Source organism: Stenotrophomonas sp. TWI273 (assembly GCF_039674765.1).
Classification (GTDB): domain Bacteria; phylum Pseudomonadota; class Gammaproteobacteria; order Xanthomonadales; family Xanthomonadaceae; genus Stenotrophomonas.
Genome location: NZ_JBDJOA010000003.1, coordinates 342553 through 400223 on the forward strand (window position 1 = coordinate 342553; position 57671 = coordinate 400223).

The 57671-nt window shown below is 67.4% G+C and carries 50 protein-coding genes and 1 riboswitch (2 of these 51 only partly in view); of the genes, 21 read left to right on the top strand and 29 right to left on the bottom strand.

Annotated elements, in window-relative coordinates; translation table 11 throughout:
* Positions 1-62, top strand: partial view of a Glu/Leu/Phe/Val dehydrogenase dimerization domain-containing protein gene (locus ABE571_RS06140; protein WP_121041184.1) — the 3' portion only. 1036 nt of this gene lie to the left of the window's left edge; the window shows 62 of its 1098 coding nt (coding positions 1037-1098); the start codon falls outside the window, past its left edge; it ends in the stop codon at positions 60-62.
* A 78-nt stretch (positions 63-140) separates the two neighbouring features.
* Here ABE571_RS06140 and ABE571_RS06145 read toward each other — a convergent pair whose 3' ends face one another.
* On the bottom strand, positions 141-3008 hold the full coding sequence (locus ABE571_RS06145) for a S8 family serine peptidase (RefSeq protein WP_346493376.1): 2868 nt from the start codon (positions 3006-3008) through the stop codon (positions 141-143).
* Between the two features lie 175 nt (positions 3009-3183).
* Here ABE571_RS06145 and ABE571_RS06150 point away from each other — a divergent pair, with 175 nt between their 5' ends.
* From ABE571_RS06150 to ABE571_RS06160, 3 genes are all read left to right on the top strand, one after another.
* Positions 3184-4359, top strand: a complete 1176-nt coding sequence (locus ABE571_RS06150) for a thiolase family protein (RefSeq protein ID WP_346481462.1) — start codon at positions 3184-3186, stop codon at positions 4357-4359.
* A 124-nt stretch (positions 4360-4483) separates the two neighbouring features.
* Positions 4484-4825: a hypothetical protein gene (locus ABE571_RS06155; RefSeq protein ID WP_088434503.1), complete on the top strand. Its 342-nt coding sequence runs from the start codon at positions 4484-4486 to the stop codon at positions 4823-4825.
* 151 nt (positions 4826-4976) lie between these two features.
* The gene (locus ABE571_RS06160) at positions 4977-5381 is read left to right on the top strand and encodes a hypothetical protein (RefSeq protein WP_152154110.1); all 405 of its coding nucleotides are present in this window, start codon (positions 4977-4979) and stop codon (positions 5379-5381) included.
* Positions 5382-5457: 76 nt separating this feature from the next.
* Here the strand turns inward: ABE571_RS06160 and ABE571_RS06165 are convergent, their stop codons facing one another.
* Complete coding sequence (locus ABE571_RS06165) at positions 5458-7089, bottom strand: isovaleryl-CoA dehydrogenase (RefSeq protein ID WP_346493377.1); 1632 nt, start codon at positions 7087-7089, stop codon at positions 5458-5460.
* Between the two features lie 109 nt (positions 7090-7198).
* On the opposite strand from ABE571_RS06165, the gene ABE571_RS06170 reads away from it, so the two are divergent.
* From ABE571_RS06170 to pdeM, 4 genes are read left to right on the top strand one after another with little or no spacing between them, the layout of a single operon-like run.
* Positions 7199-8206, top strand: a complete 1008-nt coding sequence (locus ABE571_RS06170) for a ligase-associated DNA damage response exonuclease (RefSeq protein WP_346493378.1) — start codon at positions 7199-7201, stop codon at positions 8204-8206.
* Positions 8203-9807 (top strand): ATP-dependent DNA ligase, encoded by a 1605-nt coding sequence (locus ABE571_RS06175; RefSeq protein ID WP_313211368.1) that lies wholly within the window; start codon positions 8203-8205, stop codon positions 9805-9807. Before ABE571_RS06170 ends, ABE571_RS06175 begins: the two co-directional genes overlap by 4 nt.
* A gap of 14 nt (positions 9808-9821) precedes the next feature.
* Entirely contained in the window at positions 9822-12269 is a 2448-nt protein-coding gene (locus ABE571_RS06180; RefSeq protein ID WP_346493379.1) for a ligase-associated DNA damage response DEXH box helicase, read from the top strand.
* On the top strand, positions 12259-12903 hold the full coding sequence (pdeM, locus tag ABE571_RS06185) for a ligase-associated DNA damage response endonuclease PdeM (protein ID WP_313211367.1): 645 nt from the start codon (positions 12259-12261) through the stop codon (positions 12901-12903). The genes ABE571_RS06180 and pdeM overlap by 11 nt, the downstream gene beginning before the upstream one ends.
* Positions 12904-12948: 45 nt before the next feature.
* On the opposite strand, the gene ABE571_RS06190 is transcribed toward pdeM, so the two are convergent.
* From ABE571_RS06190 to ABE571_RS06225, 8 genes are all read right to left on the bottom strand, one after another.
* The gene (locus ABE571_RS06190) at positions 12949-13218 is read right to left on the bottom strand and encodes a hypothetical protein (protein WP_121038721.1); all 270 of its coding nucleotides are present in this window, start codon (positions 13216-13218) and stop codon (positions 12949-12951) included.
* Positions 13219-13470: 252 nt separating this feature from the next.
* Entirely contained in the window at positions 13471-14718 is a 1248-nt protein-coding gene (locus ABE571_RS06195; RefSeq protein WP_346482873.1) for an NAD(P)/FAD-dependent oxidoreductase, read from the bottom strand.
* Between the two features lie 64 nt (positions 14719-14782).
* Positions 14783-14989 carry a cold-shock protein gene (locus ABE571_RS06200; RefSeq protein WP_019183439.1) on the bottom strand — a complete coding sequence of 69 codons (207 nt, stop codon included), beginning with the start codon at positions 14987-14989 and terminating at the stop codon, positions 14783-14785.
* A gap of 88 nt (positions 14990-15077) precedes the next feature.
* Complete coding sequence (locus ABE571_RS06205; protein WP_313211365.1) at positions 15078-15824, bottom strand: S-methyl-5'-thioinosine phosphorylase; 747 nt, start codon at positions 15822-15824, stop codon at positions 15078-15080.
* A complete protein-coding gene (locus ABE571_RS06210) occupies positions 15824-16378 on the bottom strand; it encodes a hypoxanthine-guanine phosphoribosyltransferase (RefSeq protein ID WP_019183441.1) in 555 nt (184 codons plus the stop codon). The genes ABE571_RS06205 and ABE571_RS06210 overlap by 1 nt, the downstream gene beginning before the upstream one ends.
* Positions 16378-17385 carry a beta-N-acetylhexosaminidase gene (gene nagZ / locus ABE571_RS06215; RefSeq protein WP_346482874.1) on the bottom strand — a complete coding sequence of 336 codons (1008 nt, stop codon included), beginning with the start codon at positions 17383-17385 and terminating at the stop codon, positions 16378-16380. Before nagZ ends, ABE571_RS06210 begins: the two co-directional genes overlap by 1 nt.
* A 67-nt stretch (positions 17386-17452) precedes the next feature.
* Complete coding sequence (locus tag ABE571_RS06220) at positions 17453-18145, bottom strand: DsbA family oxidoreductase (RefSeq protein WP_346493380.1); 693 nt, start codon at positions 18143-18145, stop codon at positions 17453-17455.
* A gap of 45 nt (positions 18146-18190) precedes the next feature.
* Complete coding sequence (locus tag ABE571_RS06225) at positions 18191-18694, bottom strand: CYTH domain-containing protein (RefSeq protein WP_313219071.1); 504 nt, start codon at positions 18692-18694, stop codon at positions 18191-18193.
* 78 nt (positions 18695-18772) lie between these two features.
* Here ABE571_RS06225 and ABE571_RS06230 point away from each other — a divergent pair, with 78 nt between their 5' ends.
* Complete coding sequence (locus tag ABE571_RS06230) at positions 18773-19384, top strand: hypothetical protein (RefSeq protein ID WP_346463031.1); 612 nt, start codon at positions 18773-18775, stop codon at positions 19382-19384.
* Between the two features lie 12 nt (positions 19385-19396).
* Here ABE571_RS06230 and rlmD read toward each other — a convergent pair whose 3' ends face one another.
* Positions 19397-20731: a 23S rRNA (uracil(1939)-C(5))-methyltransferase RlmD gene (gene rlmD, locus ABE571_RS06235; protein ID WP_313219074.1), complete on the bottom strand. Its 1335-nt coding sequence runs from the start codon at positions 20729-20731 to the stop codon at positions 19397-19399.
* A gap of 137 nt (positions 20732-20868) precedes the next feature.
* Between rlmD and ABE571_RS06240 the strand changes: the two genes are divergently transcribed.
* Entirely contained in the window at positions 20869-21603 is a 735-nt protein-coding gene (locus ABE571_RS06240) for a response regulator (RefSeq protein ID WP_313219076.1), read from the top strand.
* A gap of 70 nt (positions 21604-21673) precedes the next feature.
* On the opposite strand, the gene recO is transcribed toward ABE571_RS06240, so the two are convergent.
* The 9 genes from recO to rpoE form a co-directional block, all read right to left on the bottom strand.
* Entirely contained in the window at positions 21674-22399 is a 726-nt protein-coding gene (gene recO, locus ABE571_RS06245; RefSeq protein ID WP_313211358.1) for a DNA repair protein RecO, read from the bottom strand.
* A gap of 31 nt (positions 22400-22430) precedes the next feature.
* The gene (gene era / locus ABE571_RS06250) at positions 22431-23327 is read right to left on the bottom strand and encodes a GTPase Era (protein WP_121038751.1); all 897 of its coding nucleotides are present in this window, start codon (positions 23325-23327) and stop codon (positions 22431-22433) included.
* A complete protein-coding gene (rnc, locus tag ABE571_RS06255) occupies positions 23324-24004 on the bottom strand; it encodes a ribonuclease III (protein WP_313211357.1) in 681 nt (226 codons plus the stop codon). The genes era and rnc overlap by 4 nt, the downstream gene beginning before the upstream one ends.
* A complete protein-coding gene (locus tag ABE571_RS06260) occupies positions 23994-24377 on the bottom strand; it encodes a DUF4845 domain-containing protein (RefSeq protein WP_088434521.1) in 384 nt (127 codons plus the stop codon). The genes rnc and ABE571_RS06260 overlap by 11 nt, the downstream gene beginning before the upstream one ends.
* A gap of 32 nt (positions 24378-24409) precedes the next feature.
* Positions 24410-25204 carry a signal peptidase I gene (lepB, locus tag ABE571_RS06265; RefSeq protein WP_313211356.1) on the bottom strand — a complete coding sequence of 265 codons (795 nt, stop codon included), beginning with the start codon at positions 25202-25204 and terminating at the stop codon, positions 24410-24412.
* 100 nt (positions 25205-25304) lie between these two features.
* Positions 25305-27095, bottom strand: a complete 1791-nt coding sequence (gene lepA, locus ABE571_RS06270) for a translation elongation factor 4 (RefSeq protein WP_313211392.1) — start codon at positions 27093-27095, stop codon at positions 25305-25307.
* Between the two features lie 168 nt (positions 27096-27263).
* Entirely contained in the window at positions 27264-28790 is a 1527-nt protein-coding gene (locus ABE571_RS06275) for a DegQ family serine endoprotease (RefSeq protein WP_313211355.1), read from the bottom strand.
* Positions 28791-28873: 83 nt separating this feature from the next.
* Positions 28874-29767, bottom strand: coding sequence for a sigma-E factor negative regulatory protein (locus ABE571_RS06280; protein WP_346493381.1), 894 nt, complete (start codon positions 29765-29767; stop codon positions 28874-28876).
* Positions 29764-30384: an RNA polymerase sigma factor RpoE gene (gene rpoE / locus ABE571_RS06285; protein ID WP_313219082.1), complete on the bottom strand. Its 621-nt coding sequence runs from the start codon at positions 30382-30384 to the stop codon at positions 29764-29766. The genes ABE571_RS06280 and rpoE overlap by 4 nt, the downstream gene beginning before the upstream one ends.
* Positions 30385-30622: 238 nt before the next feature.
* Here rpoE and ABE571_RS06290 point away from each other — a divergent pair, with 238 nt between their 5' ends.
* From ABE571_RS06290 to ABE571_RS06305, 4 genes are all read left to right on the top strand, one after another.
* On the top strand, positions 30623-32686 hold the full coding sequence (locus ABE571_RS06290; protein WP_346463036.1) for a 3-hydroxyacyl-CoA dehydrogenase NAD-binding domain-containing protein: 2064 nt from the start codon (positions 30623-30625) through the stop codon (positions 32684-32686).
* Between the two features lie 144 nt (positions 32687-32830).
* Entirely contained in the window at positions 32831-33694 is an 864-nt protein-coding gene (locus ABE571_RS06295; RefSeq protein WP_313211351.1) for a pirin family protein, read from the top strand.
* Positions 33695-33809: 115 nt separating this feature from the next.
* A complete protein-coding gene (gene aqpZ, locus ABE571_RS06300) occupies positions 33810-34532 on the top strand; it encodes an aquaporin Z (protein WP_313211350.1) in 723 nt (240 codons plus the stop codon).
* A gap of 231 nt (positions 34533-34763) precedes the next feature.
* On the top strand, positions 34764-35225 hold the full coding sequence (locus tag ABE571_RS06305) for a hypothetical protein (protein WP_313211349.1): 462 nt from the start codon (positions 34764-34766) through the stop codon (positions 35223-35225).
* 124 nt (positions 35226-35349) lie between these two features.
* Here ABE571_RS06305 and ABE571_RS06310 read toward each other — a convergent pair whose 3' ends face one another.
* The gene (locus tag ABE571_RS06310; protein ID WP_346493382.1) at positions 35350-36201 is read right to left on the bottom strand and encodes a pirin family protein; all 852 of its coding nucleotides are present in this window, start codon (positions 36199-36201) and stop codon (positions 35350-35352) included.
* A 227-nt stretch (positions 36202-36428) separates the two neighbouring features.
* Between ABE571_RS06310 and ABE571_RS06315 the strand changes: the two genes are divergently transcribed.
* Together ABE571_RS06315 and ABE571_RS06320 are read left to right on the top strand one after the other, a co-directional pair.
* On the top strand, positions 36429-38510 hold the full coding sequence (locus ABE571_RS06315) for a carbon starvation CstA family protein (RefSeq protein ID WP_313211347.1): 2082 nt from the start codon (positions 36429-36431) through the stop codon (positions 38508-38510).
* Positions 38510-38734 (top strand): CstA-like transporter-associated (seleno)protein, encoded by a 225-nt coding sequence (locus ABE571_RS06320; protein WP_019183464.1) that lies wholly within the window; start codon positions 38510-38512, stop codon positions 38732-38734. Before ABE571_RS06315 ends, ABE571_RS06320 begins: the two co-directional genes overlap by 1 nt.
* Before the next feature lie 114 nt (positions 38735-38848).
* Here ABE571_RS06320 and ABE571_RS06325 read toward each other — a convergent pair whose 3' ends face one another.
* From ABE571_RS06325 to ABE571_RS06340, 4 genes are all read right to left on the bottom strand, one after another.
* Positions 38849-39982, bottom strand: coding sequence for a DUF3103 family protein (locus ABE571_RS06325; protein ID WP_346493383.1), 1134 nt, complete (start codon positions 39980-39982; stop codon positions 38849-38851).
* 264 nt (positions 39983-40246) lie between these two features.
* On the bottom strand, positions 40247-41497 hold the full coding sequence (locus ABE571_RS06330; protein ID WP_313219090.1) for a DUF819 family protein: 1251 nt from the start codon (positions 41495-41497) through the stop codon (positions 40247-40249).
* Between the two features lie 113 nt (positions 41498-41610).
* Complete coding sequence (locus ABE571_RS06335; RefSeq protein ID WP_346493384.1) at positions 41611-42942, bottom strand: HAMP domain-containing sensor histidine kinase; 1332 nt, start codon at positions 42940-42942, stop codon at positions 41611-41613.
* Entirely contained in the window at positions 42929-43630 is a 702-nt protein-coding gene (locus ABE571_RS06340) for a response regulator transcription factor (RefSeq protein ID WP_346481452.1), read from the bottom strand. Before ABE571_RS06340 ends, ABE571_RS06335 begins: the two co-directional genes overlap by 14 nt.
* 131 nt (positions 43631-43761) lie before the next feature.
* Here ABE571_RS06340 and ABE571_RS06345 point away from each other — a divergent pair, with 131 nt between their 5' ends.
* The 4 genes from ABE571_RS06345 (at position 43762) to ABE571_RS06360 (ending at position 50389) form a co-directional block, all read left to right on the top strand.
* Positions 43762-45471, top strand: coding sequence for a glycosyltransferase family 39 protein (locus ABE571_RS06345; protein ID WP_313212760.1), 1710 nt, complete (start codon positions 43762-43764; stop codon positions 45469-45471).
* 101 nt (positions 45472-45572) lie between these two features.
* The gene (locus ABE571_RS06350; RefSeq protein WP_346493385.1) at positions 45573-46343 is read left to right on the top strand and encodes a phosphatase PAP2 family protein; all 771 of its coding nucleotides are present in this window, start codon (positions 45573-45575) and stop codon (positions 46341-46343) included.
* Positions 46340-47992, top strand: coding sequence for a phosphoethanolamine--lipid A transferase (locus tag ABE571_RS06355; protein ID WP_346493386.1), 1653 nt, complete (start codon positions 46340-46342; stop codon positions 47990-47992). Before ABE571_RS06350 ends, ABE571_RS06355 begins: the two co-directional genes overlap by 4 nt.
* Before the next feature lie 402 nt (positions 47993-48394).
* Positions 48395-50389 (top strand): M2 family metallopeptidase, encoded by a 1995-nt coding sequence (locus ABE571_RS06360; protein WP_313219096.1) that lies wholly within the window; start codon positions 48395-48397, stop codon positions 50387-50389.
* A 144-nt stretch (positions 50390-50533) separates the two neighbouring features.
* Here the strand turns inward: ABE571_RS06360 and ABE571_RS06365 are convergent, their stop codons facing one another.
* Together ABE571_RS06365 and ABE571_RS06370 are read right to left on the bottom strand one after the other, a co-directional pair.
* Entirely contained in the window at positions 50534-50920 is a 387-nt protein-coding gene (locus ABE571_RS06365) for a hypothetical protein (RefSeq protein ID WP_123730505.1), read from the bottom strand.
* Positions 50921-50992: 72 nt separating this feature from the next.
* Positions 50993-52216, bottom strand: a complete 1224-nt coding sequence (locus tag ABE571_RS06370) for a multidrug effflux MFS transporter (RefSeq protein ID WP_123730504.1) — start codon at positions 52214-52216, stop codon at positions 50993-50995.
* A gap of 280 nt (positions 52217-52496) precedes the next feature.
* Positions 52497-52598: riboswitch (glycine riboswitch) on the top strand.
* A gap of 88 nt (positions 52599-52686) precedes the next feature.
* Here ABE571_RS06370 and gcvP point away from each other — a divergent pair.
* Positions 52687-55566 (top strand): aminomethyl-transferring glycine dehydrogenase, encoded by a 2880-nt coding sequence (gcvP, locus tag ABE571_RS06375; RefSeq protein ID WP_346466006.1) that lies wholly within the window; start codon positions 52687-52689, stop codon positions 55564-55566.
* Between the two features lie 173 nt (positions 55567-55739).
* Here gcvP and ABE571_RS06380 read toward each other — a convergent pair whose 3' ends face one another.
* Positions 55740-57140, bottom strand: a complete 1401-nt coding sequence (locus tag ABE571_RS06380; RefSeq protein WP_313212766.1) for an amino acid permease — start codon at positions 57138-57140, stop codon at positions 55740-55742.
* Between the two features lie 75 nt (positions 57141-57215).
* Positions 57216-57671, bottom strand: partial view of an AraC family transcriptional regulator gene (locus ABE571_RS06385; protein WP_179460368.1) — the 3' portion only. Its footprint extends 255 nt past the window's final position; the window shows 456 of its 711 coding nt (coding positions 256-711); the start codon falls outside the window, past its right edge; the stop codon is at positions 57216-57218.

Sequence of the window (57671 nt, forward strand, 5' to 3'; positions counted from 1 at the left end):
GCAAACTGAAGATGCCGCTGGGCCGCAGCACGCCGCGCCGGGGCAGCCTGCGCGGCAACTGAGCCGCTGCGCTGACAAACGAAGAGGGCGCGATCATCGATCGCGCCCTCTTTTTTCGTGCGTCGCGGCCAGGCCCGCGTCTAGAACCCAGCCGAATACCGCAGCTGCGCCTGACGCAGATCGCCGCGTGGCCCAAAGCGCTGGTCGTACCCGAATGCCAGGCGGCTGTTGCGGCTCAACCATGACTCCAGCGAAAGCCCGAACAACCCGCCCGAGCGGGCCGGCTGCACCCCGGCCACCGGCGCCCAGGCCTCGACACCGACGAAGCTGGCATCCAGCGAAAGGCCGTCGCTGGACAGATGCTGCTGCCATTCGGCATAGCCGCGCAGCGACCAGCCGCCCCAGCGCCGCTCGGCGCGCAGGCCGGCCAACGCCTGGCTGCGCGTACTCACGGCATCGCGCGCGCGCAGACCGAAACCCATGCCGCCTGTTTCACTGAAACCATCGCTGTCCACCCGGGCGTACTCGGCGCCCAGGTAAGGCGTCAGCGAGGCGGTGGCACTGCCGAAACGGTAGCCCGACTCCACGCTGGCCGCACTGAAGCTGCCGCCATAGCGCGCATTGACGCCGTACTGCCCCGCACCGAGCAGCAACTGGCGATCGATCTCACGGGTGAACTGGCCCGCGCCGACCTGGCCCATCGCATAGGCGCGGCCGGTGCCCCAGCCGGCATACACCTGCGCCTGCGACTGACGGTCGCGGCCGCGGTCACTGCCCCACTCGCGGCTGCCGTAGCTGCGCGTTTCACCGAACGCGACACCGAGCATGCCGTGGCTGCCCAACGCCATGTCCTGGCCCATCATCCAGCCGCGGGTCGCCACGCCGTTGCCGGCGAAACTGCCTTGGCCCGCCTCGCCCAGCGTGCTCTGCCAGGCACCGCGCAGGCGTGGCACGGCCTGCACCTCACCGAGCCGTGCCGACAGCGCACGTCGGTTCATGTCGATGCTGTCGAAGGTCGCTGCCGTGGCCAGGGCATGCGCCTTGCCGGAGAGGCTGTCCAGGCTGGCCTGCAAGGCGCTGGCGCCATCCACCTGCTGCAGCTTCCCGGCCCCGTCGGCAAACCCGTCCAGTGCCGCACCGTTGCGATCCAGCACTTCAAACGCGGATTCGACCCGCGCTGCCGAGGCCAGCGCCGTGCCGCCCAGGCCGGCCTGGAGGCTGGCGCTGGTGACGCTGATGCGGTCGATGACCATGGTGACGTCGTTGTTGGCGTGCAGCAGGCTGGCCTGGAGCAGGCTGCCGGGTGCCAGTCCGTTGGTGACGCTGGCGAACGTGCCGGCCACCCCACCATCGGCGTGCAGCAGTGGCTGCGTGCGTCCGTCACGGGGCACGTAACCGGCGATGATGCTGTCCACACGGACCGTGCCGGCCAGCGTGGCGGTGCCGTTCACCATGAGCGGGTTGGCCCCCAGTGCGACGACCAGTTGCGCGCCGGCACGCTGGATGTAGTTGCCTTCGATGACCGCATCGATGTTGTCGCTGCGCAGCATCACGCTGGCGCCGTTGTCCACGTTGCCACTCACCCGCGTGGTGCCGTTCATGAACTGCAGCGCCGCGCCGTTGGGGTCACCGGCCTGCGGCACGATGAGCACGTTGGAACGCAGCGACGCACCGCCGCGCAGCGCGAGGGTGCCGCGCTCGATGAACGTGTCACCGGTGTAGGTATTGGCGCCGGCCAGGGTCAACGCACCCGTACCCTGCTTGGTCAGTCCGCCGCTGCCGCTGATGTCGTTGCTCCATACCGAATTCAGCCCCGGCGTGCTGACATTGACCGTCGTATCGCCCCAGTCCAGCCTGGCCGGACCGTTGATCGCCTTGGCGATGTTGAGCAGGCCATAGCCGAACGTTCTGTCCACGCCGGCCGCACCGAGATCGGTGGCCGTGCCGAGCAGCGTCTGGCGCACCAGATCATTGGTGAAATACGGGTACTTCTGCCACACCAGGGCGGCCGCGCCGGAGACCAGCGGCGCCGCGTAGGACGTGCCCGAACCGTAAAAGTACGTTGGCGTGCCCCCTTTGCTGGCGGGATCGACGTAGGCCACCCTGCCCGGGGCGGCCAGGCAATAGCGTGCCGCCACGCCACAGGCGTTGGCATACGAAGCCAGCTTGCTCGGGTCGGCGGTGTCCACTGCGGTCACGCTCAGCCAGCCGCGTTCCAGATCCGCAGCGGGCAGGCTGCCGCCCGGGCCGACCTGGCTGGGCAGCGCCGCCATGCTGGACGGATTGGGCTTGCTCTCGTTGCCGGTGGCGAACACCACCAGGCCGCCGTTGCTGAGGATGAAGGGGCGGTATTCCTGGGCGATCGGCGCGGTGGCGGAGGGGTTGGTCCAGTACAGGCCGCCCCACGAGTTGTTCATGATCTTGACGCCGGCGGCGATCAGATCCTGATGCACACCGTCCAGACCGACTGCACCGGTGATCTCGTTGCCACTGCCCGAACCGTCATCGACGGGGCGCTTGTCAGCAATGATGCGCGCCGAGACGATCTGCGCTTCGCTGGCCACACCACCCGGCCAGCTGCCGACCCTGGCGCCGGCCGCCAGCTGGGCCACCACGGTGCCGTGACCGACCACGTCATCCACATTGACATTGTTCACGCGGGGATCGACATAGGTGTAATTGGCCAGCACCCGCCCGTTCAGTGCCGGGTGCTCGCGGTTCACGCCCGAATCGACCACGCCGATGCGCACGCCGGACCCGGTCCAGCCGGCAGACTGCGCCGGGCCCGCCTGGACGATGCTCAGGTGCGCATCGATGGACGGCTGCGGCGGCGGGGCCGTGGTCGGCGGCGGAGAAGGCGGTGTGGTGGGCGGCGGCGACGGGGGCGTGGTCGGGGGAGGCGACGGCTCCAGGTCCCCGCGGACATTGCTGCCCCCGCCTCCGCACGCACTCAGTGCCAGCGCCAATGCCGCGGCCAAGGCCGACCTGCCGATCACAACCTGCTTCATCCCTGCTCCCCTTGTGAATGGACCTTCCCCACCTGCCTGCCCCCGGGCAGACACCGGCAGTCAATGCCGACCCTCTATACTGGACCGACCCCCACGCAGTCTGCCGGGAAATGCGTCGGCTTCCAACGCCCGCGTTCCCATTCCGCTCTTCGCTCACGCACCAAAGAGATTGCACATGTCCAACATCGTCATCGCCGCCGCCAAGCGCACCGCCATCGGCTCCTTCCTGGGCCAGTTCAACGGCGTGCCGTCCCCGACCCTGGGGTCCACCGTGATCGCCGCGGCCCTGGAGCAGTCCGGAGTACCGGCTGCGGACGTTTCCGAAGTGATCATGGGCTGCGTGCTGCCGGCCAACCTCGGTCAGGCGCCGGCCCGCCAGGCCGCGATCGCCGCCGGGATTCCGGTCTCCACCGGCGCCACCACCCTCAACAAGGTGTGCGGCTCGGGCATGAAGGCCATCATGCTGGGGCATGACCTGATCAAGGCCGGCTCGGCCAGCATCGTGGTCGCCGGCGGCATGGAGTCGATGTCCAACGCCCCGCACATGATCCCCAACTCGCGCACCGGCAACCGCTTCGGCAACTTCCAGGTGATCGACCACATGGCCCACGACGGTCTGGTCAATGCGTATGACGGCAAAGCCATGGGCGAGTTCGCCGAGTGCACCGTGGAGAAGTACCAGGTCAGCCGCGAGGACCAGGATGCCTTCGCCATCGAATCGGTGCGCCGTGCGCAGGCCGCCCAGGCCAATGGCGCTTTCGATGGTGAAATCGTTCCGGTGAAGGTCAGCACGCGCAAGGGTGAGGTCGAATACGCACAGGACGAGCAGCCGAGCCGCTCGGACATCGCCAAGATCCCGACCCTGCGCCCGGCGTTCAAGAAGGACGGCACGGTCACCGCCGCCAGCTCGTCGAGCATCTCCGACGGCGCTGCCGCCGTGGTGCTGCTGGCCGAAGAAGATGCCGCCGCCCGCGGGCTGCAGCCGCTGGCCCGCATCGTCGGCCATGCGACGCACTCGCAGGCGCCGGAATGGTTCACCACCGCCCCCATCGGTGCGATCCAGAAGCTGCTGGAGAAGACCGGCTGGACGCTGGACCAGGTGGATCTGTTCGAGATCAACGAAGCCTTCGCCGTGGTCGCGATGGCGCCGATCCGCGAGCTGGGCATTCCGCACGACAAGGTCAATGTCAATGGCGGCGCCTGCGCATTGGGTCATCCCATCGGTGCCTCCGGTGCACGGCTGGTGGTCACGCTGGTGAACGCATTGCGCAAGCGTGACGCCAAGCGCGGAATTGCTACCCTGTGCATCGGCGGCGGCGAAGCAACCGCCATCGCTATCGAATTGATTTGATTTGATTTAACGCGCATTTCTCAAAACTGAATGCGCGATCGCTTGACAGCCAATCGTGGCTTGTCATCATGTTGCCGGGCGCGCAATAGCGCGTTGCCTAATCTAACGACGAGGATTCACAACAATGAGCATCAACAAGCTGCTGATCGCAATGGCCCTGGGCCTGGCTCTGACCGCCTGCTCGAAGCAGGAGCAGGCTGCTGACGCCGCCGCTTCGGCCAACGAAGCTGCCGCTGACGCCCAGGCCGCTGCTGACCAGGCCGCTGCTGCTGGCGCCCCGGCTGCTGACGCTGCCCAGGCTGCTGCCGACACCGCCACCACCGCTGCTGACGCTTCGGCCGATGCCGCTGCCCAGGCTGCTGGCGCTGCCACCGACGCTGCTGCCGACCAGGCTGCTGACGCTGCCAAGGCTGCCGAAGGCACCGCCGAGAAGGCCAAGGACGCTGCTGAAGAAGCCAAGAAGTAATAACTTCTTTCTTCAAGCAAGTCTGAAGAAGCCGCTGGTTCGCCAGCGGCTTTTTCTTTGGGCGCGTGTTATGCATGTCCTGCCGCGCACCGGTTCTTCACAGGCGCATGAATAGGCTGGCCTCCCATCCATCGCCGTTCTGGAGCGCCACATGAAGATCCGTCCGCTGACCACCTCCCTGCTGGCTGCTTCCCTGTTGCTCGGCCTGGCCGCGTGCAAGGGCCCGGAGGCCGAACAGGCCCGCCGTGATGCCGCCCAGGCCGCCGACAGCACCAATGCCGCCGCGCGCGAAGCGGTCGACAAGGCCGCGGCCGCCACCCGCACTGCCGCCGACGATGCCGCTGCCGCCTCCGAGCGCGCCGCCGCCGACACCCAGCAGGCGCTCGACCGCGCTGCCGCAGCGACCTCCGAGGCCGCTGGCGAGGCCAAGGTCGCCGCCAAGGATGCGGCTGCCCACGCCAGCGATTCCACTGCCGATGCCGCGCAGAAGGTCGCCGACAAGGCGCGCGACGTTGCCGACGATGCCAAGAAGAACGCCAACGAAGCCAAGCGCTGAGTCCAGCGTCCCTCACGCCGCCTTCGGGTGTGACCAACGCCCCCTCTCCTGAGGGGGCGTTTTCATTGGGGCGCGTTCACGGCAGCGCGCGGCTCAGCACGGCCGCGAAGTCCACGTCGGCCGGCAACGTCCCGAACGCCATCCCATGCTCGGCACCCAGCCGCGAGCGGATGAAGGCCGATGCGTTCGGGCTCTGCGCGCGCAGCAGTACCGCGGCCTGCAACACCAGCGCCAGGCGTTCGGTGATACGGCGGGCCTGTGCTTGTTCCGGTGTTGCCGCGAGCTGCATGCGCAACGCCCGCAGGGCTTCGTCATAGATCGCATCCACACCGGCCACCGCATCCAGCTCGGCGTCCAGCGCCTGCAGCACCTGTGGTTCGCGCGACAGCGCACGCAGCACATCCAGGCACTGGATGTTGCCGCTGCCTTCCCAGATGGAATTCAACGGCGCTTGACGATACAGCCGTGGCAGCATCGACTCTTCCACATAGCCGGCACCGCCGAGGCACTCCTGCGCTTCATTGACGAACACGGCCGCGCGCTTGCACACCCAGTACTTGCCCACTGCCGTCGTGATGCGCGCGAATGCCGCCTGCTGCGGATCCGTCCCGGCCTGATCCACCGCCCGTGCCACGCGCATGGCGAACACCGTGGCCGCTTCGGATTCGATCGCCAGGTCCGCCAGTACGTTGGCCATCAGCGGATGCTCGCTCAGCCGCGTGCCGAAACTGCTGCGATGCCGGGTGTGATGCAGCGCCTGCGCCAGCGCCATGCGCATCTCGGCGGCGGCACCGAGCATGCAATCCAGCCGCGTCATCATGACCATGCCGATGATGGTCGCCACCCCGCGCCCCTCCTCGCCCACCCGCTGCGCCCAGGCCCCGCACAACTCCACCTCGCTGGAAGCGTTGGACCAGTCGCCAAGCTTGTCTTTCAAGCGCATCAGACGGAACGCGTTGCGGTGGCCATCGGCCAGGCGCCGCGGCATGAGGAAACAGCTCAGGCCGCCCGGCGCCTGCGCCAGCACCAGGAAGCCATCGGACATCGGCGCGGAGAAGAACCACTTATGGCCCACCAACGCATAGCTGCCATCGGCCTGGGGCTCGGCCCGCGTGGTGTTGCTGCGTACGTCCGAACCGCCCTGCTTCTCGGTCATGCCCATGCCCAGGGTGATCCCGGCCTTGTCGGCAATCGGTACGTCACGCGGGTCGTAGTGAGGTGCTGCCGCCTTGTCCGCCCAGGCGGCGAGCGACGGATCCTGGCGCAACACGGCGACCGCAGCGTGGGTCATCGTCAACGGGCAACTGGTGCCCGCCTCGGCCTGGTGATGCAGGTAGCTCAACGCCGCACGTGCCACGTGCGCGCCGGGGCGACCATCGTGCCAGGACAGCCCGGCCACGCCATGCGTTTTCGCCGCCGTCATCAGCTGGTGGTATGCCGGATGGAACTCGACGGTATCGATGCGATGGCCCTGTGCATCGTGGGTGCGCAGACGCGGGCGATCGCGATTGGCATCGAAGCCGATCCGATAGAGCTCATCGCCGGCGAGACCGCCATAGCGCGCCAACTGGCCCGCGAACGCGGCGCCGCCTTCGCGCTGTACTGCCTCGGCCAGCGCGACGTCGTCGGCCCACAGATTGCGCCCCCCGAAAGGTGGCGGCTGGTTGCTCACCTGGTGCGTTTCGAACGCGGGCAATGCAGACGTCATCACGGCGACCTCCTTGCAGACAGATGCACCGATTCTGCCGCATCCCCCTGCAGGCCGCCGTTCATGCGGATTCTCACCTCCTGCACGAGCGCGGCGGCACAGTGCAGGCATGAACACCGATGCCGACAACGACGATCTGGTGGTGCTCCGGCCCGAGGGGCTGTACTGCCCGGCCGGTGATTTCCACATCGACCCGTGGCGGCCGGTGCCGCGTGCGGTGATCACACACGGCCATGGCGATCACGCGCGCAACGGTATGGGCCATTACCACTGCACCACGCAGACCCTGCCGATCCTGCGCTGGCGCCTGGGCGACGTGGACTGCACCGCGCACGCGTACGGCGAGCGCTTCGCCCTGGGCGACACCGAGGTCTCGCTGCATTCGGCCGGGCATGTGCTCGGCTCGGCCCAGGTGCGTATCGCCCATGCAGGCCGGGTATGGGTGGCCTCGGGCGACTACAAGCGCCAGCCCGATCCGAGCTGCGACCCGTTCGAGGTGGTGCCCTGCGACACCTTCATCACCGAAGCGACCTTCGGCCTGCCGGTCTACCGCTGGCCGGACACCTCGCAGGTCGCCGCCGACATCGTGGCCTGGCGGCGCGAGTGCGAAGCGCGCGGCGAGGCGGCCGTGCTGCTGTGCTACGCGCTCGGCAAGGCGCAGCGGATCCTCGCCGAACTGCTGCCACTGGATGACCAGCCTGCACTGCTGCATGGCGCCATCGCCACCGGCGTGGCGGTGTACCGCGAAGCCGGGATTCCGATGCTGGCGACCGAGCCAGTCAGCGAACAGGCGCGCGGTGCCGAGTTCGCCGGCAAGTTGATTCTTGCCCCGCCCTCGGCCGCGGGCAGCGCGTGGATGCGCCGCTTCAAGGGTGCGCAGCTGGGCTTTGCCTCCGGCTGGATGCGGGTGCGCGGCAACCGCCGCCGCCGTAACTACGACCGTGGCTTCGTCGTCTCCGATCATGCTGACTGGCCCGACCTGCTGCGCACCATCGCCGAGACCGGTGCCCGCCGCGTCATCGCCACCCACGGCAATACCGATGCGCTGATCCGGTTCCTGCGCGAGCGCGGTGTCGCCGCCGAGGCGTTCGCCACCGGCTACGGGGACGAAGAATGAAACGCTTCGCCGCGCTCTACAGCGAACTCGACCGCAGCACCGCTACCGGCGACAAGCGCGCTGCGCTGGTGCGCTACTTCCAGCAGGCGCCACCGCACGACGCGGCATGGGCACTGTTCCTGCTGGCCGGCGGCAAGGTCACCAGTGCGCGGCAGAAGATCGCCGGCAACGCCGAACTGCGCACGTGGGTGGCCGAGATGTCCGACACACCGGCGTGGCTGGTGGACGACAGCTATGACCAGGTCGGCGATCTGGCCGAGACCCTCACCCTGCTGATGGACGACCCGGTGCAGGCCGGGGCGGATATCGCGCTCGCCGACTGGATCGAGCAGAAGCTGCTGCCGGTCGCCAATCAACCCGAACCGGTGCGCCACGCCGCGATCACGCAGGCGTGGCAACAGCTTGCCTTCGACGAGCGGCTGGTGTTCAACAAGCTGCTGACCGGCGCGCTGCGCGTGGGCGTATCGCAGCGGCTGGTGCAACAGGCACTGGCCGAATGGTCAGGCCTGGATATCGCGCGCATCGCCCAGCGCATGCTCGGCAGCTGGGTACCCACGCCCGGGCTGCTGGCGGCGCTGCTGTCCCCGGAAGAGCGGCCGGAAGATCGCCAGCAGCCCTATCCGTTCTTCCTGGCCTCACCACTGGAGGCGGAGGTCGACACGCTCGGGCCGATCGACGACTGGCTGCTGGAATGGAAATGGGATGGCATCCGCCTGCAGGTACTGCGCCGCCAGGGCGAGGTCGCGCTGTGGTCGCGCGGCGAAGAACGGCTGGATGGGCGCTTCCCGGAGATCGAAGCGGCGGCGATGGCGCTGCCCGATGGCTGCGTGATCGATGGCGAACTGCTGGCCTGGGCCGACGGCGATGATCTGCCGCTGCCCTTCACCGCGCTGCAGACGCGCATCCAGCGCCTCAAGCCTGGCCCCAAGACGCTGCGCGATACGCCGGTGCGCGTGCTCGCCTACGATCTGCTCGAACTGGACGGTGACGACCTGCGCGCCTTGCCGCTGTCGCAACGGCGTGCGCGCCTGGCCGAGGTGCTCGCCACGCTGGCCGACCCGCGCCTGATGCTGTCGCCGGCCGTCCGCGTGGCCGATTGGAGCGCGGCGGCCGCGCAGCGCGATCTGGCCCGCGAGCGTGGTGTGGAAGGGCTGATGCTCAAACGCGGCGACTCCGTCTACCAGGCCGGGCGCCGACGCGGCGACTGGTGGAAGTGGAAGATCGCCCCGCTGACCATCGATGCGGTGATGATCTACGCGCAGTCCGGCCACGGCCGGCGCAGCACGCTCTACACCGATTACACCTTCGGGGTGTGGGACGGCGAGACGCTGGTGCCGGTGGCCAAGGCGTACTCGGGTCTGGACGACAAGGAAATCCTCGCGCTGGACCGCTGGATCCGCGCGAACACGATCGAGCGCTTCGGGCCGGTGCGCAGCGTGCGTGGCGAGCAGGTGTTCGAGCTCGGCTTCGAAGCGGTGAACCGCAGCAAGCGTCACAAGTCCGGCATCGCCGTACGCTTCCCGCGCATCCTGCGCTGGCGGCATGACAAGCCGGCCAGCGAGGCCGACACGCTGGCCCAGCTACAGGCGCTGGCGCGGTGACGCGACGCGAGGCCATGGCCCGCCTGACGGCGTGGTTCGCCAGCCGGGGCTGGGCACCGTTGCCCTTCCAGAAAGCGATGTGGCGGCATTACCTGGCCGGCGGGTCCGGCCTGCTGCACACACCGACCGGCAGCGGCAAGACGCTGGCGATGTTCGGTGGGCCGCTGCTGCAGGCACTCAACGATCCACCGCCCCGAACCACCCGCGGCCGCGCGAAGACGCCCGTACCGGTCCTGCAGGTGTTGTGGATCACCCCGCTGCGCGCACTGGCCGCCGACACGGCGCGCGCACTGCGTGAGCCGCTGGATGCCCTCGGGTTGGACTGGCAGGTGGGCCTGCGTACCGGCGATGCCAGCGCGCGCGACAAGCGCCTGGCGCGTGAAGGGCGGCTGGATGTGCTGGTGACCACGCCCGAATCACTGGCGCTGCTGCTGAGCTATCCCGATACGATGGCGCGCCTGCAGCACCTGCGCTGCGTGGTGGTGGATGAGTGGCACGAACTGCTCGGCAACAAGCGCGGTGTGCTGCTGCAGTTGAATCTGCGCCGCCTGCGCGATGCCCTGCCAGCGCTGCAGGTGTGGGGGCTGTCAGCGACGCTGGGCAATCTGGACGAAGCGCGCGAAGTGCTGTTGCCCGATGTGCCCGATGCCCCGCTGGTGGCTGGCGCGCGGCCGCGCCCGGTCAGTGTGGAAACGCTGCTGCCCGCGCAGGGCGAGCGCTTCCCGTGGGCGGGCCATCTGGGTCTGTCGCAGTTGCAGCGCGTGCTGGAAAAACTGCTGACAGTGCGTACCAGCCTGCTGTTCACCAACACCCGTGCCCACGCCGAGCTCTGGCACCAGGCGCTGTCCGCGGTGTGGCCGGAAGACCCGGCCACGCTCGCGCTGCATCACGGCTCGCTCGACCCGGCGTTGCGCCGCGCGGCCGAGGAAGGCCTGCGCGAGGGCCGGCTGCGCTGCGTGGTCGCCACCTCCAGCCTGGATCTCGGCGTCGATTTCCCCAATGTCGACCAGGTCCTGCAGATCGGCAGCCCCAAGGGCATCGCACGGTTGCTGCAGCGTGCGGGGCGCGCCAGGCACCGCCCCGGCGAATCGGGCCACATCGTCTGCGTGCCCTCCCATGCGCTGGAGCTCATTGAGTACGCAGCGGCAAGGCGCGCGCTCGCCCACGGCCACATCGAAGCACGCCGGCCGCTGCGGCTGTCCCTGGACGCGCTGGCGCAACATGCCGTGAGCTGCGCCCTCGGTGGCGGCTTCGATCCCGATGCGCTGTTCGAGCAGGTACGGCGCACGCATGCCTTTGCCGGGCTGGACCGCGCGCACTGGGAGGGCGTGCTGGAGTTCATCGTGCAGGGCGGGCGCGCGCTGTCGCAGTACCCGGACTTCCACAAGGTCGTGCGCGATGACGATGGCCTCTATCGCGTGCATGACCGCCGCGTCGCGCTGCGGCATCGATTGTCGATCGGCACCATCACCAGCGATGGCAGCGTCATGGTGCAGTTCCTGCGCGGCGGCCGGCTCGGCGCGGTGGAGGAACAGTTCCTCAGCCGGCTGCGCCCGGGCGATCGCTTCCAGTTCGCCGGCCGCCTGCTGGAACTGGTGCGGCTGGAGAACCTGACCGCCTACGTGCGCGTAGCGCGCGGCGGCGATGGGGTGGTGCCGCGTTGGCAGGGCGGTCGGTTGCCGCTGTCGGACGCGCTCGGGCATGAAATGGAAACCGTGCTGGCCCACCCGCCCGAGAGCCCGGAGATGCGGTGGTTGGCGCCGCTGTTGGCGCTGCAGATGCGCCTGTCGGCCCTGCCCGGGCCCGAGCTGCTGCTGGTGGAGCATGTCCGCCGGCGCGAAGGCCAGTTCGTGTTCGTGTATCCCTTCGCCGGCCGTCAGGTCAATGAAGGGCTGGCCGCGTTGATGGCGATGCGCTGGACGCGCCTGCAGAGCAATACGTTCGGTTACGCGGCCAACGATTACGGTTTCGTGCTCGCCCCGGCGCGTGCGATTGAGATCGATGCGGCGCGCGTGCGCGCGTTGCTGGAACCGCAGGGACTGCTTGCGGATCTGCGCGAGAGCCTCAATCTGGGCGAGCTTGCCCGACGCCAGTTCCGCGACATCGCGCGCGTGTCCGGCATGCTGGTACCCGCGCTGCCGGGGCGGACACCGCGCAGCCTGCGGCAGCTGCAGGCCTCCAGCGGATTGCTGTATGACGTCCTGCGCCAACATGATCCGGATCACATCCTGCTGACGCTGGCCGAACACGAAGTGCTGCACGATCAACTCGATCTCGACAGCCTGGCCCGCGCCCTCACCACCTGCCAGGCGCGCACGCTGAGCCTGCAGCATCCCGCCAGCTTGGGCCCACTGTCCTTCCCACTCTGGGCCGAGCGGCTGCGCGGCCAGCTCAGCAACGAAGACTGGAAGACCCGCGTCCTGCGCGCCGCACAGCAACTGGAGAAGCGCCATGGCGCCTGAACTGCCGATCACCCTCGCCGGCGAGACCGTCCATCTGCTTGGCGCGCGTGCGCTGCATTGGCCGGCACGGCACGCACTGTTGATCGCCGATCTGCATCTGGGCAAAGCCGACCTGTTCCGGCGATCGGGCATCGGCCTGCCCAGTGGCGGCACCTCCGATGATCTGCAACGGCTGGGCGCGATGGTGCAGCACCACGACGTGCGCCATCTGTGGATTCTCGGGGATGTCCTGCATGGCGCGGCGCATCGCGCGGCGTGGTACCGGCAATGGCAGGGATGGCGCGAGCAGCATTCCCACCTGTGGATCGGCGCGCTAGAAGGCAATCACGACCGGGTGTTGCCCAAGGCCGACCTGGGCATCGAACTGCTCGGCGAGCGTGTGCAGGAGGGGCCCTTCCTGCTGCGCCATGCACCGCAGCGTCAGCCGGGCCTGCATGTGCTGTGCGGCCATCTGCACCCGCTGGCGCGCCTGCCCGGCATGCAGCGGCGGTGGCCGTCGTTCTGGATGCGCGAGGGAATGACGATCCTGCCGGCGTTTTCCGGATTCACCGCCGGCATCGCACCGGTGCTCGGTGCCGGCGAGCAGCTGGTGGCCTGTGTCGAAGACCAGGCCATCGCGTTGCCGGCGCGCTGATTCGGACAGCGCGCGACGTACGTGACCCCAGCTACCTTGCCTGGATCAGGCAGCCGAGGCCAACAGGTCGGGCATCAACCGGATATCCGGTGCATTCGGATTGGGCCGCACGGGTTGCCGCTGGATCGCGGTCAGCATGTCATGGGCGGCGGCACGGATGCGCGGATGGTGCTCCGGCGCGGCGTGCGTGATGAGGCTGGTCACATGGAACTCGAACACGTCTTCCATCACGTCCGGCTGATCCTCATGCAGCATCTGCAGTAGTCCGCGCAGTTTGCGGATTTCACTTTCCAGAGTTTCGGCCGAGAACAGCATTTCAATCTCCTTGGGTTGCGATCGGTCCACCGGACCGTAGGTCGCAAACGCAGCATCACCGTACCACCCCGCCGTCGCGGGCCTCCACGCGATCAGGAATTGGACGCGCATCAGCGGTGTCAGCAGGGCGCGCATGGATAAGCGCGCGAGCGCTGCGTTTGCCAGAGTGTTGTCCCATGCCAGCGGTGAGTCCACCGTCAATGAATGTTATTCACGCCTTCACATCGGCGCGTGCACCGATACACAGGGTTATCAGCTGATGCCATCCGTCGCTCGCGCGGCATGCATCGCCTGCACGAACGCGGGCGACAACGGCAGTCTGCCCAGCCAGCCACGTTGGGTTCCGCTGAGCACGCGGAGCATATGCCCGCGCCCACCCGGCACGCGGCCCATGGGTTGGAACAGCACATCGCGTGCGCGCGCCAGTCCATCGCGTTCGGACTGGAACAAGGGCGTCAGCCATCGACTCCAGTACTGGTAGATCGCCACGTGGGCGCGCCGCTGCACCTGGTAGGCCCGCAGCGCGACATCGGCATCGGCGTGCGCACGCAGTGCGTCGCGCAACGCCAGCGCATCCATCAGCGCCATGTTCACGCCCTGCCCCAGCTGTGGACTCATCGCGTGCGCCGCATCGCCGACCAGCACCAGCCGCCCGCGATGCCAGCGCGAGAGCACGGCGTCGCGGTACCCGGCGCGGGCCAGTTGACCCGGTTCCGTCACGCCGGCGAGGCGCTCATGCGCCTGCGGCCACAGCGTGGCGATCTCATCGAGCCAGCGGGCCATGCCGTCACGCTCCCACTGTGCGAAGCGGTCACGTGGCAGGCTCCAGAAGAAACTCAGCTGTGGCGCATCGTTGCCCGGCCGGGTCCCTACCGGCAGCAGCCCGATCATCTTGCGCGCGGCCACATAGCGTTGCCGCAGTTCATCCACGTGCGGCCAGTCGCCGCGCGGCAGCAGGCACCACAGCGCGCCCCACGGGTATTCGCGGTCCAGCGAGGTGCCCTGCACCTGCGCGCGCAGCGAGGAGGCGGCACCATCGGCCGCAATCACCAGATCGTACGGCCCGTGCCAGCGCCCGTCTGTGTCACGCACGCGTCCCTGCGCGGTGTCGACCTCGACGATGGCAGTACCGGCCTGCAGGTTGCCCGGCTGTTCCCACGCAGCTGCCAGCAGCGAGAACAACGCGCCGCGCTGCATGCCCACGCCGTACAGTGCGGCATCCAGATGGACATACCGCATGTCCATCACCGCGCGTCCGCACGGCGTCTCGCCGTACAGGCGACGCACGGCAGCGCCGTGGCGGAGCACTGCGGGCAGCAGATCCATCTGCCAGAGCACGTCCAGACCGCTGGGCTGGAGCAGGAACCCCGCACCGACGGGACCCGGGGTGGCGGCACGCTCGAATACGTGCACCTCGTGATGGTCACGTGAAAGCAGGATCGACGCTGCTTGGCCAGCGGTGCCGTAACCGACGATGGCGATGGTGCGACGAGGGGACATGCGCGGACTCACTGATGAAAAAAAACCCCGCCGAAGCGGGGTTTTCAATGCGCAGCTGAAAAAATCACTCAGCCGGCACGATGTTCGAGGCTTGGGCGCCCTTCGGGCCCTGGGTCACGTCATAGGTGACCTTCTGGCCTTCCTGCAGACTGCGGAAGCCCTTGGAGTTGATCGCGGAGAAGTGCGCGAAGACGTCGGCGCTGCCGTCCTCCGGCGAAATAAAGCCAAATCCCTTGGCGTCGTTGAACCACTTGACGGTACCGTTCGGCATGGTGATGCGAGACCTTCTTCTATGAATGGGTGGTGTACGCTCAACCAGCGCACTGGCGGAGTATGCAAACCTTGTACCGGAATGACAATCACCCCCGTGCCAATTCACCGATCAATTCGGGCAGGCCGGAGGAGGCAGCGTCCACATTGGCCAGTACTTCGGCCATCGTGATTTCATCGCCATCGCCACAGCCGGCGGCCCAGTTGGCCACAATCGCCAGGCATGCATAGTCCAGGCCAAGCTCACGGGCCAGGCTCGCTTCGGGCATCCCGGTCATGCCGACCAGATCGCAGCCATCGCGGCGCATGCGCGCGATTTCCGCATTGGTTTCCAGGCGCGGGCCCTGGGTGGCACCGTAGCAACCACCGTCCTGCAGGCGCACGCCGGTCACTTTCGCCGCGGCCAGCACCTTGCTGCGCAGCATCGGTGTATACGGGTGCCCGAAGTCCACGTGCAGCACCTCGGTACCCGGCTCTTCGCACAGGGTGGAGATGCGGCCCCAGGTGTAATCGATCAGCTGGTCCGGGCAGGCCAGCACGCGCGGGCCGAACGGTTCGGTGATCCCGCCAACTGTATTGAGCGCAAGCACGCGCTGCGCGCCGATCTGCTGGAGCGCGGCGAGGTTGGCGCGGTAGTTGATCTTGTGCGGCGGCAGCGAGTGGCCTTCACCGTGGCGCGCCAGGAAGGCCACGCGCTGGCCCAGCAGCGTGCCGACGCGGATCGGACCGGACGGCGTGCCGTACCGTGTCTCGACCTGGTGGCTGCTCACGTCATCGAGCTGGGCCAGCTTGTAGACGCCGGTGCCGCCGATGACGGCGAGAGAAATGTGCTCCATCATTCCTTCATCGCGTAGATGGCCGGCACGCAGCGCAGCGTTTCGTTGACGTCCATGCCGAACCCGAACACGTAGCGGTCCGGCAGGTCGATGCCAGCGTAGTCGGCCTTGACGTCCGGCAGCGCGCGGTCGTGCAGCTTGACCGTCAGCGCGGCGATGCGCACGTCGGTGGCACCCTGCTCCAGGCACCAGGTGCGCACGCCCTGCAGCGTGTAACCCTCATCCAGGATGTCATCGACCAGCAGCACGCGGCGGCCGAACAGCGCGGTGGCCGGCTTGTGCTTCCAGACCAGATCGCCGCCGGTGGTTTCACCGCGGTAGCGGGTGGCGTGCAGGTAATCGAACTGCACGTCCTGGCCGCGTGCGCCCAGCTCCAGCGCAAGCTGGCCGGCGAACGGCAGCGCGCCGTGCATGATCGACAGGAACAGCGGGACCTCGCCCTTGTAATCGCGCGCGATGGCGTCGGCGATGCCAGCGATGGCCTTGTCGATGGTGGGACGGTCGACCAGCAGGTCGGCCTGGGCCAGGGCCTGGGAAATGGTGAGGTTGGGCATCAGACGGTTCTTCCAAGGGTGTCAAGCAAACGGGATTGGGTGGTGCCGTGGCGGGAATCGGCCAGCAGGCCGTCCCAGCCCAGCGCGCCGCGACCGATCAGGCCGAGCAGCGCAGCGGTGTTGAGGGTGCGGCCTTCGACCGCGCGCAGTGATTCTTCCACCAGTTCGGGGTGGCAGACCAGCACCACGTCGCAGCCGGCCTCCAGGTGCGCATCCACGCGCGCCTTGACGCCACCGGCCGAGAACGAGGCGGCCATGCCGATGTCATCGGAGAAGACCACACCACGGAAGCCCATCTCCTCGCGCAGGATCTGCTGGATCCAGCGTGGCGAGTAGCCGGCCGGCTCCGGCGCGACCTGTGGGTAGACCACGTGGGCCATCATCACCGCATCGGCGCCGGCAGTGATGCCGGCCGCGAACGGGATCAGGTCCAGCGCGCGTAGTTCATCGAGCGAACGCGGGTCGCTCGCATCGTGGAAATGGGTGTCTTCCAGCACGGTGCCGTGCCCGGGGAAATGCTTGAGCGTGGCAGCCATGCCGACGCTGTGCATGCCGCGCACATAGGCAGCGGTGAACGCAGCCACCACCTGCGGGTCCGCGCTGAACGCGCGATCGCCGATGGCCAGGTTGCCACGGCCCAGATCGACCACCGGGGCGAAGCTGAGGTCCACACCGCTGGCGCGCACTTCACTGGCCATCAGCCAGGCATGCTGTTCGGCCAATGCCAGCGCAGCCTCGGGATCGGTGGCGTACAGGGCATCGAAGCCCTGCAGCGGCGGCAGCGCGCTGTAACCGTCACGGAAGCGCTGCACGCGCCCGCCTTCCTGGTCCACGCAGATCAGCTGCGGGCGCGGCGCGGCGGCGCGGATGGCCGCCGACAGCTCGGCCACCTGCTCGCGCGAGGCGAAATTGCGCTTGAACAGGATCACGCCGGCCACGGCGTCGTGCTGCAGCCACTCGCGTTCCTGGGCGGTGAGTTCGGTCCCGGCAACGCCGATCACGAGCATGGGGTGTCTCCAATACGGGGCGCCACCATGGCGCACTGCCGCATTGTCGCAGAACCCGCGCGCAGCGTCAGACCTCGCAGCCGTCCGGGGCGCAGCCAGCGCCCTGCCCGGCAGCCCCTGCCGGCGGGGTTTCCGCCGCGATCTGGCGCAGCGCCTGGGCGAAGGCCTCCGGCGGCTGGGCCCCCTGGATGGCGTACGTATCGTCGATCACGAAGGTGGGCACCGACTGAATGCCAAACCGCTGCGCCTGCGCCAGTTGTGCCTGGATCTCCGCCAGCCCTTCCTCACCGACCAGCAGTGTGGTGATCCGATCGGCGCTGAGGCCACCGGCGGCGCCGGCATCGATCAGGGTCTGCGGCTCGGCCAGGTTGCGGCCCTCTGCAAAATGCGCGCGGAACAGGGCCTCGCCGACCGCGGCCTGGACGCCTTCACGCCCGGCCAGCCACATCAGGCGGTGCGCTGGCAGCGTGGTGACCCGGACCTGGCCCTGGTCGAAATCCATCGGCAGGCCTTCAGCGCGCGCAGCGGTCTGGGTCTGGGTCAGGATCTGCTCGGTGCGCTCGGCACTGCCGAACTTGGCCGCATAGGCCTCGCGCAGCGGTACCGGGGTGGTGCCCGCGTCGGGATCCAGCAGGAAGGGGTGCCAGTGCACCTCCACCTCGGGGGCGTCATCCCCCAACAGCGCCAGGCCCTGCTGGAACCGGTGCTTGCCGATCCAACACCAGGGACACACCACATCCGACCAGATATCGATTTTCATCTCGCCAGATTGTGGGTGCTGCGCGGCGTTTACAAGGTCTGGCGGTCAGCCGCGTTCAGCACTGGACCAGCGTGAAAACGGATGGGCAGCCAGCGCCAGATTGTAATAACGGACCTCGTCGGTGACCTCAGCGCCGGCCCAGTCGGGCAGCGTGATGGCCTGATCGGCGTGCTCGAGCTCGACTTCGGCCACCACCAGCCCGGCGTTTTCGCCCAGGAACTCGTCCACTTCCCACAGCAGCCCCTCGTGCTCGACCAGATGCCGACGCTTGTCGATCAACCCGCCGACACACAGCGCCAGCAGCGCGCGCGCATCGTCCACCGGGATCGGGTAATCGAACTCCTGCCGGGTATGCCCGATCTCGCGCGATTTCATGTTGAGGAAGGCCTGCTCGCCCTGGATGCGCACGCGCACCGAGGCCTTCTGTGCGCCGCTGTCCAATGAGGCGGTGTCGTTGAGATAGCCCTGCGCCATCGGGATCACCGCGTGCGCGGCAGTGCGCCAGCCCTCACCGGTGACGAGGTATTTGCGTTCGATTTCAATGCCCATGCGCACAGTATGCGGCGATCACGATCATGCGGCCACGGCCTGCTCCTATACTGGCCGGCTGCCCTGCAAGGACGCCCGATGAAGCCGCTCTTCCCCACGCTGTTGTTGACCCTGCTGCCACTGCCCGGGTTCGCCGCGACGCCGCCCACGCCTGCGCAGATCGAGGCGGCGATCATGGCCATGATCGAGGCGGAGAAGACGCCGGCGGCCTCCGCGCAGGATCTGCTGCTGCAATCGATGTTCACCCCGCGCGGGTTCGAGCATGGCCCGTGCTTTGCCAGCACGACGGTCACCGGTGCCTACGAGTGCCTGGTCGGCATGGAGATCGGGCTCAAGAACCGCTACCGGATGCTGCGCTTCGTTCCGCAGGGCATGGGCTGGGCGATGCAGCGGGCCGATGTCGATGCGCCGGTTCCCCCGCGCGAGCGTGTCCGCGAACTGCTCATCGAACAGCTCGGTCATCGTGCCGCATCCATCACCGATACCGCCGCCCGCGACGAACTGCGCGCCTACCAGCAGCGCGTGCAGATTCTTGCGGTCGACGACTGCGAACTGCACAGCACGCAGTCGCCAGACATCCGCTGCGATATCACCGCGGGCGATGACACCGAGCGCGGGACCTACCCGCAGACCTATGTGTTCGACGCACAGGGCCAGTGGCAGAACGCCGCACCGGGGAACGGCCGGTAAGCGCGAACGCCGTCAGCGCTTTTCGAACACCGCGATGCTTTCCACGTGCGCGGTGTGCGGGAACATGTCCATCGCGCCGGCCGAGACCAGGGTGAAACCCTGCTCATTGACCAGGTAGCCGGCGTCGCGCGCCAGCGAGCCGGGATGGCAGCTAACGTAGACGATCCGCTTGAACTGCTTCAGCGGCAGCTGCTGCAGCACTTCGATGGCGCCCGAGCGCGGCGGATCCAGCAGCAGCTTGTCGAAGCCCTGGCGCATCCACGGCGTCTGGCGCTGGTCCTGGGTCAGGTCCGCTGCGTAGAATTCGGCATTCCCCAGCCCGTTGCGCACGGCGTTCTCTTTCGCACGTGCCACCAGGCCGGCATCGCCTTCCACACCGACCACATTGCGCACGGTGCGCGCCAGCGGCAGGGTGAAGTTGCCCAGCCCGCAGAACAGATCCAGTACGCGCTCGTCCGGGCCCGCATCGAGCAGCGCCAGCGCGTGGGCGATCATCTGCACGTTGAGCTTGGCGTTGACCTGGATGAAGTCCAGCGGGCGGAACGCCAGCTCGACATCCCACGGTGCCAGCTTGAACGACAGCGGCACCTCGGCCGGCCACAGCGGGTGCACCGACTCGACGCCGCCGGGCTGCAGCGAGATCGCAAAACCATGTTCCTGCCCGAAGGCAGTCCATGCGGCGCGGTCAGCGTCGCTGAGCGGTTGCATGTGGCGGATGGTCAGGACGATCGCGTCATCCCCGGCGATGAATTCGATCTGGGGGATATCGCGTTTGCCATCGAGCGTCTCGATGAACTCGGACAGCACGCCGACCTTCATGCCGATTTCCGGAATGACGGTCAGGCACTGGCTCAGGTCCGCGACGAAGCGCGGATCCAGCTCGCGGAAGCCGACCAGGGTCTTGTCCTTCTTCTCCACGCGGCGCACCGAGAAGCGGCCCTTGCGGCGGTAGCCCCAGCTGTCGCCGACCAGCGGCGGCAGCACAGTGCCCGGCGTGACGTGGCCGATCCGGGTCAGGTTGTCGATCAGCACGCGCTGCTTGGCCACGATCTGCTGCGACTCCTCCAGATGCTGCAGCACGCAGCCGGCGCAGACGCCGAAATGCGGGCAGCGCGGGGTCACCCGCTGCGGCGAGGCCTGTACGACCTCGAGGGTCCGGGCTTCATCGAAATGACGATTGCGCGCGGTCGGCTCGGCGGTCACCACCTCACCCGGCAGCGCGCCGGTGATGAAGGTGACCTTGCCACCCTCGCCGTCGCGGCGGGCAACGCCACGGCCGTCATGGCTGAGGTCGAGGATGTCGGTCTGGAAGGGGGTTCGGTCGAGGCGGGAGCGGGTTCGGGCCACGTGGCAACAGGCTGCGGGCAAAAAGGGTGCGTATTGTCGCAGATACCAACTGCAAGCTGAGCCGCTATGCCGCCGGGAGGCTTGCGGCGGGCCACTTCACGTTTAAGATGGGCGCAGCTGACATGGAGGCAGCCCAAATGCAGATGACCCCGAGGGATCCCATGCCCCGATTCCTGCTCGTCGAGGACGACACCATCAGCCGCGGCTTCTTCAAGGCCGCGCTGGAAACCCTGCCGGCCCAGGTCGATACCGCCGATTCACTGGCCACGGCCATGGACCGCGCCCGCGGCAGCCAACACGATCTGTGGCTGATCGATGTGAACCTGCCCGACGGCAATGGCACCCAACTGCTGCAGGAACTGCGCCGCTCGCGTCCGGATACCCCGGCGCTGGCGCATACCGCCGACGGCGACACCTCGATCCACTCGCGCCTGCGCGATGCCGGTTTCAGCGAGACCCTGGTCAAGCCGCTGAGCCGCGAGCACCTGCTCAAAGCCGTCCGCCGCGCCCTGGTGCATACCGCGGGCAGCCTGTCGGCGCCGCTCGGCCCGGAGGCGGACGACGCTGACGGCCTGCGTCAGGATTGGGACGAAACCACCGCCCTGGCCGCGCTGAATGGGCAGCGCCACCACCTCATCGCGCTGCGCGAACTGTTCCTGGCCGAGTTGCCCGGCGTGCGCGATGCAGTCGCCCAGGCCCTGCGCGAGGACGATGTACGGGCCCTGCGTGGGCAGCTGCACCGGTTGCAGGCCAGCTGCGGGTTCGTCGGCGCCGCCCGCCTGGCGCGGGCAGTCCGGCAGCTGCACCAGGCGCCGGAGTCGACCGGTGCGCAGAACCGCTTCCGCGTGGCAGTGGACGCCCTGCTGCAGTGAGCGCGGGGCGGCAGCCGGGGCACCGGCGCCGCATGAGTTACGCCGCAAGGATCCCGCGGCCCAGCAGCGCTTACGTGCGCCGCCGGGCCAGGTCCTCCAGCATTTCCCAGGATTTGAGCCCCCGCCCGCCCAGATGGTGCATCAGCACCGCGCGCATCGGCCGGCGCAGGCTGCCCAGATCTTCGGGCCCCGGCATGTCATCGGCGGCCAGCGCCAGCAGCGCGCTGCCGGTGGCCGTACCCCGGCGTTGATCCACGCCACGGTCGCTGAGCAGGCGGCGCGGCCCCTCCTGCGGATCCAGCTCATAGCGCGCCGCCGGGTCCACCGGCTCCTCATCGCTGCCATGCAGCAGATCGAAACCGAAGCCCAGGGCCTCCAGCAGGTCGCGCTCGAAACGACGCAGCGTCCAGGCCAGGGGCTCCCCGTCACGCAGCCGCGCACGCACCTGCGCGTAATGGTCGTACAGCTCGGGCAGCGGATCTTGGCGGGGCGCCAGCCGCATCATCAGTTCGTTGATATAGAAGCCGGCCAGCATCGCCTCACCGGTGAGCCGGGGCGCGGCGTCCAAGGCCTCGGCACCGCGCAGCTGGGCCAGTTCGCCCCGCTGCACGGCCGTCAGGCGGATCCACTGCAGCGGCTGCAGGGCCGCGCGCAACGCCTGGCTGCGCGGGCTGGACACGCCCCGCGCCAGCACCCCGATGCGGCCGTACTGCTCGGTCAGCACCTCGACCAGCAGACTGGTTTCCCGCCAGGCCCGGGCGTGCAGTACGAAGGCCGGTTCATCGTCGATGCGCATGACTCAACCGCCCGGGGCCGGAGTGGCCGGCTTATTCGTAGCCGAACGCCTTGAGCGCGGCTTCGTCGTCGGACCAGCCCTCGCGCACGCGCACCCAGGTCTCCAGGAAGACCTTGGCGCCGAACAGGCGCTCCATCTGCAGGCGCGATTTGGCGCCGATTTCCTTCAGGCGGGTGCCGGCCTTGCCGATCACGATCGCCTTCTGGCCTTCGCGTTCGACCCAGATCACCGCGCCGATGCGCAGCAGGTTGCCGTCTTCGACAAAGCGCTCGATCTCGACCGTGGTCGCGTACGGCAGTTCCTCGCCCAGCTGGCGCATCAGCTGCTCGCGGACCAGTTCACCGGCGAGGAAGCGCTGGCTGCGGTCGGTGATCTCGTCTTCGCCGAACATCGGCGGGGCTTCCGGCAACAGCTTCATCAGGTCGCGGACCAGCGACTCCAGGCCGTTGCGCTTCTGCGCCGAGATCGGGTGCACCGCCGCAAAGGTGCGGCCTTCGGTGACCTGCTGCAGGAACGGCAGCAGCGCGCCCTTGTCCTTCAGGCGATCGATCTTGTTGACCACCAGCACCACCGGGATGCCCGAGTCGCTGAGCACATTGAAGGCCAGGGTGTCTTCGTCATCCCAGCGGCCGGCCTCGATCACCAGCATGCCCGCGTCCACGCCCTCGAGCGAGCCGCGCGCGGCGCGGTTCATCACCCGGTTCATGGCGCGCTTCTGCGCACGGTGCAGGCCGGGGGTATCGACCAGCACGATCTGGCCTTCCGGGTAGCTGGCAATGCCGAGCAACCGGTGCCGCGTGGTCTGCGGGCGGTTGGAGACGATGCTGACCTTGGCGCCCACCAGGGCGTTGGTCAGGGTGGATTTGCCGACGTTGGGGCGACCGATGACGGCCACGCTGCCGGAACGATGGGGGGTTGCTTCGTTCACTTGGAATCCAATTGCTCAAGGGCGGCGGCAGCCGCTTGTTGTTCGGCCAGCCGTCGCGAGGCACCTTCGCCTTCGGTGCTGACAGCGGGGTCGGTTACGCCGCAGCGTACCCGGAAGGTCTTGGCGTGATCGTCACCCGATTCTGACACCAGCTCGTACAGCGGCAGCGCCTTCTGGCGGGCCTGCAGCCATTCCTGCAGCCGTGTCTTGGGGTCTTTCTCGGGCTTGCCGGTGGCCGGCAGGGCCTGCATCGAGGCGCTGAACCAGGGCAGCACCACCGCCTGGCAGGCGGCAAAGCCGGCATCGAGGTAGATCGCCGCGACCACCGCTTCCAGCGCATCGGCCAGGATGGAGTCACGGCGGTGGCCGCCGGTCTTCATCTCGCCGGGCCCCAGGATCAGGCGCTCACCGAGCTGCAGCTCGCGCGCGATCACCGCCAGCGCGCCTTCGCGCACCAGCTCGGCCCGGGCACGGGTCAGCGCGCCCTCGTCGGCCTTGGGCCAGCGTTCGTAGAGCGCCTGGGCCACCATCATGTTGACGATGCTGTCGCCGAGGAATTCCAGCCGCTCATTGTTGGGCGTGCCGGCGCTGCGATGCGTCAGCGCCTGCTGGAGCAGGCCCGGATCGTTGAAGGCGTGACCGATCAGGTCACCGCGTTGGAAGGTCTTAGTCGGCACCGCTACGGGTCAATTCCTGGTTTGAATCAAATTTGCCCACCACGTCCAGATTACCGATCATTTCACGGCGCACTTCGTAGTAGACCTTCATGTTCCAGCCGCCATCGATGCGATCGAACTTCACGTCGGCGGGTTTCACGTTTTCGGAGTAATTGATGTACAGGCGCTTGAAGAACATCTCCTGGATGCGGCGCGGCTCCATGTTGCCCACGCCCGGCTCCTTGGCCAGGCTCTTCATCGCCGAACGCACGGCGTAGTACTCCTGGTACATCGGGAACAGCTTCATCCCGATGTACAGGAAGAAGGCGACCACGATCAGCACCACCAGGAACGAGGTCAAGGTGATGCCGCGCTGCGATGTCATGTTCTTCATTGCGTTCTCCCCAGATACGCGTGTGCCATGAATCAATGGATGGCCGTGCCGATCCGCGACGGTTCGAAGCCGTCCTTGCAGAACCAGCCCGAGCAGTTCAGCCAGATCAGGAACGCCTTGCCCCGGAGATTCTCCTCCGGCAGCAGGCCCCAGAAACGGCCGTCGTCACTGTTGTCGCGATTGTCGCCCATGACCAGGTACTTGCCGGCCGGGACGGTCCACTGCCCTTCGCCTCGCGCGTAATCGGTCTCCAGCACGGTATGCGTGCGGCCCGGCAGGTGCTCGACCAGCAACGAGCTGCCCTCGCCCTGACCGTTGTGGCCTGCGTACAGACCCTTGTTGTCGTATTTGACCGGCTCGCCGTTGAGGATCAGGCCGTTGCCCTGGAACTCGATCTGGTCGCCCGGCACGCCGATCACGCGCTTGATGAAGTTCTCACCCTTGGCCGGATCGTTGTCCGAGTGGCCCGGGAAATGGAACACCACCACGTCGCCGCGCTTGGGCTCGCCGAACGGGATCACCTTGGCGTTGTTCAGCGGCAGGCGCAGGCCGTAGGAGAACTTGTTGACCAGGATGAAATCGCCGATCAGCAGGTTGGGCATCATCGAACTGGACGGGATCTTGTACGGCTCGGCGATGAAGCTGCGCACCACCAGCACGATCGCCAGCACCGGGAAGAACGCCCGCGCGTAGTCGACCATCACCGGCTCGGTGTCCAGCAGGCCGGCGCGCTGGGCGCGGCGCTTGGCGAAGTACAGCTTTTCGGCCAGCAGGATCAGGCCCGAGGCCAACGTCAGTACGACCAGGAGGAGCTCAAACAATTTCATGCAGTGTCCTTGGGAACGATTGCAGCGGTGTGGTGTGCCCCTGCGCGTCCGGCGACACCGATCCGGTACCGCCTGCCGCTGCCGGGAAAGCCATCCGGCCTTACTTGTCCATCTGCAGCACGGCCAGGAAGGCTTCCTGCGGGATTTCCACGCGGCCGACCTGCTTCATGCGCTTCTTGCCTTCCTTCTGTTTCTCGAGCAGCTTCTTCTTGCGCGAAACGTCGCCACCATAGCACTTGGCCAGCACGTTCTTGCGCATCGCCTTGACCGTGGTGCGCGAGATGATCTGCGAGCCGACGGCGGCCTGGATGGCCACGTCGAACTGCTGGCGCGGGATCAGTTCCTTCATCTTCTCGCACAGCTCGCGGCCCCGGCGGTCGGCATGGCTGCGGTGCACAATCAGCGACAGCGCATCGACCTTGTCGCCATTGATCAGCACGTCCACGCGGACGAACGGGCCGGCATCGAAGCGCACGAAGTGATAGTCCAGCGAGGCATAGCCGCGGCTGACCGACTTGAGCTTGTCGAAGAAATCCAGCACCACCTCGGCCATCGGCAGCTCGTAGCTGATCTGCACCTGGCTGCCCAGGTAGTTGATGCCGATCTGGCTGCCGCGCTTTTCTTCGCACAGCTTGATGATGTTGCCGATGTACTCCTCGGGGGTGAGCACGTTGGCGCGGATGATCGGCTCGCGGATCTCATCGACCATGTTCACCGGCGGCAGCTTGGCCGGGTTGTCCATGTTGATGATGCTGCCGTCGGTCTTGAGCACTTCATAGACCACGGTCGGCGCGGTGCTGATCAGGTCCAGGTTGTACTCGCGCTCCAGGCGCTCCTGCACGATTTCCATGTGCAGCATGCCCAGGAAGCCGCAGCGGAAGCCGAAGCCCATGGCTTCGGAGCTTTCCGGCTCGAAGCGCAGCGCGGCATCGTTCAGGCGCAGCTTGTCCAGCGCTTCGCGCAGGTCCGGGTAATCCTCGGCATCGACCGGGAACAGGCCGGCGAACACGCGCGGCTGCATTTCCTGGAAGCCCGGCAGCGGCGTGGCGGCCGGGTCGGCGGCCAGGGTCAGGGTGTCGCCGACCGGCGCGCCGTGCACGTCCTTGATGCTGGCCGTCACCCAGCCCACCTCACCGGCGTTCAGTGCCGGCAGCACCTTGCGCTTGGGGGTGAACACGCCGACGTTGTCGACCTGGTGGTTGCGGCCGGTGGACATCACCTGCAGCTTGTCGCCGGCCTTTATCTGGCCCTGCATCACGCGCACCAGCGAGACCACGCCGAGGTAATTATCGAACCACGAGTCGATGATCAGCGCCTGCAGCTTGTCGGTATCGCGCGGCACCGGCGGCGGGATGCGATGCACGATCGCTTCCAGCACGTCGCCCACGTTCAGGCCGGTCTTGGCACTGACGGCCACCGCGTCGGTGGCGTCGATGCCGATCACGGCCTCGATCTCGGCCTTGGCACGGTCGATGTCGGCGGTGGGCAGGTCGATCTTGTTGATCACCGGCACCACTTCCAGGCCCTGCTCGACCGCCGTGTAGCAGTTGGCAACGGACTGTGCTTCCACGCCCTGGGCCGCATCGACCACCAGCAGCGCGCCTTCGCAGGCGGCCAGCGAGCGGCTGACTTCATAGGAGAAGTCGACATGCCCGGGGGTGTCGATGAAGTTCAGGTGGTAGGTGTGGCCGTCTTTGGCGACATACGGCAGCGAGACCGACTGGGCCTTGATGGTGATGCCACGCTCGCGCTCGATCGGGTTCGAGTCGAGCACCTGCGCCTCCATCTCACGGGCCTGGAGGCCGCCGCAAAGCTGGATGATGCGATCGGCCAGCGTGGACTTGCCGTGGTCGACGTGGGCGATGATGGAGAAGTTGCGGATGAACCGCATCGAATCAGAAGACATAGGTGGCGGCGGCGCGTCGCGTCGTCAGGATGACTGCGGATTATCGCATGGCCGGCCCGGTCCCGCGTGCGGCCGCCCGCGATTGGCGTGATCGGCCCGCCAGAAACGACCGGGCCCGCCGAAGCGGGCCCGGAAACGTAGGCGGGGCGGGGCTTACTGCCCGGCCTTGACCGCCACGAAGGCGCTGTTGCCGTTGGCGCGGATCAGCAGCATGACCACATCGCCCTTGGCGTAGCCGCCCAACGCCTTGTTCAGCGCGGCCACGCTGCCGACCGGGGTCCGGCCGACCTGCAGCACCACCAGGCCCGGCGACAGGCCGGCGTCACGCGCGGACTGGCCGTTGACCCGGGTGATGCGCACGCCCTCGCCCGCCGACAGGCCCAGCTGCTGGCGCTGCGGGGCGGTCAAGTCGGCCACCTCCAGCCCCAGCAGGGCATTGGCGCCGGCCTCGGGCTTGGCCGCGTCCGCGGCAGGACGGGCGGCGCCACGCTCGGCGTCTTCGGCCAGCTCGGTCAGGGTGGCGGTGATCTCCCGCTCCTTGCCATCGCGCAGCACGCTCAGGCGCACCTTGCTGCCCGGCGGCAGCGCGCCGATGGCCGGCGGCAGATCGCTGAAGGTGTTGATCGGGCTGCCATTGACCGAGCGGATCACGTCTCCCGGCTCGATACCGGCCTTGAGCGCTGCGCTGCCCGCGACCACCTCGTTGACCAGCGCGCCGCGGCTGTCCGGCAGGCCCAGCCCCTGGGCCTTGAGGCCATCGATCGGGCCGACCGCCGCGCCGAGCTGGCCGCGGCTGACCCGGCCGGTCTTCTTGATCTGCTCCACCGCACCCATCGCCAGGTCGATCGGGATCGCGAAGCTGATCCCCATGTAGCCGCCAGAAGCGGAGAAGATCTGCGAGTTGATGCCGACCACTTCACCACGGGTATTGAGCAGCGGGCCACCGGAGTTGCCCTGGTTGATCGCCACGTCGGTCTGGATGAAGGGCACATAGCGCTGGTCCGGGCCGCCGGTGCTGCGGCCGACCGCGCTGACTACGCCAGCGGTGACGGAGTGGTCCAGCCCGAACGGCGAACCGATCGCGACCACCCATTGCCCAGGCTTGAGGGTGTTGGAGTCGCCCACGCGCACGGTCGGCAGATTCTTTCCGTCGATCTTGAGCAGTGCCACGTCGTACTGCTGGTCACTGCCGACCACCTTGGCGGTGAACTCACGGCGATCGCCAAGCTTGACCTTCACTTCGCTGGCATCAGCGACCACATGGTGATTGGTCAGCACGTAGCCGTCGGCGGAGATGATGAAGCCCGACCCCATGCCGCGGCCGCGGATGCTCGGGGTGCCGTCATCGGGACCGTCCGCGCCCTGCCCTGGCATCTGGAAATCCGGGCCGAAGAAGCGGCGAAAGAACTCCGGCATGTCCTGATCGGACGGCCCGGCCATGCGTGCCTGGCGGTTACTGCGCACGATGGTGGTCTCGACATTGACCACGCCCGGCCCGACCTGTTCGACCAGATGGGTGAAGTCCGGCAGGCCACTGACCAGCTGCGGCGCCGGCGCGCGGGGTGCAGCAGCGGCCGCCGGCGCGGCAGCGGTGGCCGGCGACGGCGACTGCGCGCAGGCCACCAGTGGGAGCGTCATGGCGATCAGCGCCAGGGCATGGGTACGGATACGGGCGGTCATCAGACACGAACCTCCGGGTCAGGGAACAAAGGGGGGGAACGCTCCGGCGCACAGGCCGGAGCGGAGCGTCAGCGCGACGATGCTCAGTCGCGGTGCCGGCGCGCGGGTTCGGCCGATTCGGCCGACTCCTGCAGGCGCGGCTCGAACGGATAGAACGCGGCCTGCGGCGCCTGTGTGGAGAAACTCGCATTGAGCGCGCCACCTGCGGCCGGGGCCAGACTGGAGCGCGGCCAAGGCTTGGCCTGCAGAGTGCCGACCTCGCCGAACGGGAACTGCCGCGCGGCGGCCGCCGGCATGGCCGGGGCCAACGGCGCCTGGCTGGCGATCGCCCGCTGCGGCTCGGCACTGCGCTCGGCGGCGCTGCGCGCAGCCTGCTGGGTACGCGTGGCGCTGGCGCGGCGTGCCGTCGCCACCTCCTGGCGGCGGCTGGCGGCAGCCACCGCGGCAGCGGGCACCGCCGCCACGGCGAGCGCCTGTTCGGCGGCAGAGGCTTCGGTCACCGGCGCGGCAGGAAGCTCGGCCTGGCTGGCGATGATGGTGGTCGGCGCGTCCAGCGGGGCCGGGGCCGGCAGCTGCTCGCGGGTCATGAACATCGCCACGGCCGCGACGGAGGCGGCCAACGCCGCCCCCCCGCCCCAGCGTCGCCAACCGACACGCCGTTCCTGACGGTCCTGGCTGCGCTCGACACGCGCCTGCATCGCCGGTGCCGGCTCGGCCGCCACGGAAACGCGCACACGCTCGGCGAAATCGACCGGCGCCGGCGCGCAGGCCTGCCCGCGCAGCACATCGCCCAGCATCTGCCAGCGTTCGTTGCAGCTCGACAACGCCTCATCGTGTTCCAGCCGGCGCAGCATGAAACGGGCTTCATCGGCGGACAGCTCGCCATCGATCAACGACGACAGCTGCTGCCGGTAATGGGCGTCGAATTTATCGGGGGACGCGCCCCGGGAAGCATCATTGGACATATCGTGGCTCATGCGCGGCTCTTCTCGCGGGTGGCGCTGCCCACATCGAGCAGCGGCCGAAGTTCAGTGTCGATCGCCTCACGGGCACGGAAGATCCGCGACCGCACGGTGCCGATCGGGCACCCCATCTTCTGCGCGATTTCGTCGTAGCTCAGGCCGTCCACCTCGCGCATGGTGATGGCCGATCGCAGTTCTTCAGGCAGCGCGGAGACCGCCTTCATCACCGTCTGTTCCAGTTCCTGGCGCATCAACTCGCGTTCGGGCGTGTCGGTGTCGCGCAGGCGGGTGCCGCTGTCGTACTGCTCGGCGTCCCCGATCTCGATGTCATCGGTGGGCGGGCGGCGGTTGTGGGCGGCGAGATGGTTCTTGGCAGTGTTCACGGCGATCCTGTGCAACCAGGTATAGAACTGGGCGTCGCCACGGAAACTGCCGATCGCGCGATACGCGCGGACGAAAGTGTCCTGGGCCACGTCCTGACATTCACTCCAGTCCGCGATGTAGCGCCCGATCAGCGCGATGACCCGATGCTGATACTTGCGTACCAGGACATCGAACGCCGCGCTCTCGCCACGCTGCACACGTCGGACCAGCTCCAGGTCCAGCTCCTGTGGTGTTTCAACCTCGGCCATGGGGGGCCGCACTCCTGTCAGCCCAACCGACGTCGGGCAATGAGACTGCCAATCCCGGGAAAAGTTCAGCGCTCGATCACACAGCGCCGCACCAGCTTTTAACCACCGTTCCGTTAAGGTTTCCGATCCAGGCAATGAATCGACGGTATCTCTCCCCCAGCTATAGGGATTTGACGGGGAGGAAACAACCTCTGGATCATAGCCCCCTTCTCCATACACAACCGGATGGAACGTTCCCATGCTCTCAGGCTTCGATGGGCTCCGCTTCTCGCATTGGCACCCGCAGATCCGTGACGATGGCGTCGTCGTGCTCAGCCTCGACCGCCACGACAGCAGCGTCAATGCCATGTCGCAGGACGTGCTGCTCGAACTGGGCGACCTGATCGAGCGGATCGCGATGGACCCGCCCAAGGCGGTGGTGATCCAGTCGATCAAGGCGGCCGGCTTCATCGCCGGAGCGGACCTGAAGGAATTCCAGGAATTCGACCGCCGCGGCACCGTCAATGACGCAATCCGCCGTGGCCAGAGCACCTACCAGAAGCTGGCCGAACTGCCCTGCCCGACCGTCGCGGCAATCCATGGTCATTGCCTGGGCGGCGGCACCGAGCTGGCCCTGGCCTGCCGTTACCGCGTGGCCTCCAATGATGCCTCCACCCGCATCGGCCTGCCGGAAACCCAGTTGGGCATCTTCCCGGGCTGGGGCGGCAGCTCGCGCCTGCCGCAGCTGGTGGGCGCCCCGGCGGCGATGGACATGATGCTGACCGGCCGCAACCTGTCAGCCTCGGCCGCGCGCAACATCGGCCTGGTCGACAAGGTCGTCGCACCGGCCGTGCTGCTCGATACCGCGGTGTCGCTCGCGCTGAAGGGCACTACCCGCCCATTCAAGCAGCGCGCGACCGCGTGGATCACCAACACCTGGCTGGCACGCAAGCTGCTCGCCCCGCAGATGGCCAAGCAGGTCGCCCGCAAGGCGCGCAAGGAGCACTACCCGGCCCCCTACGCGCTGATCAACACCTGGGCACGCACCGGCGGCAGCCCGATCCAGACCCGTCTGGATGCCGAGCGCCGCGCGGTGGTGAAGCTGGCCGGCACCCCGACCGCACGCAACCTGATCCGCATCTTCTTCCTGACCGAACGCCTGAAGGCGCTGGGCGGCAAGGACCACGGCATCCAGCACGTCCACGTGGTCGGCGCCGGCGTGATGGGCGGCGACATAGCGGCATGGTCGGCTTACAAAGGCTTCAACGTGACCCTGCAGGATCGCGAGCAGCGCTTCATCGACCCGGCCATGGAACGCGCGCAGGCACTGTTTGCCAAGCGGGTGAAAGACGACAGCAAGCGCCCGGCCGTGGCCGCGCGCCTGAAAGCCGATCTCGCGGGCGAGGGCGTGGCCCAGGCCGATCTGGTGATCGAAGCCATCATCGAAAACCCGGACGCCAAGCGCGCGCTGTACCAGTCGCTGGAGCCGAAGATGAAGGCCGATGCGCTGCTGACCACCAACACCTCCTCGATCCCGCTGGACGAACTGCGCGACCACATCCAGCGTCCGGCGCAGTTTGCCGGCCTGCATTACTTCAATCCGGTCGCGCAGATGCCGCTGGTGGAAATCATCCATCACGACGGCATGGCGCCGGAGACCGAGCGTCGCCTGGCCTCGTTCTGCAAGGCGCTGGGCAAGTTCCCGGTGCCGGTCGCCGGCACGCCCGGCTTCCTGGTCAACCGCGTGCTGTTCCCGTACATGCTTGAAGCTGCCACCGCGTATGCCGAAGGCGTGCCGGGCCCGGTGCTGGACAAGGCCGCGGTGAAGTTCGGCATGCCGATGGGCCCGATCGAACTGCTCGACACCGTTGGCCTGGATGTGGCCGCCGGCGTAGGCAAGGAACTGGCGCCCTTCCTCGGCCTGCAGGTGCCGGCGGCCCTGGCGACCGTGGAACAGGGCAAGCGTGGCAAGAAGGACGGCCAGGGCCTGTACAAGTGGGAGAACGGACGCGCGCAGAAGCCGGACGTCCCCGCCAATTACGAGGTCCCGGCCGATCTGGAAGACCGCCTGATCCTGCCACTGCTCAACGAAGCGGTGGCCTGCCTGCATGACGGCGTCGTCGCCGACGCCGACCTGCTCGACGCCGGCGTGATCTTCGGCACCGGCTTCGCCCCGTTCCGCGGCGGCCCGATCCAGTACATCCGCGCCACCGGCGCCGATGCCCTGGTCGAACGTCTCAAGGTCCTGCAGCAGCGCTACGGCGACCGTTTCGCCCCGCGCCCGGGCTGGGATTCGCCGGCGCTGCGCGAACCGGTCATCTGAGCATCGCAACAACGCCAGCGCACGCTGGCGTTGTTGTTTCCGCCGCCGGCGTACAACCAGAACAACCTGTTACCGATACAGGCCTCCCACCCCCACACCCCGCATGCGATGCTCCCGCTCTGTCCCCGCCAGCGAGACCGCCGCATGACGACCATCATCGCCCCCCGCATCCATGATATCGGTGGCCTGCAGGTCCGCCGCGCCGTGCCGACCCTGCAGGCGCGCAGCGTCGGGCCGTTCGTGTTCGTCGACCAGATGGGCCCGGCCGTGCTCTCCCCCGGCACCGGGATCGACGTGCGCCCGCATCCGCATATCGGCCTGGCCACCGTCACCTTCCTGTGGTCCGGCGCCATCGGCCACCGCGATACCCTTGGCTCGGACCAGGTCATCCGCCCCGGCGACGTCAACTGGATGACCGCCGGCCGCGGCATCGCCCACTCCGAACGCACGCCTGCCGTCGAACGCGAGCACGACCACCCGCTGCACGGCATGCAGACCTGGCTGGCGCTGCCGAAGAGTGCCGAAGAGACCGATCCCGCGTTCTATCACCATGCTGCCGCGACCCTGCCCCAGCAGCGCCGCAACGGCGCCTGGCTGCGCGTCATCGCCGGCCGCGCGTACGGCGAAGAATCCCCGGTCAAGGTCTTCGCCGATACCCTCAACGTCGCCATCGATCTGGACGCCGATGCGGAAATCGACCTGGATACCGGCCACGCCGAGCGCTCGCTCTACATCCTGGAAGGCCAGGCCCAGCTTGACGGTGTGGACGTCCCTGCCCAGCACCTGATCATTCCCGAACCCGGTGCCCGCGGCCGCCTGCGCGCCAAGACCCCGATCAAGGCGATGCTGATGGGCGGCGAACCGCTCGACGGGCCGCGTCACCTCTGGTGGAACTTCGTCTCCAGCTCCACCGAACGGATCGAGCAGGCCAAGCACGACTGGGAATCCGGCCGCTTCGGCACGATTCCGGGCGACGATAAAGAGTTCATTCCGCTGCCTTCGTACTGAGCCGACACGCCGGCGGCCAACCGTTCGTCGGCTGTTGACGCCGCCGTCACCCCGATGAACCCCGATTCAGCTACGTTGCGCCTGCCCACCCCGGGCATAACGTTGGAGCACGTCGATGAGCATGGGCAAACGTCTGGCCGCCGAGTTCCTGGGCACGTTCTGGCTGGTGTTGGGCGGGTGTGGCAGCGCGGTACTGGCCGCCAACTTCGGTGGCGATGGCAATCCGCTGGGGATCGGCTTTCTGGGCGTGGCGCTGGCCTTCGGCCTGACCGTGCTGACCGGCGCCTATGCATTCGGACACGTCTCCGGCGCGCACTTCAATCCAGCGGTCAGTGTTGGCCTGTGGGCTGGCGGCCGCTTCCCCGCGCGCGACCTGCTTCCCTACATCCTGGCGCAGGTGCTGGGCGGTGCACTGGCCGGCTTCATCCTGCTGCAGATCGCCTCCGGCGCGCCCGGTTTCCAGATTGATGGCAGCCAGGCCGGTGCATTCGCCAGCAACGGCTATGGCGCGCTGTCGCCGGGCGGCTACAGCGTCGCCGCCGCCTTCCTCTGCGAGGTGGTCCTCACCGCGTTCTTCCTGATCGTGATCATGGGCGCCACCCACGGCAACGCGCCGGCCGGCTTCGCCCCGATCGCGATCGGCCTGGCGCTGACATTGATCCACCTGATCAGCATTCCGGTCACCAATACCTCGGTCAATCCGGCGCGCTCCACCGCCGTGGCGCTGTTCGCCGGCAGCGGCGCGCTCAGCCAGCTGTGGCTGTTCTGGCTGGCACCGCTGTTGGGCGGCCTGATCGGCGGCATCGTCTACAAGTGGATGGGCGCCGCGCCCCGTTGACCGGTGTGGCCGGGCGGTCCCGGACCGCCCGGCCTCGGTGCAGAAAGGTTCACCTGAAACCGTTGTTTGTACACTGAGTCACATTCCGTTAAGGTCCCGATCACTCGTCCGACACTGACGGCAGCGAGTGATCCGGTACGCGCGCGGGGAATGCGCCACCACGGCCTGGGTTGTCGACGGCCACCGGACTGCCTGTCAGCGACGGACGCGATCATCGACCTTGGGGGAACCATGAACGTCCTGCGCGCTGTCGTATGTGTGTGTCTGCTGGTCACTGCCGGCGCCGTTGCGGCGCAAACGACCAGCGAATGTCCGTCCCTGCCCGCCAGCAGCGGCCTGCAATGGCAGTCGCTCGTCCAGCGCGACTTCATCCTGTGCAAGGCCACCGCCGCCGATGGCCGCGAAGTGCTCAGCCTGACCTTGAGCGCGCGCAATCCCGAGCTGCCGTTGAACCGCGCGCTGCGCCAGGAAAAAGGCAGCTTCGCGGGTGAAACCCTGTACTGGTACCAGCCCGACCTGGGGGGACAGAAACCGCCGGGCTATGACACCCGCCGGATCACCGTGGTGAAATTCGACAAGAACCGTTTTGCGCAGATTGCGCTGTACGCCGGCGACAAGAGCGAACTGGGTTCGCTGCAAACGCTGGCGCAGGGGATGAACCTGACGCCCTCGGCTGTCGCCGCCGGGCGCTGAGGACGAGGTCGGGACAGTGCACCGCACTCATCCCGTCATCCACGGTAGCGCCAGCCGCTGGCCGGCGCCTCCCACACCGTCAGGTGTCATGCGCCGGCCGGCCAGCGACCGGTGCCCACGTGCCTCAGAAGCGGCCTTCCTGGAAATCCACGAAGGCCTGCATCAGCTCCTGCTTGGTGTTCATCACGAACGGCCCATGCCGCATGACCGGCTCGCGCAGCGGGCGGCCGGCCACCAGGATCAGGCGCGCACCGGTTTCACCGGCACGCAGGCTCAGCTGCTCGCCGCCGCCCAGCACCGCCATTTCCTGCTTGGCCACCGGGCGCGCGTCGTCACCCTCGCCGACCTCCAGGCCCCCTTCGAACACGTACGCGAAGGCGTTGTGGCCATCCGGCAGCGTGTAGCTCCAGCCCGCGCGCGCATCCAGGGTGATGTCCAGGTACACCGGATCGGTGGCCGGCTGCACGATCGGCCCCACGGTGTCACCTACCTGGCCGGCAATGACCTTGATCTGCACGCCGTCGGCCGGCACGGTCACCGGGATGTGGTCCGGCGCGAACTCCTGGTACTTCGGATCGGTCATCTTGTCGCGCGCCGGCAGGTTCACCCACAGCTGGAACCCACGCATCTGTCCGGATTCCTGTTCGGGCATTTCCGAGTGGATCAAGCCGCGGCCTGCCGTCATCCACTGCACGCTGCCCGGCGTGAGCAGGCCCTCGTTGCCGTGGTTGTCCTTGTGCCGCATGCGGCCATCGAGCATGTAGGTGACGGTTTCGAACCCGCGGTGCGGATGGCTGCGGAAGCCGGCGATGTAGTCCTCGGCGCGGTCCGTGCCGAATTCATCCAGCAGCAGGAACGGGTCCAGGTCGGGCAGCGAGGGGCCACCAATCACCCGCGTCAGGCGCACGCCGGCGCCATCGGAGGTGGCCATGCCACGGATGGTGCGCAGCACGCGCACCGGGGTTGGGCTGCTCATGGTGACTCCAGGGTCGGTGATCGATCAACAAGATGGCCTCGCCGGCCCCGCCGGCCAACCGTCATGCCCGCAACCGATTGTTCCAAGCGTGATGTTCCGGCGACGTGCACAGACACGCGCCACACCCACCCTACGACCAAAGTACTAGCAGCAAGCCCCCGCCATTGCATTGACCCCGTCAGTGCCAAGGCGGACTCTTACGACGATCTCCAGGGAGACGCAATCTCATGAAAGGTTTTTCAAAACTGGGTTGGGCAGTCATCGCACTGCTTGGCGCATTCTGTCTAGGCACCGTCGCGCTGCGCCGCGGTGAGCCCATCAATGCGCTGTGGATCGTCGTCGCTGCGGTCTCCATCTATCTCATCGCGTATCGCTTCTACAGCCTGTTCATCGCCGACAAGGTGATGCAGCTCGATCCGACCCGGGCCACGCCCGCGGTGATCAACAACGATGGCCTGGATTACGTCCCGACCAACAAACACGTGCTGTTCGGCCATCATTTCGCCGCCATCGCCGGTGCAGGGCCGCTGGTCGGCCCGGTGCTGGCCGCGCAGATGGGCTACCTGCCCGGCCTGCTCTGGCTGGTGGTGGGTGTGGTCGTGGCCGGCGCGGTGCAGGATTTCATGATCCTGTTCCTCTCCAGCCGCCGCAACGGCCGCTCGCTGGGTGACCTGGTGCGTGAGGAAATGGGGCCGGTACCCGGCACCATCGCCTTGTTCGGCGCCTTCCTGATCATGATCATCATCCTGGCGGTGCTGGCGATGGTGGTGGTCAAGGCGCTGGCCGAAAGCCCCTGGGGCATGTTCACGGTCATCGCGACCATGCCGATCGCCATCCTGATGGGCGTGTACATGCGCTACATCCGCCCGGGCAAGATCGGCGAGATCTCCGTGGTCGGCCTGATCCTGCTGCTGGCCGCGATCTGGTTCGGTGGCAAGGTCGCCGCCGATCCGGTCTGGGGACCGGCCTTCACCTTCACCGGGATCCAGATCACCTGGATGCTGATCGGCTACGGCTTCGTCGCCTCGGTGCTGCCGGTGTGGCTGCTGCTGGCCCCGCGCGATTACCTGTCCACCTTCCTCAAGATCGGCACCATCGTGGCGCTGGCGATCGGCATCCTGATCGTCATGCCGGAACTGAAGATGCCGGCCCTGACCCAGTTCGCCGCCAGTGGCGACGGCCCGGTCTGGAAAGGCGGGATGTTCCCGTTCCTGTTCATCACCATCGCCTGCGGCGCGGTCTCCGGCTTCCATGCCCTGATCGCCTCGGGCACCACGCCCAAGCTGCTCGCCAATGAGCGTCACATGCGCTACATCGGCTACGGCGGCATGCTGATGGAATCGTTCGTCGCGGTGATGGCGCTGGTGGCCGCCTCGATCATCGACCCGGGCATCTACTTCGCCATGAACGCACCGGCGGCCGTGATCGGCCCGGATGCGGTCTCCGCTGCGGCCTACATCAGCAATACGTGGGGCTTCATCATCACCCCCGAGCAGCTGGAGGCCACGGCCGCGGCGATCGGCGAGCCGACCATCCTGCACCGCGCCGGTGGTGCACCAACGCTGGCGGTGGGTATCGCGCAGATCCTGCACGAAGCGATCCCGAGCGGCAGCAACGCGATGATGGCGTTCTGGTACCACTTCGCGATCCTGTTCGAAGCGTTGTTCATCCTCACCGCGGTCGATGCCGGTACCCGTGCCGGTCGCTTCATGCTGCAGGACCTGCTGGGCAACTTCATCCCGGCCCTGAAGAAGACCGAATCGTGGACCGCCAACATCATCGCCACCGCCGGTTGTGTGGCGCTGTGGGGCTATCTGCTCTACACCGGCGTGGTGGATCCCTTCGGCGGCATCCAGACCCTGTGGCCGCTGTTCGGCATCTCCAACCAGATGCTCGCCGGTATCGCGCTGATGCTCGGCACCGTGGTGCTGTTCAAGATGAAGCGTGACCGCTTCGCCTGGGTGACCGGCGTGCCGGCCGTGTGGCTGCTGATCTGCACCACCTATGCCGGCCTGATCAAGATCTTCGACAGCAACCCGGCGCAGGGCTTCCTGGCCCAGGCGCACAAGTACCAGGATGCGATCGCCAGCGGCACGCTGACCGCCCCGGCCAAGACCGTCGGCCAGATGCATCAGATCGTGGTCAACGCCTACGTCAACACCGGCCTGACCGTCCTGTTCCTGTTCGTGGTGTTCTCGATCCTGTTCTACGCGATCAAGACCATCTTCCTGGCCCGCCGCACGCCGCAGCGCACCGACAAGGAAACCCCGTACGTGGCGCTTGAGCCGCACCAGATGGCGGACCTGTGATGAGTACTGAACTCGTCCCCGCTGGTCAGTACCAGGCCCACCGCCGCATCTGGCGGCGCCTGGTGCAGACCGCACGGCTGTGCTGCGGCATTCCTGATTACGACAACTACGTCCGGCATGTGCTGGAGAAGCATCCGGACCGCGTGCCGATGGACTACAAGACATTCTTCCGCGAGCGCCAGGAGGCGCGTTACAGCGGCAAGAACGGGGGGCGCTGCTGCTGACCTCCGGCAGCGGCACTCGAAAACGGCGGCGCGAAAGCGCCGCCGTTTTTTGTCGGGTCGCGTTTGCCACTGCCTGCGACAGGCCTCAGGGGCAGCCGGCCAGCGCGGCCGGCTTTACTGGAGCGTGAGGGGGCTCAACGTTACCTGTGCATTGTTCGCCGCGCCCATCCGCCCGGTATAGGTCTTACCGCGCTGGAGCAGATAGAAGCTGTCCAGGTAGTCGGTATCGTTGGTAAACCAGCCGCTCGGCATGGCCTTGAGGATCGCGCCGCCGATCTCGGCAATCACCGCATACTCCGGGGCGAAGGCACCCAGCCCCAGCTTCACGCCTTCGGTGAGGGCGATCAGCAGGTCCTTGTAATTGGTGTCGCCATCGTCTTCGAACAGTTGCACGTTGGCGGTATCGAACCGGTAGTTGCCCCAGATCACCAACGGTTGGCCCGGGGTGTAATCGGTCTTGTCATGGTCCAGGTACGGCAGTGACACCGTGGCCATCTCCGGCTCTGCCTCGCCTGTCTGCAGGCCGGAGACCACGGCGAACACTTCCGCGCCGCCCAGCGCCCACGGCTCGCCGTCATTGGCCAGGCGGATACGGTCAAGCCGGGTGACATCCAGGGAGGTCGATCCATCGGCGGCCACCGTGAGGCGATCGGCCGACTGCAGTCCCCTCGCCTGCAACCCGGCATTGATCAGGGCCATGCCTTCCTGGACCGCCTGCCCGGTATCGATGTCCACAATCAGCACCGGGAAGGTCGGGGCCACCTGCGCATCCAGCAGATGCTGACGCCCGTGCCGGTCGTAGGCCACCAGGGAGGTCCATGTGCGGTCGTTTCCCTTGGGCAGCACCGCTACCCAGAGATCGGCAGGCGCCACCGACGCCAGGGTCTGCCCTGCCGGGACGAAGCTGCGGACCTGCAGCAACCCACGATCTGCGGCCGGCAGGCCCTTGTACTGGCGGACCAGATCATCGCGTTCGGACAGCATCCGCGACGCCAGGCTGTTCCCACCCGGATCGCTCTCGGCCAGGACCGCGGTCAACGGCAGCCCGCGTTCGGGGTGCTCCGCCAGCGCATCGACGAGGGCGCCGGCCCGTGCCGGCTGCCCGAGCCACGCCGCCACATCGCGTGCACTTGCATCGGCCACGGCATGCACACTTCCTCGCTCGCCCGGGGCAGCTTGTACGGACACAGAAGCGAACATCAGTACGCCGGCGGTGATCACCGACATCAACACGTCTTTGGTCTTCATCGTGCTTCCTGACAGGTGTCGACTGCCGTCGACAAAGAAGCCATGCCATGCGCGTTCGGCGCACGGCACAGTGCATGGCGCCGGACCTTACGCGGCGGTGCCAGGGCGATCCCGTACGCCTTTCACACTTCATGGCAAATGCAGCCATTTCTGACACCGGCGCGTGACCTGGGTCCCAGACCCATGTCGTTCAGCGGGTCATCGCCGCCAAAAAAAGAGGCGGCCATCAAGGCCGCCTCGGGAGTGGACAACGTGGCGCGCGTACTACGCGCCGGCCATCCATTTCAGGATCAGGCCGGTCACATACGCCAGGCCGGTCCCGGTGGCATAGCCCACGGTGCCCAGCAGCACGCCGACCGGCGCCAGCGACGGATGGAACGCGGCGGCGACCACGGGTGCCGACGCCGCTGCACCGATGTTGCCCTGCGAGCCGATCGCGAAGAAGAACAGCGGCGCGCGCAGCAGCTTGGCGGCGATCAACAGCACCAGGATGTGGGTCAGCATCCAGATCGCGCCGAGCGCGAACAGCCATGGCCGCTCGAGCAGCGAGAGCAGGTCCATCTGCATGCCGATGCAGGCGATCAGGAAATACAGGAACAGCGTGCCCAGGCGCGAGGCACCGGCCGACTCCAGGCGCCGCACACGGGTGAAGCTCAGACCCAGGCCGAGCGCCGTGGACAGCAGCACCACCCAGACGAACGCGCTGTCCAGGCTGAACTGGCTGGCCCAGCTCACATTGGCCTTGAACCAGCCGCTCAGCGGCGCGGCGATGGCATGCGCCAGGCCGACGCCGCCCAGCCCCACACCGACGATCACCATCAGGTCGGTCAGGCTCGGAATGCGGGCATTCTGTGCTTCGTATGCCGAGATGCGCTCCTTCATCTCATCAATGGCGCGGGTATCGGCCCCGCTGCGGGCATCGATCTGCTTGGCGCGGTTGGCCAGGAACAGCAGGACCGCCATCCACAGGCTCGCGCAGGCCACATCGACCACGGCGAACTGGCCGAACGTCGTCGCATCGGTGCCGAACACTTCACGCATCGCCACCATGTTGGCGCCGCCACCGATCCAGCTGCCGGCCAGGGCCGCCATGCCCTTCCAGGTATCACCGGCCACGGTGGCCGGGTGGATCCAGGACATCGCCTGGAACGACACGATGGCGCCGAGGATGATGCCCAGCGTGCCGGCGCAGAACATCACCAGCAGCTTCGGCCCCAGCTTCATGATGCCCTTGAGGTCGATCGACAGGGTCAGCAGCACCAGCGCGGCGGGCAGCAGCACGTCACGCGCGATCGGGTTGTAGAGCGGGGTGTTGTGGCCGTCGATGAGGCCGGCGGTGTTGTAGATGGCCGGGATGAAGTAGCACAGCAGCAGGGCCGGTACCCACGCGAAAATCTTCTTGAGGATCGGGGTCGGGCCGCTGGCGGCCCAGAAGATCACCGCCAGGGTGGCGGCGATCAGGCCGAGGCCGACGATGTCATTGGTGATCAGGGCAGTACTGGGTTCGGTCGGCATCAAGCCATCCTCTGTCGATCGAAGGGAAAAAAAAAGCGCCGCATAGAGCGGCGCCTCCGGAGCTTAACATTGTCTTCACGACACCACACTTTGCGGCGCAGCGAGCAGGACGATCACGACGCCGGCAGCGATGGACGTTCACTGCGCCCGGGCAGCGAGGCCCCCAGATCGAGGATCACGCAGGTGCCCCGGGGGACACAGGGCTCGATCTGCAGCGCCCAGCCCAGGTGTTCACAGAGCCGAGCGATCAGCTCCAGGCCGATCCCGCTCTGTTCGTTGCGGTCGCCCCGGGCCATGCGCGCATGCACCGCCGCGATCTCTTCCGGACTCATGCCGAGCCCCGGATCCTGCAGGGTCACCACCGCCTGGTCGGAGACCTGGATGTGGATGGTGCCGCGGCCGCTGTTCTCGATCGCGTTGCGCAGCAGATTGCCGATCGCCGCCTGGACCACGCCCAGTGGCGCGACGATATCCACCCGCGCCAGGCCGTCGATCTCGATGCGCAGGTCCTTGTCGCCCATCAGGTGACGATGGTCTTCAATGATGTCCGGCACCAGCAGATCGAGCGGAATTCGCTCGCCCAGTGCAGCCAGCCGCGCCGGGTCGCGCGCCAGCACCAGCAGCAACTGGATCAACTGCTCCACGCCCTGCGCGGTGCGGTGCACCCGCTGCATCTGCTGGCGGGCGCGGTCGGGAATGTCCGGCTGGCCAAGTGCCAGTTCCGCGGCGCCGGTAATCACCGCAATCGGCGTGCGCAGCTCATGGCTGGCCGTGCTGATGAAGATCCGCTCGCGCTCAACGAACTGTTCGTTGCGCGCCAGGTAGTCGTTGAGCGCGTTGGCGATCACGTACAGCTCGGAGCTGGCCCGTGGGTCCACCTCCACCCGTTGCCCCGGAACACCCGGCCGCAGGTCGTCGATGCGCCGGGCCAGCGAGCTCAGCGGCCGTACCAGGCGACCGACGCCGAAAGACGCCATCACCACGGTGACGATGATCATCAGCACACCGGCCAGCAGCACCCAGCGCGTGGCGAACTGTTCCAGCTCACGGAAGTCATTGATGTCCAGCACCAGTGCCAGCCGCCCCAGCTGCGTGGTTTCGCGGACCATCACCGCGCTGGCGCGTCCGTTGACCTCCACACCGTCGTGCAGCCCCGGATGCAGCGTGCGCAGGCTCTCCGGCACCGTCGGGCTGCCGTTGATGTAGAACAGCCGCAGGGTGTCCGAATCCTGCCAGCGGTAGTGCGGCTCGTGTTCGATGTGGTTGACGATGCTGTCCAGCTCGGAGTTGAGCAGCGCGCGCCATGCCGAGTGCTCGGCGTGTTCGTGCACGTAGTTGCCCACGCTGAATACCGCCAGCGAGATCAGCGCGAGGTAGCCCAGCAGCCACCACACCATGCGCCGGTGCATGGGCGCTGGCTTGGGCGCGCGCTTATGCCACTTCATCGGAACTGTCCGCAGCCGACACGCCGAGGCGGTAGCCGACCCGCGGCAAGGTGTGGATCAACTTCTGCTGGAACGGGCCGTCCACGCTGCGGCGCAGTTCGTACACATGCGAGCGCAGCAGATCGCCATCGGGCAACTCGTCGCCCCACAGCGCGAACTCCAGCTGCTGGCGGGTCACCGCGCCCGGGCTGGCCCGCATCAGTACTTCCAACAGCTTGCGGCAGGCCGGGTACAGGTGCAGCGCCTTGCCGTCGCGCTGCGCCTCCAGCGTGGCCAGATCCAGCTTGAGGTCGGCCACTTCCAGCACCTTGCGCGGATTGCGGCCCTTGGCACGCACCATCAGTGCCTCCAGGCGCACTTCCAGCTCGGGCAGCGCGAACGGCTTGGTCAGGTAATCATCGGCACCCGCACGAAACCCCGCGATTTTGTCCGGCAGCTCATCGCGTGCGGTGAGCATGATCACCGGCACTTCCGAGCCGTGGTCAGCACGCAACCGGCGCAGGACCTCCGGGCCCTCCATGCGCGGCAGCATCCAATCCAGGATCAGCGCGTCATAGGGCTGCGACACGGCCAGGTGCAGGCCGGTCACGCCGTCGGGGGCGACATCGAGCACATGGCCCCGCGACTCGAAATAATCGAATAGATTGGCAACCAGCTGACGGTTGTCTTCAATGACCAGCAGCCGCATGGGAGACTCTCGTGACCGGTTGAACGCATGGTAGCGGGAACCGTGTCGGAATCCGGTCGCAATGGGGTGGTTTACGACGCTTTTCCTACGCTGTCGGGGAGACAGTGGCTGTTTTGCCGACGAGCCTGGGCGTGATCGAATCCTTCTTCCTGCGGCGCTGGCCGCGTGTGCTGGTCTGCCTTGCCCTGCTGCTGGCGCTGGCGGCCGGCATCGGCCTGCGCCAGCCCTCACCGCCGGATGAGCCGCGCTTCGTGCTGGCCGCGCGTGCCATGGTCGAGTCCGGCCAGTGGCTGCTGCCGCACCGCGGCAGCGAACTGTATGCGGAAAAACCGCCGGTCTTCATGTGGATGCAGGCGGCCAGCCACCAGCTGTTCGGCGGCTGGGCCCTCGCCTTTCTGGTGCCCTCGCTGCTGGCCGCGCTGCTTACGCTGTGGCTGACCTGGGATCTGGGCCGGCGGCTGTGGACCCGGCGCGTCGGCTGGTGGGCCATGCTCGCGTTGTTCAGCTGCCTGCAGTTCGGCCTGATGGCCAAACGGGCCCAGATCGACATGGTGCTGGTGGCGATGACCACCCTGTCGCTGTGGGGGCTGCTGCGCCACCTGCTGGAGGGCCGCAACCGCCCGGCGTTGTGGTTGGCCGGCTTCGCTGCCGGGGTGGGCACTGTGACCAAGGGCGTCGGCTTCCTGCCGCTGCTGGTGCTGGTGCCGTTTGCCCTGTGGCGCTGGCGCGCCCGTGGCACGGCATTGCCGCCGGGCACCGCACGCGATCTGTGGTGGTTGCTGCCGGCCTTCCTGCTCGGCACGGCGGTCTGGCTGGCGCCGTTGGGCATCGCCCTGCTCAACGCGACCGATCCGGCACTGCATGCGTATGCACGCGAACTGCTGTTCAAGCAGACCGGCACCCGCTACGCGAACGCCTGGCACCACGTGAAGCCTGCGTGGTATTACCTGCAGGTGATGGCGACGTTGTGGCTGCCCGGCAGCCTGCTGTTGCCGGCGCTGATCCCCGCGTGGTGGCGCCGCCTCAACCGCCTGGACGGACGCTGGTGGCTGCTGCTGGGTTGGGCGCTGCTGGTACTCGTCTTCTTCAGCGCCAGCCCGGGCAAGCGCGAGGTGTACATCTTCCCGATGCTGCCCGCGCTGTGCCTGGCCGCCGCACCGCTGCTGCCCGGGCTGCTGCGCCGGGCCGGGCTGCGCTGGCTGCTGTGGGCGTACGTCGCCGTGCTGGGCGCGGCGGCGCTGTACATCGGCACACAGCTCTGGAGCGGCAGCGCGTGGGCGCACCTCCAGCTGGCCCGACGTGCCATGCCCGATGCGCTGCTGCCCGTGCTGGGCGGCTGGCTGATCGCCTTCGGCGTGGCGCTGCTGGCCTTGGCCCTGTGGTGGCGCCAACGGCGCGCGGGCGCGCTGGTGGTGGCGACCGCCTTCCTGCTCTGGAATCTGTACGGCTGGGTGTTGATGCCCACGCTGGATCCGTACAGCTCCGCCTCCGCCGTGATGCAGCGGGTGGGCGCGCGGATCGGGCCGCAGGCGGAGCTGGGCGTAGTGGCCTGGCGCGAGCAGAACCTGCTGCAGGCCGACCGCCCGGTGACCGATTTCGGCTTCAAGACGCCATGGGAGCAGCAATGGCAGGCCGCCGGTCCGTGGGTGGCGCAGGCCCCGCAGCGCCGCTGGCTGCTGGTGCTTGATGAGGCGATCAGCCCGTGCGTGGACCCGTCGGCGGTGATCGAGATCGGCAGCGCCAACCGCAACCGCTGGCTGCTGTTTCCGGGCACCGCCTGGCAGGCGGACTGCCATGCCGCCGTGACCGCTACCGACACCGCGCAGGACGAGGAAGACTGAACGGAAGGTCGCGCTTAACCGGCGGCCAACATCGCTCCGACCGCTCTCCGACAACCCGCTGACGACCATGGCGCCGGAATCTCCCGCCGGCCCCTTTGTCCATGTTCCCAGCGTCCACCGTTGCGCTCTCCTCCACGCCGGCTGCGTCGGCCACGCCGCGTTTCCTCCGCGAGCACCTCTGGGCTCCGCTGGCGTTGACCCTGCTCGTCAGCGCTGCGCTGATGGGCGCCGGGGGCGACCAATGGCTGGCCGACCAGTGGTATCGCCTGGAAGGGCAGCAGTGGGCGCTGCAGAACGCCTGGTTCACCACTCACCTGATCCATCAGGCCGGCAAATGGGCCAGCAGTGCGGCGGCGCTCGTGGCGATCGTGCTGTGCTCCCACGCCTGGCGCAGTGAGCGCGCCGTCGCGTGGCGCTGGCCGCTGCTGTACCTGGTGCTGGCGGTCGCGCTGGGCACCGGTCTGGTCTCGCTGCTCAAGTCATTGACCCACATGGACTGCCCGTGGGATCTCACCCGCTACGGCGGCACCCGCGAGTTCATCGGGCTGTTCGCCACACGTCCACCGGGCATGCCGCGCGGGGTGTGCTTCCCCGGGGGGCACTCCAGCGCGGGTTTTGCGTGGGTCAGCCTGTACTTCTTCGCCTTGATGGTGCGCCCCGCCTGGCGCTGGCGCGGCCTGGCGGTCGGCCTGCTGGCCGGCGGCGTGTTCGGGTTCTCGCAACAACTGCGTGGCGCGCATTTCCTGTCGCATGACCTGTGGACGTTGGCCATCTGCTGGACGGTATCGCTGGGCCTGTACCTGCTGGTTGAACGCATCCGGCTGCGCGGACCCGGCACGGTAACCGTCAGTGCGCAGGGAGACGCGGCATGAGCGCCACCCTCCCACGCGTTGCGCGCTTTCCCGCACTGGCCACCCTGCGTACGTGGCGCCCGAAGTGCACCACCGAGACCCTGATCCTGCTCACCAGCGTGTTCTTCGCGCTGGCCTGCAACGGGCTGTTCTGGCACAGCGCGATGGCGACCCACCCGGGCAGCATCGGCTTCGCGCTCTCGCTGTTCCTGTTTCTGGTCGGCGCGCACAGTCTGTTGATGGGCCTGCTGGTCTGGCGCTGGAATGCCAAGGTCGTGATCAGTGTGCTGCTGATCGGCACCGCACTGGCTGCGCATTACATGAACAGTTACCACATCTATCTGGATGCGGACATGCTGCGCAACGTGCTGGCAACCGATCACAAGGAAAGCGGCGAGCTGATCACCCCGACGCTGATCCTGCCGCTGCTGCTGTTGGCCCTCGCCCCCATGCTGCTGCTGTGGCGCGTGCAGCTGCGCCGGCGCACGCTGGGCGCGGCGCTGCTGTGGCGCATCGGTTTTCTGCTGCTGTCGGCGCTGATCGCCTTCGGCGGGGCGATGCTGTCCTTCCAGGAAATGTCCTCGCTGATGCGCAACCAGCGCGAGGTGCGGTACCTGGCCACGCCCGGGAATTTCCTCCTCGGCCTGCCCAAGGCCCTGCGCGGCGACAACCCGATCCAGCGTGCCCCGAAACTGCCGATCGGCACTGATGCCAAGGCGACCCCGCGCGCGGCCGGCAGCCGCCCCCGCCTGCTGGTGATCGTAATGGGCGAAACCGCACGCGCACAGAACTGGGGCCTCAACGGCTATGCCAGGCAGACCACGCCGGAACTGGCCCAGGCCGGGGTGATCAACTTCCCCGACATGCACTCATGCGGCACCAGCACCGAGGTGTCCCTGCCCTGCCTGTTCTCGCCGTATGGGCGCCATGACTACGACGAAACGAAGATCCGCGCGCACCAGTCGCTGCTGCATGTGCTGGACCACGCGGGCATCAGCACGGTGTGGCGCGACAACCAGTCCGGCTGCAAGGGCGTGTGCGAAGGCCTGGAGATGCAGGCGCTGGATGACGCCAAACACCCGACCCTGTGCGCCAACGGCCGCTGCATGGATGAGATCCTGATCGACGATCTGGCCACCCAGGTTCGCGCGCGGCCGGGTGACCGCGTGGTGGTGCTGCATCAGCTGGGCAACCATGGCCCGAGTTACTTCGAACGGTATCCGGCGCGCTTCCGTCGTTTCACCCCGACCTGCGATACGCCGGACCTGGGCAAGTGCAGCCGCGAGCAGATCACCAACAGTTACGACAACGCACTGCTGTACACCGATCACCTGCTCTCGCGCACGATCGGCACGCTGAAGGGCATGGACGACTACGACACGGCGATGATCTACCTCTCCGATCACGGCGAATCGCTGGGCGAGAAGGGCCTGTATCTGCACGGCGTGCCGTATGCGATCGCCCCGCAGGAGCAGACCCACGTGCCGATGACGATGTGGTTCTCGCCGTCCTTCGCGGCCAACCGTGGGCTCAACCTGGCCTGCGTGCGGGAGCGCGCGGGCAACTACACCGATCACGACAATCTGTTCCCATCGGTACTCGGACTGATGCAGGTCAAGACGTCGGTGTATGAACGTGACCGGGATCTGTTTGCGTCGTGCGAGGTTTGAAGCGGAACGACCACTGCTGTCAGCTATTCGCTCTTCCGTTTTGGTCGAGGCAGGCAAAGGCAGAGCATTCGCTGAGACAGCCAACGTTCGCTCTGAACGCCGTTGTTGTTCCCATGAGCACCGACCCGCTGTCGACGGGGCGGTGTGGGTGGCTTGGCGGGACCGTTATGCGCCATGGATGGCGCATATCGAGCCCCCATGGACGGGTTCACGGCGGGTCCCGACAACCCGCCCGCACCGACCCTCCCCACGTAACACGGCCGCTAAACCTTCGCCGTTGAAGTTGCCGCTGAAGTTGTCGTTGACACTGACGATCGACCCGCCCCTTGCTGCCCTGCCCCTTGCGGTGCGCCCGGCGCTTCACTAGCCTTCGCCGGTCTGTCACCACCCAAGGATGTGCCCGTGAACCACCGCCCGCTCCTGCTGGCCCTGGCAGTCAGTGCTGCCGCACTGACGCTGGCGGCCTGCCAGAAGGAACCGTCCCCCGCCGATGCACCGGCCACGGGCACCACCCAGTCCAAGGAAACCGCGGACCAGTTCATCGCCCGCGTCAACGCCGAGTACAAAGCCATGTACCCGGAAATGACCTCGGCCCAGTGGCTGTCTTCGACCTACATCAATGACGATTCCGAGCGCGTCGCGGCCAAGGCCAACGAGCGCTGGCTCACCGTCCTCAATGGCTGGATCACCCAGGCCGGCCAGTACGACGGCCAGCCGATGAGCGAAGACACCAAGCGCCAGATCCACCTGCTCAAGCTGATGACCTCCATGCCCGCCCCGCGCGACCCGGCCAAGCTCTCCGAGCTGACCCGCATCGCCAGCCGCATGGAAGGCGCCTACGGCTCCGGCAAATACTGCACCGATGAAGCGAACCCCCAGAGCTGCCGCCAGCTCGGCGATCTGGAACAGGTGCTCGCCCGCAGCCGCGACTATGACAAGCAGCTCGACGCCTGGCAGGGCTGGCACGGCACCACCAAGCCGATGCGCGCCGATTACGAACGCTTCGTCAGCCTGGTCAATGAAGGCGCCAAGGAAATGGGCTTCGCCGATGCCGGCCAGATGTGGCGCAGCGGCTATGACATGCCCGCCGACCAGATCGGCCCGGAAACCGACCGCCTGTGGGACCAGGTCAAGCCGATGTACGAGCAGCTTCACTGCTATGCCCGCACCAAGCTGGACGGCACGTACGGCAAGGACAAAGCCGAGGTCAACGGCGGCCTGATCGCCGCGCACCTGACCGGCAACATGTGGCAGCAGGACTGGTCCAACCTGTGGGACCAGCTGGAACCGTATCCCGGCGCCGGCAACCTGGACATCACCGCCGCACTGGAAAAGCAGTACCAGACCAACCTCAGTGGCGCACTGGCCAAGGCCGGCAGCGGCGCGAACGTGGAAGCGCTGTACAAGGCCCAGCGTGAAGCCGAACTGCGCACCGCCAAGCAGATGACCGAGCGCGCGCAGGACTTCTATGTCTCGCTCGGCATGCCGGCACTGCCGAAGTCGTACTGGGACAAGACCCAGTTCATCAAGCCGCTGGACCGTGACGTGGTCTGCCACGCCAGCGCGTGGGACATGAACATGGAAGGCGACGTGCGCACCAAGATGTGCATCAAGCCGAACGAAGAAAACTTCACCACGATCTACCACGAGCTGGGTCACATCTATTACGACCTAGCCTACAACCCGCTGCCGCCGTTGTTCCAGGGCGGTGCCAACGATGGCTTCCATGAAGCGATCGGCGACACCATCGTGCTGGCGATGACGCCGCAGTACCTCAACTCGATCGGCCTGGTGGACACCCCGCAGGAAAGCCGCGAGGCGACCATCAACGCGCAGATGCGCATGGCCCTGAGCGGCGTGTCGTTCCTGCCGTTCGGCCTGATGATCGACCGCTGGCGCTGGGGGGTGTTCGATGGCTCGATCACCCCGGACCATTACAACCAGGCGTGGTGGGACCTGAAGGCCAAGTACCAGGGCGTGGCGCCGGCCAGCGCACGCGGTGAGGAGTTCTTCGACGCCGGTGCCAAGTACCACGTGCCGGGCAACACCCCGTATACCCGTTACTTCCTGGCGCGCATCCTGCAGTTCCAGTTCTACAAGGGCCTGTGCGATGCCTCCGGCTACAAGGGCCCGCTGCACCAGTGCAGCTTCTACGGCAACAAGGAAGCCGGCCAGAAGTTCTGGGCGATGCTGAGCAAGGGCGCCAGCCAGCCGTGGCAGGCCACGCTGAAGGAAATCACCGGCGGCGACAAGCTCGATGCCGGCCCGATGATCGAGTACTTCACCCCGGTCAACGAGTGGCTCAAGCAGCAGAACCAGGGCCAGATGTGTGGGTGGCAGGTGCCGGCGGCCACCGCTGCGGCCCCGGCCGCACCGACGGCGCCCGCGGCACCGTAACCCATGGGTTGGGCCGGGCCCTGCCCGGCCGCAGCCCGCAACGAAAAAACCGGCCGAAAGGCCGGTTTTTTTTTGTCCCTGACGCTGTGGCCTGCGTCCGGCCTCGATGGGCCGGGACCACCTGCAACCACACGTGGCGTGGCGCTAGGACTTGGGTTTCAGGGCGGCCGCCAGCTCGGTCTTGAACTGCTCGAAGTCCATGCCATCGGCCTTGGCCTCGGCGTGCGCGGCATCCTTCAACGCGTCCGAGTACACCAGCCGGACCGGCGTGCCCTGCCGCTCGTGCAGTTCGGCGGCCTGCATGATCAAGGCCAGCACGCGTGCCGCGCTGGTGGTCTGGCCGGCGATACGCCCATCCATGCCCAGCACCCACTCGCCATCACGGCGTACCACGCCGGCCAGCAGCGTACGTTGCTGGTCGCGCAGTTCGGCATGCGGCTCGACCGGCGGGGTGGCGGCCTGCTCGCGGTTGGCGGCCAAGGTTTCACGGCGCCGGCGGATGTCGCGGCGCAGTTTGGAGGTGGTCGACATCAGGGACTTCCGGACTGCATGAAAGGGCAAAGGATACCGCACGGGCCCTGGGGGACCCGCCAGCTGCGTGGCCTACTCGATGGGCGTCAGTACTTCGCGGCGGCGCTCGCAATACCGTTCCCAGTACCAGAACGAGCCGCCCAGCGCGAAGAAGCCCATGTAGCCCAACGCCAGATGCACCGGACTGCTGCTGAGCATCGGCGAGACCACACCGGCCACGACGGTGTTGATCATCAGCTGGATGAACATCTGCATCGAAGACGCCAGGCCGCGCTGGTGCGGGTACATGTCCAGGACCGCCAGCGCCAGCACCGGGAAGATCAGCGCCATGCCCACGCCGCCGAGGAAGATCGGCATCACCGCCCACGGCAGCGCGATCTGCTGCACGGACAGCACGTAGGTGATGTTGAGCACGGCCGACACTGCGCACAGGCCGAATCCGATCGCGATCTGCCGCTGCGGCAGGATCCGCCCGGCCATCCGCCCGGACAGGAACGAGCCCATCGTCATGCCGCCGATGGTCGGAATGAACAACCAGGCAAAACCGCCCTCGCCCAGCTTGAGGTGCTGCATCACCAGCACCGGCGCCGAGGCGATATACAGGAAAATGCCAGAGAAATTCAGCGCACCGGCGGCCGAAAGCCGCAGCAGGCGCGCGTTGGACCCCATCCGCGCATAGCTGCGCAGCAGTTCCCGCATCGACAGCGGCGTGCGCGCCTCGACCGGATGGGTTTCCGGCAGCCACTTGCCGGTGGCCAGCAGCAACACCACGCCGAACAGCACCAGGAACCAGAAAATCAGCGGCCAGTCGCCGCCGCCGAGCAGGATCCAGCCACCGATGATCGGGGCGATCGCCGGGGCGACGCCGAAGATCATCGAGACCTGGCTCATCAACCGCTGCGCGTCGGCACCGTGGTACAGATCGCGGATCACCGCGCGGCCGACGATCACACCCACACCGGCGGTCACGCCCTGCAGCGCGCGGAACACCAGCAAGGTGGTCATGTCCCGCGACAGCGCACAGCCGATCGAGGCGCCGATGAACAGCACCAGCCCGCCGATGATCACCCGCTTGCGGCCGAACGCATCCGACAGCGGGCCGTGCGCCAGGCTCATCAGGCCGTAGAACAGCAGGTACACGCTGATGGTCTGCTGCACCGCGACCTGGTCCACCTGCATGCGCTCGCCCAGCAACAGGAACGCCGGGAAAATGGTGTCGATCGAGAACGGACCGAACATCGCCAGGCCTGCGAGCAGCAGGGCCAGGCGGCGGGTCGAGGGTGAGGCGGGCGTCATGCGGGCTTCCGTCAGCGGCCATGCGCATTGCACGGCGGGCGCCTGGCCCGGAACGGGCGGCGCCAGATGAATACGAGGATCCAGTGATCATAGGCCTTTGCAGCCCTTGGCACCATGCCAGGGCGCGGTTTCCGGCGCACGTGCGCGCCCGTATTCAGGTGCCGGAAAGGCCCAGTGGGCCGAAGCGCTGGGCTATAATCGCCCCGCTACATGGTGGGAGAAGCGGACACCCGCTGCCGAAGGCGCAACGCCCGTAATCGCTCAGGCCCGATACCACCCGTACCAAAACTCTGGAGAGACCGGCGAGTGCCGGCGCCGAAGGGGCACGAAGCACGCCGATGCGCGCTTCCAAACTCTCAGGCAAAAGGACAGAGGGGCACCCAGGAAGACCGCAAGGTCCGGTGGATCGCTGTCGCCCGCGACGCGCCCTGGCCCAGCCGCCTTCCGAACGTGCGTGCCCACTCTCCGAGATGCCAGCCATGTCCCAGAACACCCCCTCCCTGCGCGAGCTTGAACACAGCCACGCGTTCGTCGAACGCCATATCGGCCCCAACGACGCCGAAATCGCGCAGATGCTCGACGTGGTCGGCCACGCCTCGCTGGACGCGCTGACCGATGCGATCGTCCCGGCCGGGATCAAATCGCCGGCACCGCTGGACCTGCCCGAGTCGCTGACCGAAGTGCAGGCACTGGCCAAGATCCGCGCCATCGCCGACAAGAACCAGGTGTTCCGCACCTTCATCGGCCAGGGCTACTACGGCACGCTCACCCCGAACGTGATCCTGCGCAACGTGCTGGAAAACCCGGCGTGGTACACCGCCTACACCCCGTACCAGGCCGAGATCTCGCAGGGCCGCATGGAAGCGCTGATCAACTTCCAGACGCTGTGCGCCGACCTGACCGGCATGGAAATCGCCAACGCCTCGTTGCTGGATGAAGCCACCGCTGCGGCTGAAGCGATGACGCTGGCCAAGCGCTCGGCCAAGTCGAAGTCCGATACGTTCTTCGTGCACGACGCCGTGCACCCGCAGACGCTGGAACTGCTGCGCACCCGCGCCGAGCCGATGGGCATCGTGCTGCGCGTGGGCACCCCGGCCGAGGCGATGGAAGCCGAAGCCTACGGCGTGCTGCTGCAGTACCCGGATACCTTCGGCCATATCGGCGATTACAAGGCGCTGGCCGATGCCGTGCACGCGCGCGGCGGCCTGGTCGCCGTGGCCACCGATCTGCTGGCGCTGACCCTGATCGCCGCCCCCGGCGAATGGGGTGCGGACATCGTGGTCGGCAACTCGCAGCGGTTCGGCGTGCCGTTCGGCTTCGGCGGCCCGCATGCCGCCTTCATGGCCTGCCGCGATGCCTATAAGCGCTCGATGCCGGGCCGCCTGATCGGCGTCTCGGTCGATGCGCAGGGCAACGCTGCCTACCGCTTGACGCTGCAGACCCGCGAGCAGCACATCCGCCGCGAGAAGGCGACCTCCAACATCTGCACCGCACAGGTGCTGCTGGCGGTGATGGCCTCGATGTATGCCGTGTACCACGGCCCGGACGGCCTGACCCGTATCGCCCGCCGCACCCACCGCCTGGCCGCGATCCTGGCCGCGGCACTGCGCGGCGCCGGCGTCAACGTGGGCGAGCACTTCTTCGACACCCTGCACGTCAAGGATGTGGACGCCAAGGCGATCCACGCCAAGGCCGCTGCGGCACGCATCAACCTGCGTGCGATCGACAGCGACGCGGTCGGCATCAGCCTGGATGAAACCGCCACCCGCGCCGACATCGTCGCGCTTGGCCAGCTGTTCGGTGCCACGGTCGATGTCGATGCGCTCGATGCGGCCACCGCCGATGCGTTGCCAGCCGATCTGGTGCGCACCAGCGCCTTCCTGACCCACCCGGTGTTCAACACCCACCACAGCGAACACGAACTGCTGCGTTACCTGCGTTCGCTGGCGGACAAGGATCTGGCGATGGATCGCACCATGATCCCGCTGGGCAGCTGCACCATGAAGCTCAACGCCACCGCCGAGATGATCCCGGTGACCTGGCCGGAGTTCGCCAACATCCACCCGCTGGCCCCGGCCGACCAGGCCACCGGCTACAAGGAACTGATCGACGGTCTGGAAGCGATGCTGGTGGAGTGCACCGGCTATGACGCGGTCAGCCTGCAGCCGAACTCCGGCGCGCAGGGCGAATACGCCGGCCTGCTGGCGATCCGCGCCTACCACCGCTCGCGCGGCGAAGGCCATCGCGACGTCTGCCTGATCCCGGATTCGGCGCACGGCACCAACCCGGCCTCGGCACAGATGTGCGGCATGAAGGTCGTGGTGACCAAGACCGATGCCAACGGCAACGTGGACCTGGACGACATCCGCATCAACGCGGAGAAGTACAGCGATCGCCTGGCCGCGCTGATGATCACCTACCCGTCCACGCATGGCGTGTTCGAGGAAGAGGTGGTGGAGATCTGCGAGATCGTGCACAAGCACGGCGGCCAGGTGTACACCGACGGTGCCAACATGAACGCCCTGGTGGGCGTGGCCAAGCCCGGCAAGTGGGGCTCGGACGTCTCGCACCTGAACCTGCACAAGACCTTCTGCATCCCGCACGGCGGCGGCGGCCCGGGCGTCGGCCCGTGTGCGGTCAAGTCGCACCTCGCCCCGTTCCTGCCGAAGGTGCTCGGTGGCGAAGGCGATGTCGGCATGGTCAGCGCGGCCAGCTTCGGCAGCGCCTCGATCCTGCCGATCAGCTGGATGTACATCACCCTGATGGGCACCGCCGGCCTGCGCAAGGCGACCCAGGTGGCCCTGCTCAACGCCAACTACATCGCCACCCGCCTGGCCCCGCACTTCAAGACCCTGTACACCGGCCGCAACGGGCTGGTGGCGCACGAGTGCATCCTGGACGTGCGTCCGCTGGAGAAGACCTCCGGCATCGGCGCCGAGGACGTGGCCAAGCGCCTGATCGACTTCGGCTTCCACGCCCCGACCCTGAGCTTCCCGGTCGCCGGCACGCTGATGGTGGAGCCGACCGAGAGCGAATCGCTGCACGAACTGGACCGTTTCATCAACGCGATGATCCAGATCCGCGAGGAAATCGCCGCGATCGAAGACGGCCGCCTGGACCGCGAGGACAATCCGCTCAAGCACGCTCCGCACACCGCCACCGCGGTCTCGGCCAGCGAGTGGGCGCACGCCTACCCGCGTGAGCTGGCGGCCTTCCCGCTGGCCAGCCTGCGCCAGCAGAAGTACTGGCCGCCGGTGGCGCGTGTGGACAACGTCTACGGCGACAAGAACGTGATGTGCGCCTGCATCCCGGTCGATGCGTACAAGGAAGACGAGGGCGTGGAGGTATAGGTGTCGACCGTTGGTCGGCACGATGCCTGACAGGCGTACCGACCAACGGTCGGTACCTGCCTTGATCGGCATGTATCTGGAATGAAAACGGCCCGCATCGCGCGGGCCGTTTTTTGTTGCGTGCCCTTGCAGGGTGTGCCGACCAACGGTCGGCACCTACCACCCGCCCGGCGTCAATCGGCCTGGCGGCTGGCGCGCACGCGGCGGGTGACTTCGCTGCTGATGGCGATCACCGCGGTCAGCGCCGCCATCGACAGGAACTGCAACCGCGTATGCGCCTCGGACAACAACAGACCGAAAATCAGCGCCAGCACCCCCAACCCGATCACCGTCAGATACGGATACCCCGCCATCCGGAACGGCAACCGCGTCCCATCCCGGTTCGCACGATGGCGCAGAATCAACTGCGACAACAACGAAATCGTCCAGACCAGCAGACACGTCGAGCCCACGATGTTGAGCAGCACCGGCAACACCTTGTCCGGGAACAGCAGCTCCATCACCGTCGCCGCAAAACCGAACAGCACACTGGCCAGCACCGCGATGATCGGCACCTGGCGCGGATCGGTCCACCCCAGCACCGCCGGGGCCTCGCGGCGCTGCGCCAGCGAGTACATCATCCGCGAGGCGCCATACAGATTCGCATTGAGCGCCGACAGCAGCGCGATCACCGCGATCAGCGTGATCGCCGTCGCCGCGCCCGGAATCTTGGCGGCTTCCAGCACGGCAGCAAACGGCGACTTCAGTGCCTCGCTGGTCCACGGCACCACCGCGATGATCACGCTCAACGAGCCGATGTAGAACACCAGGATGCGCCAGGCCACGGTGCGGATCGCGCGGGCGATGCTGCGCTCGGGATCTTCGGTTTCGGCCGCGGCCACGGCCACGATCTCGGTGCCGCCGAAGGCGAACACCACCACCAGCAACGCCGCGCCGATTCCGGCCAGGCCCTTGGGCATGAAGCCGCCGTGCTCGGTGAAGTTGCGCAGGCCCGGCGAAGCCACGTCCGGCAGCCAGCCCATCAGCAGGGCCACGCCGATCAGGATGAAGCCGACGATCGCGGCGACTTTGAGGATGGCGAACCAGAATTCGAACTCGCCGAAGTTCTTCACCCCGAGCAGATTGATCGCCGTAAAGAACAGCATGAAGGCCAGCGCGGCCATCGGCACCGGGATCGCCGGCCAGACCGTGGCGAGCAGCCCGGCCGCCCCTACCGCCTCGGCGGCGATGACGATCACCAGCTGCACCCACCACAGCCACCCCACCGTCGCGCCGGCGGTGGCGCCCATGGCGTCGGCGGCGTAGACCGAGAACGCGCCGCTGGTCGGCTTGGCCGCGGCCATTTCGCCCAGCGCGTTCATCACGATGATCACCAGCGCGCCGGCGACCAGATACGACAGCAGGACTGCCGGACCAGCGGCCTGGACGCCCACCCCGGAGCCGAGGAACAGGCCGGCGCCGATCGCGCTGCCCAGGCCCATCATGATCAGCTGGCGGGGCTTGAGCGCGTGCCCCAGGCGGGTATCGGCGGGCGGAGTGGCAGGAGCCGGAGTCTGGGATGCGGGCATCGGAATCGATTGGCAGGCAACAAGTGCGACACCATACCCTGTCGGCCGCGCGACGGCATAGGCCGGAAGCCCCACCCCGCATCAGGCAGCGGCGCGCTCGCCGATCTGGGCACGGTAGGCCCGTGGCGACAGCCCGACCTCGGCCTTGAACTTGCGGGTGAACGCGCTCTGGTCGGTGAAACCGCAGGCCTGGCCGATGCTGGCGATGCTGTCCGGGCCATGCAGCAGGTGTACCGCCATCTGGATGCGCAGACGGGTCAGCACCTGCTGCGGGGTCATCTGGAACACCTTGCGGAAGGTGCGCTCCAGTTTGGATAGCGAGAACCCGGTGATGTCCAGCAGGGTCTGCATGCGCACGTTCTCGGCGTAATGCGCATTCAGATGTGCCAGCGCGAGGCGCAGCTGTTCGTACTGGGTGCCCAGGCTGTCCTTCTGGCCGAGGTCGCGCGAGATCCCGATCAGCCCGCGGATCTGCCCATCCACCAGCAGCGGCCGCTTGCAGGTCAGGCACCAGCCCGGCTCGCGGTTGGCGAACAG

Coding starts and splice junctions, on each gene's coding strand:
- ABE571_RS06145 (WP_346493376.1), bottom strand. CDS start 3,008: ATGAAGCAGGTTGTGATCGGCAGGTCGGCCTTGGCCGCGGCATTGGCG.
- ABE571_RS06150 (WP_346481462.1), top strand. CDS start 3,184: ATGTCCAACATCGTCATCGCCGCCGCCAAGCGCACCGCCATCGGCTCC.
- ABE571_RS06155 (WP_088434503.1), top strand. CDS start 4,484: ATGAGCATCAACAAGCTGCTGATCGCAATGGCCCTGGGCCTGGCTCTG.
- ABE571_RS06160 (WP_152154110.1), top strand. CDS start 4,977: ATGAAGATCCGTCCGCTGACCACCTCCCTGCTGGCTGCTTCCCTGTTG.
- ABE571_RS06165 (WP_346493377.1), bottom strand. CDS start 7,089: ATGACGTCTGCATTGCCCGCGTTCGAAACGCACCAGGTGAGCAACCAG.
- ABE571_RS06170 (WP_346493378.1), top strand. CDS start 7,199: ATGAACACCGATGCCGACAACGACGATCTGGTGGTGCTCCGGCCCGAG.
- ABE571_RS06175 (WP_313211368.1), top strand. CDS start 8,203: ATGAAACGCTTCGCCGCGCTCTACAGCGAACTCGACCGCAGCACCGCT.
- ABE571_RS06180 (WP_346493379.1), top strand. CDS start 9,822: ATGGCCCGCCTGACGGCGTGGTTCGCCAGCCGGGGCTGGGCACCGTTG.
- pdeM (WP_313211367.1), top strand. CDS start 12,259: ATGGCGCCTGAACTGCCGATCACCCTCGCCGGCGAGACCGTCCATCTG.
- ABE571_RS06190 (WP_121038721.1), bottom strand. CDS start 13,218: ATGCTGTTCTCGGCCGAAACTCTGGAAAGTGAAATCCGCAAACTGCGC.
- ABE571_RS06195 (WP_346482873.1), bottom strand. CDS start 14,718: ATGTCCCCTCGTCGCACCATCGCCATCGTCGGTTACGGCACCGCTGGC.
- ABE571_RS06200 (WP_019183439.1), bottom strand. CDS start 14,989: ATGCCGAACGGTACCGTCAAGTGGTTCAACGACGCCAAGGGATTTGGC.
- ABE571_RS06205 (WP_313211365.1), bottom strand. CDS start 15,824: ATGGAGCACATTTCTCTCGCCGTCATCGGCGGCACCGGCGTCTACAAG.
- ABE571_RS06210 (WP_019183441.1), bottom strand. CDS start 16,378: ATGCCCAACCTCACCATTTCCCAGGCCCTGGCCCAGGCCGACCTGCTG.
- nagZ (WP_346482874.1), bottom strand. CDS start 17,385: ATGCTCGTGATCGGCGTTGCCGGGACCGAACTCACCGCCCAGGAACGC.
- ABE571_RS06220 (WP_346493380.1), bottom strand. CDS start 18,145: ATGAAAATCGATATCTGGTCGGATGTGGTGTGTCCCTGGTGTTGGATC.
- ABE571_RS06225 (WP_313219071.1), bottom strand. CDS start 18,694: ATGGGCATTGAAATCGAACGCAAATACCTCGTCACCGGTGAGGGCTGG.
- ABE571_RS06230 (WP_346463031.1), top strand. CDS start 18,773: ATGAAGCCGCTCTTCCCCACGCTGTTGTTGACCCTGCTGCCACTGCCC.
- ABE571_RS06240 (WP_313219076.1), top strand. CDS start 20,869: ATGCAGATGACCCCGAGGGATCCCATGCCCCGATTCCTGCTCGTCGAG.
- recO (WP_313211358.1), bottom strand. CDS start 22,399: ATGCGCATCGACGATGAACCGGCCTTCGTACTGCACGCCCGGGCCTGG.
- ABE571_RS06260 (WP_088434521.1), bottom strand. CDS start 24,377: ATGAAGAACATGACATCGCAGCGCGGCATCACCTTGACCTCGTTCCTG.
- lepB (WP_313211356.1), bottom strand. CDS start 25,204: ATGAAATTGTTTGAGCTCCTCCTGGTCGTACTGACGTTGGCCTCGGGC.
- lepA (WP_313211392.1), bottom strand. CDS start 27,095: ATGCGGTTCATCCGCAACTTCTCCATCATCGCCCACGTCGACCACGGC.
- ABE571_RS06275 (WP_313211355.1), bottom strand. CDS start 28,790: ATGACCGCCCGTATCCGTACCCATGCCCTGGCGCTGATCGCCATGACG.
- ABE571_RS06280 (WP_346493381.1), bottom strand. CDS start 29,767: ATGAGCCACGATATGTCCAATGATGCTTCCCGGGGCGCGTCCCCCGAT.
- rpoE (WP_313219082.1), bottom strand. CDS start 30,384: ATGGCCGAGGTTGAAACACCACAGGAGCTGGACCTGGAGCTGGTCCGA.
- ABE571_RS06290 (WP_346463036.1), top strand. CDS start 30,623: ATGCTCTCAGGCTTCGATGGGCTCCGCTTCTCGCATTGGCACCCGCAG.
- ABE571_RS06295 (WP_313211351.1), top strand. CDS start 32,831: ATGACGACCATCATCGCCCCCCGCATCCATGATATCGGTGGCCTGCAG.
- aqpZ (WP_313211350.1), top strand. CDS start 33,810: ATGAGCATGGGCAAACGTCTGGCCGCCGAGTTCCTGGGCACGTTCTGG.
- ABE571_RS06305 (WP_313211349.1), top strand. CDS start 34,764: ATGAACGTCCTGCGCGCTGTCGTATGTGTGTGTCTGCTGGTCACTGCC.
- ABE571_RS06310 (WP_346493382.1), bottom strand. CDS start 36,201: ATGAGCAGCCCAACCCCGGTGCGCGTGCTGCGCACCATCCGTGGCATG.
- ABE571_RS06315 (WP_313211347.1), top strand. CDS start 36,429: ATGAAAGGTTTTTCAAAACTGGGTTGGGCAGTCATCGCACTGCTTGGC.
- ABE571_RS06320 (WP_019183464.1), top strand. CDS start 38,510: ATGAGTACTGAACTCGTCCCCGCTGGTCAGTACCAGGCCCACCGCCGC.
- ABE571_RS06325 (WP_346493383.1), bottom strand. CDS start 39,982: ATGAAGACCAAAGACGTGTTGATGTCGGTGATCACCGCCGGCGTACTG.
- ABE571_RS06330 (WP_313219090.1), bottom strand. CDS start 41,497: ATGCCGACCGAACCCAGTACTGCCCTGATCACCAATGACATCGTCGGC.
- ABE571_RS06335 (WP_346493384.1), bottom strand. CDS start 42,942: ATGAAGTGGCATAAGCGCGCGCCCAAGCCAGCGCCCATGCACCGGCGC.
- ABE571_RS06340 (WP_346481452.1), bottom strand. CDS start 43,630: ATGCGGCTGCTGGTCATTGAAGACAACCGTCAGCTGGTTGCCAATCTA.
- ABE571_RS06350 (WP_346493385.1), top strand. CDS start 45,573: ATGTTCCCAGCGTCCACCGTTGCGCTCTCCTCCACGCCGGCTGCGTCG.
- ABE571_RS06355 (WP_346493386.1), top strand. CDS start 46,340: ATGAGCGCCACCCTCCCACGCGTTGCGCGCTTTCCCGCACTGGCCACC.
- ABE571_RS06365 (WP_123730505.1), bottom strand. CDS start 50,920: ATGTCGACCACCTCCAAACTGCGCCGCGACATCCGCCGGCGCCGTGAA.
- ABE571_RS06370 (WP_123730504.1), bottom strand. CDS start 52,216: ATGACGCCCGCCTCACCCTCGACCCGCCGCCTGGCCCTGCTGCTCGCA.
- gcvP (WP_346466006.1), top strand. CDS start 52,687: ATGCCAGCCATGTCCCAGAACACCCCCTCCCTGCGCGAGCTTGAACAC.